This window comes from Lysobacter sp. CC-YZS074, from assembly GCF_056739745.1.
In genome coordinates this window covers 2,866,001-2,921,346 of sequence record NZ_CP200301.1, presented here as the reverse complement: position 1 = coordinate 2,921,346, position 55,346 = coordinate 2,866,001, and the positions used below count along the sequence as shown (strand labels likewise).

Here is a 55,346-nt window from a genome sequence, read left to right as displayed (position 1 = left end):
CCTACGCCTCCGGCTTCCAGGCGCTCAAGGGCGTCGACCTGGAGATCCGCCGCGGCGAGATCTTCGCCCTCCTCGGGCCCAACGGTGCCGGGAAGACCACGCTGATCAGCATCGTCTGCGGCATCGTCAACGCCAGCTCCGGCACGGTGCTGGCCGATGGCCACGACATCGTCCGCGACTACCGCGCCGCGCGCTCGAAGATCGGGCTGGTGCCGCAGGAGCTGTCGACCGACGCGTTCGAAAGCGTCTGGGCGACGGTGCGCTTCAGCCGCGGCCTGTTCGGCAAGGCGCCGGACGATGCCTACCTCGAACAGGTGCTGCGCGACCTGTCGCTGTGGGACAAGCGCGACAGCAAGATCCTCGCGCTGTCGGGCGGCATGAAGCGGCGCGTGCTGATCGCCAAGGCGCTGTCGCACGAGCCGACCATCCTGTTCCTGGACGAACCCACCGCCGGGGTCGACGTCGAGCTGCGCCACGACATGTGGCAGATGGTGCACCGCCTGCGCGAGCGCGGCGTCACCATCATCCTGACCACCCACTACATCGAGGAGGCCGAGGAGATGGCCGACCGCATCGGGGTGATCAACAAGGGCGAGCTGGTGCTGGTCGAGGACAAGGCCGAACTGATGCGCAAGCTCGGCAAAAAGCAGCTGGTACTGACCCTGCAGGCGCCGCTGACCGAAATCCCCGCGGCGTTGCGGACGCTGCCGCTGGAGCTGTCGGCCGACGGCGCCACGCTGACCTACACGTTCGATACGCAGGGCGAGCGCACCGGGATCGCGACGCTGCTGCGGCAGCTGGCCGACCACGGCGTCGACTTCAAGGACCTGCACTCCAGCGAGAGCTCGCTGGAGGAGATCTTCGTCGGCTTGGTGCGCTCGGCGCGCGAGGAGGCGGCATGAACATCCACGGCATCAGGGCCATCTACAGGTTCGAAATGGCGCGCACCTTCCGCACGATCACCCAGTCGATCGCTTCGCCGGTGCTGTCGACCTCACTGTACTTCGTGGTCTTCGGCGCGGCCATCGGCTCGCGCATGGGCGACATCGACGGGGTCAGCTACGGCGCCTTCATCATCCCCGGCCTGATCATGCTGTCGCTGCTCAACGAGAGCATCTCCAACGCCTCGTTCGGCATCTACATGCCCAAGTGGTCCGGGACGATCTACGAGTTGCTGTCGGCGCCGGTGTCGTACCTCGAGGTGGTGATCGGCTACGTCGGCGCGGCGGCGACCAAGTCGCTGATCCTCGGGCTGCTGATCCTGGTGACCGCGCGGGTATTCGTGCCCTACGAGATCGCCCACCCGGTCTGGATGCTGTGCTTCCTGCTGCTGACCGCGGTCACCTTCAGCCTGTTCGGTTTCATCATCGGGCTGTGGGCCGACGACTTCCAGAAGCTGCAGGTGATCCCGCTGATGATCGTGACCCCGCTGACCTTCCTCGGCGGCGCGTTCTACTCGATCAGCATGCTGCCGCCGGTGTGGCAGAAGATCACCCTGTTCAATCCGGTGGTGTACCTGATCAGCGGCTTCCGCTGGAGCTTCTACGGGGTGTCGGACGTCAACGTCGGCATCAGCCTGGCGGCGATCATCGGCTTCCTGCTGCTGTGCCTGGGCGCGGTGTGGTGGATCTTCCGCACCGGCTGGAAGCTCAAGGCCTGAGCCTGAGTCTGAGCCGTCGCGGACGCATTGACGTGGCACCGACGCGCAGGCCCGCAACGTGGGTCACCATCGAAATCGGGACCTTCCGCATGAGAGCAGGAGCCGTGCGTGGCACCGACCGCTGTTGAAGCCTCGCCCGTGCTCGCGGCATTGCTGGGCGGCTCGGCGGCCGCGGCGGCGACCGCGATGGGCACGCTGCCGGCGCTGTTCGCGAAAAGCATCGAGCGGCGGACCCAGGACACCCTGCTCGGCTTCGGCGCCGGCGTCATGCTCGCCGCCACCGCGTTCTCGCTGGTGCTGCCGGGGATCGACGCGGCGCTGTCGCAGGGCGCCGGTCCCTGGGGCGCGGGCCTGCTGGTCGGCCTTTCGATCCTGGCCGGCGCGGCGCTGGTGATGGCGATGGACAGGGCCGTGCCGCACGAGCACTTCATCAAGGGCCCGGAAGGGCGGAGTTCACCGCGGATGCGGCGGACGTGGCTGTTCGTGTTCGCGATCGCGCTGCACAACCTGCCCGAAGGCCTGGCGATCGGCGTCGCCTACGCCACCGACATCGGCCAGGGCCACGCGCTGGCCACCGGCATCGCGCTGCAGGACATCCCCGAAGGGCTGGTGGTGGCGGTGGCGCTGATCGCCGCCGGCATGGCGCGCACCCCGGCGGTGCTGGTCGGCATGGGCTCGGGCCTGATCGAGCCGGTCGGCGCGGTGGCGGGGGCGAGCGCGGTGGTCGCGCTGCCGCTGCTGCTGCCGATCGGGCTGGGCGTGGCGGCGGGCGCGATGCTGTTCGTGGTCAGCCACGAGATCATCCCCGAGTCGCACCGGCAGGGGCGCGAGAAGTTCGCCACCGCCGGGCTGATGATCGGTTTCGTGCTGATGATGTTGCTGGACACCGCCCTCGGCTAGCGTGCCGCGGCGCTACCGCGTCGCAGGCCGGCGTCGATGGAGGGGCAAAGGGAACGAAGCGGGCCGGGCGGACCGCTTCGTCCATTCCGGTCAGTGCCGCGGCAGGCCCGAGCCGTTCCCGCCCAGCTCCGCACCGGTCGGCGGATTCATGGTCGGGTCCGATTTCGTCCGCACCGCCATCTGCTTGAGCACGTCCTTCTGCCCCGGCTCCAGCTGCACCGACGACAGGCCATCGCCGCCGTCCATTGCCAGGTGCGCCTCCCGGTCGGAGATGTAGTTGAAGTTCTCGTCGCTGTTCCACGACCCGCGCATGTCGCCGTCGCCCTGCGAGGTGTTGACGTACACGTTGGCGAACTCCGGCTTGCCCGGATTCTTGCCCGGCGGGAAATTCGGCTGGATCGAGTACAGCGCCTTCTCGAACGACTGCTGGTGTGACATTTCGCGGGTCATCAGGAAGCCCAGCGCATCCTTCACGCCCGGGTCGTCGGTCAGCGCGATCAGGCGCTCGTACACGATCTTGGCCCGCGCCTCGGCCGCGATGTTGGAACGCAGGTCGGCGGTGGGTTCGCCGATGCTGTCGATATAGCCGGCCGTCCACAGCTGGCCGCCGGAGTTGGTCAGCGCCGGTCCGCCGCCGTACAGGACCTGGGTGACGTGGGAGCTGTTGCCGGCACCCTGCAGCTTGCGGAACAGCTCGGATTCCTCGTCAACCGCCTCGGCCAGTTCGCCCTTCGCGCCCTTGTTGAGCATGCCGACGATGGTGCCGATGACCTCGAGGTGGCTGAGCTCCTCGGTGGCGATGTCGAGCAGCATGTCCTTGCGCCCCGGGTCGTCCTCGGCCAGCGCCTGGGTGAAGTAACGCATCGCCGCGGCGAGCTCGCCCTGCGGGCCGCCGAATTGTTCAAGCATGAGGTTGGCGAGCGCGGGGTTCGGCTCGGAAACGTGTACGGAATATTGCAGGCGCTTGTTGTGCGCGAACATGGGGCGTCCTCCAGTGGTGGGCTGCCCTGGAACGGGCGGCTTCGGCAAGCAGCTCCGCAGTGGAAACCGGACCTGCGATCGCGGGTGCGACCGCGTTCCACTATCCGCCGGTGTGGTTAATTGGCAGCGAACGAACAATGGAGCCGGCGTGACGGCGGCAAGGCCTCGCCTATCGACCGCCAGGTTCCGATTACCGACTCAGCCGGCGCGGTCCGTGAGCGCGTGCTGGATTTCCTCGAGCCGGTGGCCGCGTGTCTCGATGCCGCCGCGCATCAGCATCACCGCCGAGGCGGCCATCGGCAGTGCGATCAGCAGCGCCGACCACGACAGGTGGGAGAACAGCCCGGCCACGCCCAGCCCGGCGCCGAGGATGCCGCCGAACTTGGAGCTGGCGGCGATGACGCCGGCACCGGTGCCGCGCAGGTGCACCGGGTAGATCTCGGCGGCGTACGGAATCAGCATCGCGATCACGCCGCTGCTGCTGACCAGCAGGGCCGCGGTGGCGGTGGTGGTCGCCAGCGTCGAGCGCAGGTCGGCCAGGTCGATCGCCACGAAGGCCAGCAGCGAGGCCGCGGTGAGCGCGATGAACAGGACCAGCGAACGCACCGTGCTCCAGCGGTGGTACAGCCACACCACCACGCCGATGCCCGGCAGCGCGAGCAGCGCCGATTGCGCCAGCAGTGCGCTGGCGGCGTTCGGATCGACCCCGAGCTGCACCAGGTTCACCGGCAGCCACAGTACGAAGCCGAAGTTGACCAGCCCCCAGGCAACGCCGCAGGTCGCCAGCGCCCCGCTGATCCGCGCATGGCGGCCGCGCATCAACTGGCGCAGGCCGGCGACCGGGTGGCTTTCGTCGATGACGGGCGGTGCCGGGTGGGCGGCGTCGTCGCGCTGGGGCGGGGCGGCCGAGAAGCGCGCCAGCACCGCACGCGCCCGGTCCGTCAGCCCGACGCTGGCGAGGAACCGCGGCGACTCGGGGATGAAGCGGTTGAGGAAGATGATCAGCGCCCCGGTCGGCAACCCCAGCAGCCACAGCGCCCGCCAGCTCAGCAGCGGCTCCAGCCAGGTCGCCGCGCCGGCGGCGGCGAGGTAGCCGGCCGAGGTGCCGACGCCGCCGAGCGCGACCAGCAGCCAGCCACGGTGCCCGGCCGGCACGGTCTCGGCCATCAGGGTGAACGTGATCGGCAGCAGGCCGCCGGCCGAGGCGCCCATCAGGAAGCACATCGCCAGGTTCCACTCGAACGTCGGCATCGCGCCGCAGATCGACGTACCCATGAACATCAGCGCCGACAGCAGGATCGCCGCGCGGCGCCCGAACACGTCGGCCAGCCGGCCCCACACGATCGAGCCGACGGTGGTGCCCACCAGCGCCACCAGCGCCAGCAGCCCGGCCGACCGTTCGGCGATGCCGTATTCGGCGGTCATGCCGGGGATCACGAAGCCCAGCGTCGCCGGCTTCATCACGTCGACGGTCAACGCCACCACCAGCACCGCCACCAGCTTCCAGTGCTCGCGGTTGAGCGCGGCGCCATCGGCGACGTGGAACCGCAGCGGCCCGCCCGCACCCGCGCGCACCTGGCGCATCTGCGCCAGCCGCGGCATCAACCCGTAGAACGCCAGCGCCAGCCCGGCCGGGATGATCGCCATGCCGGCCAGCATCCAGCCGTCCATCGGCATGCCGACCATCTGCCAGTGGGTGTGCCGGCCCATCATGAACATCGGCACGTGCGAGAACACGCCGGCGACGAGCAGGGCGCAACCGAGCCAGAACGCGACGGGGTGGTGGAACGACAGGCTTCGGTCGGTCATCGGGAATCGCCACGGGGCGGCGCCGCGCGGACGCCACCGGGACACGCGGGCCAGGGCCCGTCGGAGGACCTAACCGGCGTCGGCAGCGTCGTCGGCGGTGTCGAGGAAGTACGGCTCGACGGTGCCGTTGACCTTCATCGTCATTGGCTGGCCGCGACGGTCCAGCGACTTGCCGACCGGCAACCGCACCCAGCCCTCGCTGACGCAGTATTCCTCGACGTTGTGGCGCTCCACGCCGTTGAAACGGATACCGATGCCACGCTCCAGCACGGCGGCGTCGTGGTGCGGGCTGCGCGGATCGGTGGCCAGGCGGTCGGGCGGGGTGTCGGACATCGGGACGGTTCTCGGGTGGGTGGCGCGGCCACGGGCGCACAAGGATAAGGCGAGGGGCGCCGGGATCGGGAATGCCCCGCCCCGGGGTTCGCGACCTGTCGGCGCACGCCGAGCCGCGAACGCTTCGAGGCGGGACGGGGCGCGATCGGCGAGGGGCCGGCGGTGCCCGCTGAACAGGGCCGTCGGGATGTCCCACGGGGTTGTTGCAATCCGTGGCGGGCCGGGCTACGGTTCGCGTGCTGCTTGCCAGGGTCACCGTGAATCGTGGCCCGATGCCGTAGATCCCTGATCCGCTACATCGTTGCACCTCGCTTACTCCTTGCAACCAGCACACCACCGCGCAAGCGGAATTCCAGAAAAAACGTTCCAAGGAGCAAGAAAATGTCGAACCGTGAAACCGGTACCGTCAAGTGGTTCAACGATGCCAAGGGCTTTGGCTTCATCTCCCGCGAGAATGGCGAGGACGTGTTCGTCCACTTCCGCGCCATCCAGGGCCAGGGCTTCAAGTCCCTGCAGGAAGGCCAGAAGGTCAGCTTCACCGTCACCCAGGGCCAGAAGGGCCTGCAGGCTGACGCCGTCGAAGCGCTGTAAGGCATCGATCGGAGCGGGCGCCACGGCGGCCGCAACGTGATCCAGGAAAACCCGGCCTCGGCCGGGTTTTCTTTTGGGCACGCCCCCGGCTTCGGCCGGTTTTTTCTTTGGGCTGGCGCGAACGCGCGTTGACCCCGCCTGCGCGGCATCGGTGCTAAACCCGCGGTGTCCCTTCGCGCAGGAGTACCGATGAGCAAGTTCCATCCCCCCGCCTCCCCCGAGGACGAGGTCCGTACCGATGCCGGCGAGCTGCGCAAACCCGGCGACCGCGCGGACCAGCCGCTCCAGGGCGGCGACCTCACCCCGCCACTCCAGCAGCAGCGCGGCGACGGCTTCCCTTCGGCCGATGAGATCGACGCCGGTCGCCCGCCGGAAGACTGAGGCGGGCGCGGTCAGCCCGGATCGAGTCGACGCACGGCGCGGATCCGGTCGACCCAGACATCGAGCCAGCCGGCGGATTCGGGATGTTCCAGCGCCGGCTGCTCGATCCGCACCACCGCGTTCATGCCTTCCCGGCCGTCGGGTCCGAAGAACAGCTGCGCGATCGGGCGGGCCGCGACGATCCCGGTGAGCTGGTCGCCGTCCTCCATGTCGAGCGCGACGTGGGCGCCGTTGGGCAGCTGTTCGATCACGCGCTGCAGCGCGGAGATCCCGGCGGGATCGGTGTGGACGCGTTCGGCATTGCGGGTCATCGGCACGGTCTCGCGGCGGACTGGCCACGACGCTAGCGCCGGCGGCGGCAAACCCCGGTGAACCCGGCCGGTCGGTCGCGGCGCGCCATCGCCGGCCGGAAAGCGATCAACGCGCGCATCACATTCATCTTTCGATACTCGATGGCCCGCACCGCACCGCCGCAGGAGCTCCGCCATGGCCCGCCCGATCTGGTCCGGAACGCTGTCGTTCGGCCTGCTCAACATCCCGGTGTCGCTGATGTCGGGCGAACGCAAGACCGACATTTCGTTCCGGATGCTGGACTCGCGCAACAACCAGCCGATCCGCTACGAGCGGGTCAACGCCGAGACCGGCGAGGAAGTGGCGTGGAAGGACATCGTCAAGGCGTTCGAATACGACAAGGGCAGCTACGTCGTGCTCGAACCCGACGACATCAAGTCGGCCGCGCCCGAGAGCCATGACGCCATCGAGGTCGAGGCCTTCGTCGACGTCGCCGCGATCGGCCCGCAGTACTTCGAGAAGCCCTACGTGCTGGTGCCGGCCAAGAAGGCCGAGAAGGGCTACGTGCTGTTGCGCGAGGCGCTGGCGAAGACCGGAAGGATCGGCATCGCGCGGGTGGTGATCCGCACCCGCGAGAGCCTGTGCGCGGTGATGCCGCAGGACAACGCCCTGCTGCTGATGATGATGCGTTACCCGCAGGAGCTCATCGACATCGAGGAGTACCGCATCCCCGAGGGCAAGAGCACCGATTACCGCATTACCGACAAGGAGCTGGAGTTCTCGGAGCAGCTGATCCAGACCATGTCCGGCGACTGGGAGCCGGAGCAGTACCAGGACGAATTCCGCCAGCGCCTGCAGGACGTCATCACCAAGCGGATGAAGGACAGCGGCGTGGTGAAGCACGGCGACGAGGAGCCGCCGGTGCACGACCATGCGGCGACCAACGTGGTCGATTTCATGGAGCTGCTGCAGCAGAGCATCGCCAAGAAGCAGCGCACGCCGGCGAAGAAGAGCGGCAAGGCCGCCGACGCCGACGCCGATGCCGACGACGACAAGCCGAGGAAGACGGCGAAGAAGACCACGAAGAAGACGGCCGCTAAGGCGTCCTCGAAAAAGCCTGCCGCGAAGAAAGCCGCGACCAAGAAGGGCGCAGCCAAGAAGACCGGCAAGAAGAAGGCCGCGTAAGCCGCGCCCATGAGCCTGCGCGAATACGCCCGCAAGCGCCGCTTCGACCAGACCCCGGAGCCGGCCGACGACGCCGGCGGCAAGCGCGGGCGGCGGCCGATCTTCGTCATCCAGCTGCACCACGCCAGCGTGCGCCATTACGACTTCCGGCTGGAGATGGACGGCGCGCTCAAGAGCTGGTCGGTGCCGAAGGGGCCGTCACTGCGGGTCGGCGAGAAGCGCCTTGCGGTCGAGGTCGAGGACCATCCGCTGAGCTATGCCGAGTTCGAGGGCGACATCCCCGAAGGCCACTACGGCGCCGGCCACGTCGACCTGTTCGACCGTGGGGTGTGGAGCAGCAACGGCGACCCGCTGGAGGCGCTGGCGGCGGGCAAGATCGACTTCGTCCTGCACGGCAGCAAACTCGGCGGCGGCTGGAAGCTGGTGCGCACCGCCAAGCCGGCCAGCAAGCCGCAGTGGCTGCTGATCAAGCGCGACGACGAATTCGCCGCCGACACCGAGGCCGACGAGCTGACCGATGCGCCGACGCCGAAGGACTGGAAGGGGCGGCGGCCGTCGGGGCCACCGAAAGCCGGCGGCACCCGCGCCAGGCCGGCAAAGAAGGCTGCGGCCAGCGGGTCGGCGTCGAAGAAGTCGACCCGCCGCCGCAAGGTCGACTGGGCCGCCCGCGCCGCCGCCCTCGACGGCGCGAAGCCGTTGCGCGGTTCGACCGGAGTCGATCCGCAGCTGGCCACCCTGCGCGAGTCGCCACCCGCCGGCGACGGCTGGCTGCATGAGCTCAAATGGGACGGTTACCGCCTGCTGGCGCGCATCGACGACGGCAGGGCGACGCTGCGCTCGCGCAACGGCCTGGACTGGACCGCCGACTACCCGGACATCGTCGGCGCGCTCGAGGCACTCGGCGCCGCCGACGCGAGCCTGGACGGCGAGCTGATCGCGCTCGACGCCAAGGGCCGCAACAGCTTCTCCGACCTGCAGCGCACCATCGAGGGCAGCGCCAATGCCGTGCTGCGCTACGTCATCTTCGACCTGCCGACGCTCGCCGGCGTCGACCTCGCCGGGACCCGCCTGGACGCGCGCAAGGCGCTGCTGGAGGCACTGCTGGAAGGCGCCGAAGAGGACGGCGTGCTCGCCTACAGCCAGCACATCGTCGGCCACGGTGACGAGGTGTTCGCCGCCAGCCGGAAGCAGGCGATGGAGGGCATCATCAGCAAGGCCGCCGATGCGCGCTACACGCCGGGGCGCTCGAAGACCTGGCTGAAGGTCAAGCACGCCGAGACCGACGAGTTCATCGTGGTCGGCTTTACCGCACCCAAGCGCTCTCGGGTCGGCTTCGGTTCGCTGCTGATGGCCACCCGCGAGGCCGGGCGGTTGAAGTACGTCGGGCGGGTGGGCACCGGCTTCGACGACGAGAAGCTGCGCTCGCTGACGGCGCGGCTGCAGAAGCTGTCGCGCAAGGAGCCGACCGTCCTGTTGCCGGCGCACATCCCGTTCGCGCCGCGCGACGTGACCTGGGTGGAGCCGCGGCTGGTCGCCGAACTGGCGTTCCGCGGCTGGGGCAAGGAGGGCCTGCTGCGGCAGGCCAGTTTCCAGCGGTTGCGGGTCGACAAGGAGGCGGGTGACGTGGGCGAACAGGACACCTTCAAGCTGAGCAGCCCGGGCAAGCTGATCTACCCGGCCGAGAAGATCACCAAGCAGCAGGTGGCCGACTACTACCGCGCGATCGCGCCGCAGCTGCTGCCGGAAGTCGCCGGCCGACCACTGTCGATGCTGCGGTGTCCCGACGGGGTCAAGGGCCAGTGCTTCTTCCAGAAGCACCACGCCGACACCCTCGGCGGCAATGTCCACGCGGTGCCGATCCGCGAGAAGGGCGTCGGCGGGCTGGAGGACTATGTCTATATCGACGACGTCGCCGGCCTGCTCGACCTGGTGCAGATGAACGTGCTGGAGCTGCACCCGTGGGGCTCGCGGGTGGAGGACGTCGAGCATCCCGACCGGCTGGTGTTCGACCTCGACCCCGGCGAGGGCGTGAAGTGGCCGGCGATCAAGGCCGCCGCCCGCGACATCCGCGCGCGGCTGGAGGAGATCGGCATGCAGGGCTTCCTGCGGCTGTCCGGCGGCAAGGGCCTGCACGTGGTGGTGCCGATCGCGCCGGGGCCGAGCTGGACCGAGGCGAAGGCGTTCTGCGAGGCGTTCGCCGATGCGCTGGCGACGCAGGCGCCGGACAAATACGTCGCCACCGCGTCGAAGGCCAAGCGCAAGGGGGTGATCTTCATCGACTGGCTGCGCAACGGCCGCGGCGCGACCAGCGTCGCCAGCTGGTCGCTGCGCGCGCGCGCCGGCGCCGGCGTGGCGGTGCCATTGCGCTGGGACGAGCTGGGACGGACGAAGGGTGGCGCTGACTACAACCTGGAACGCGCGCTGCGCCGCGCCGCGGGGCTGCGCAAGGATCCGTGGGAGGGCTGGGAGCAGGCGGTGGGGCAGAAGCTGGTGGGGTTCGGGTAGGGTTCCAGCTCGCCACACGGCGTGATCGACAGGGTGTTCGCGGACGCCGTGGCTGTAGCTGTTGCCGCCCGCGTCGGCCAGCGAATGTACGGGCTCTTGTTGGAGCGGCTTCAGCCGCGATCTGAAACTGTTCGCTCGCACCGACTCCAGATCGCGACTGACGTCGCTCCTACGGGGCACTTCGACCGGACGCTTCGGGCGCGATGACGCCGCCGGCGCACGGAACTGAACACCAACCTGACCCGCAGGTTCAACCCGTTCAGTCGCTGCAGGCCGCGCGTCGATAAAATGTGACGATGGCTTCCGCTCCCCATCTGCGCCTCCTTCCGCGCGCCGCGCTGGCGCTTCTCGTCGCCACGATCGCCGGCTGCGGCAGCACGCCGGGGCCGGTGGAAACGGCAGGCGGCGAGGCGGTGCACGCGCCGGCCGACCCCGCGTCCGGAGCTCCGGTGCCGTTCGTGCAATCGCCCGTCGCGACGCCCACCCTCGCCGAGCGCCTCGCCCTCGCCGCGCCAGCGGCGGACCCGCACGTGATTTCGCTGGCGCTGGAAGCCCAGCGCTGCGCCACTCTCGACGGCGCGATCGGCGGCGTGGAGCGGTTGGCGGTGATCGACTACTCGCGGCCGTCCACCGAGCCGCGGCTGTGGGTGTTCGACCTCGCCCGCGGCGAGCTGCTCTACGCCGAGCATGTCGCCCACGGCAAGTACAGCGGCGCGAACATGACCACCGCGTTCTCCAACGCCGAGGGCAGCCTGATGTCGAGCCTGGGGTTGTTCAGCACCGCGGAGACCTACGTCGGCGGCAACGGCTACTCGCTGCGGATGGACGGGCTGGAGCCGGGCTTCAACGACCACGCGCGCGAGCGGCTGATCGTCATGCACGGCGCGGGTTACGTCGATCCGGCACAGGCGCTGCAGCAGGGAAGGTTGGGGCGCAGCTTCGGTTGCCCGGCGGTGCGCGAGGAGATCGCGCAGGAACTCATCGACACCCTCAAGGACGGCCAGTTGCTGTTCGCCTACTACCCCGACAGCCAGTGGCTGGAAGGCTCGCGCTTCCTCGGCTGCGACAACGCCGGCGCGGATGCTTCAGTCGCGAGCAAGGCTGGACCGTAGGTTTCACGCAGCACCGAATCGCGCTCACGCAGCATCGATCGAAACCACGCAAGGTATCGATCCCGTGAACCGAAGCACTGCCGCGCACCGCAACAAGACCCCGCTGCACAATGCCATCGCGCTGGCCTGCGCACTCGCGCTGGCACCGTTTGCCGCGACCGCCCAGGACGACGCCCGCAGCGAACGGGCCGCGCCCAGCGAAGCGGTCGACCAGACCACCGACAATCCCAACGACGCCGCGTTGACCACCCGCGTCGGTGATGGCGACGCCGGTGCGGCCGCGTTGCGTGCGCAGGTGCTGCTGGACCGCGCGCACTTCTCCCCCGGCGAGATCGATGGCGCGTACGGCAGCAACACCAGCGAGGCGATCGAGGGCTTCCAGCGCAGCCGGGATCTCGAGCCCACCGGCGTAGTCGATGCGCCGACGTGGGAGGCGCTCAACATGGACACCGCCGACGTGCTGGTGTCCTACACGGTCACCGCCGCCGACGTCGCCGGACCGTTCCGCAGAATTCCCTCCGACATGGAAGCGAAGGCGGGACTCGAGCGGCTCGGTTACACCTCCGCGCTGGAGGCGCTGGGCGAAAAGTTCCACGCCAGCCCGGCGCTGCTGGAGAAGCTCAACCCCGGCGGCAAACTGGAGGCCGGTGCCGACTGGCGGGTCCCCAACGTGGCCGCGGCGTCCCTGCCGGAGGGCGGGCATGTCGTCGTCGACAAGTCCGACGCCGTGGTGAGGCTGGTCGGCGAGGATGGCAAGACGCTGGCGCAGTGGCCGGCGACGATGGGCAGCCAGCACGATCCGCTCCCGATCGGCGAATGGGAGATCAAGGGCGTCGCGAAGGACCCGGTGTTCCACTACAACCCGGACCTGTTCTGGGACGCCGACCCGGGCCACGGCAAGGCCGAGATCGCCCCCGGTCCGAACAATCCGGTGGGCGTGGTATGGATCGATCTGTCGAAAGAGCACTACGGCATCCACGGCACGCCCGAACCGTCGACCATCGGCAAGACCCAGTCGCACGGCTGCATCCGGATGACCAACTGGAGTGCGCGCGCGCTGGCCGAGGCAGTGGCGCCGGGCACGCGGGCGGTGCTGCAGGAATGACGCCGCGGGCCGGGCGCCTCGCCCGCCATGGTCGCTGGACGCGGCCGGGAGGTCGCGCGTGCTGAGGATCGCGCTGGTATTCCTTGCCGGGCTGCTGGTCGGCGCCAACGTCGTGTACTTCCTGATGGCGGGGCGACAGGCCGACCCCGACGCGGCGCTGATGTTCCAGCGCGAGCGCACCCAGCACGACGGTCCGGTGGACATGCCCGGCGCACCGGCCGAGCGGGTCCGGGCCGCGCCCGGGCCGATGGCACCGCCGGCCGCTGATCGCACCCGCTCGGGTGCGACCCGCGGAACCGGGGTACCGGGCGACCCCTCGCGCCAGGTGCCGGCGTTGGGCGACGACGGCTCGGCGCCGTCGAGCGAAGGGTCGTCGGCGGCACCGGTCGGGCCGGCGACCAGCGCCACGGGTCTGATCGTTCCGGTCCGCGGCGTCACCGTCGGGCAGCTGTCCAACACCTTCGACGACGCGCGTGGCCAGGGTCGCGTGCACGAGGCGCTCGACATCATGGCGCCGCGCGGCACCCCGGTGCTGGCGGTCGCCGATGGCATGGTGGAGAAGCTGTTCACCAGCGACCGCGGCGGGTTGACGATCTACCAGTTCGAACCGACCGGCCGCCACGCCTACTACTACGCCCACCTGGACCGCTATGCCGCCGGGCTGGAGGAGGGCGACAGCCTCGAGCAGGGCCAGGTGATCGGCTACGTCGGCAGCACCGGCAACGCCAGCGACGACGCCCCGCACCTGCACTTCGCGATCTTCGTGCTCGGCCCGGAGAAGCGCTGGTGGGAGGGCACCGCGATCAATCCGTACCCGATCCTCGCCGGCAGGAAGCCGTTGTAGGAGCGCCATTCGCGACTCGGACGGCGCGACAACGGGCGGTGGAAATCGCCGCGTGTGTAGGAGCGGCATAAGTCGCGACCCGCTGACAGTCGTGGACGTGCCGATGTCGCGGGGTCGAAGGACGCCTCGGTCGCGCGATCGCGGGCGGGCGCTGAACGGCGTGCTTTGCGGCGTCAGTGGGTCGCGGCTGAAGCCGCTCCTACAAAGGCCCGGGCCGGCCGACGGTGTCATCCATGCGCAGGACATACACCCGCGCGCAGCAGCAACCGCGCGGGCCGGCGGCGTCGCCGCGTCACGCGCGCTCGAACGCTTCGATCTCCTCGATCCGCCGCCGCGCGCGGCGCAGGTTGCAGCCCGACAGGTCGTCGATCATCGCGCGCAGGCGTGGGCTGGCCGGCGGATGCCGGCCCCAGCGCAGCGCCAGCCAGACGCTGGCGGCCATCGCCAGCACACCGAAGCCGAGCGTTGCCAGTACCCAGCCCGGCGCGGCGGCGTACAGGTCGATGCCGAGCCACAGCCGCGCGCCGACCATCGTCGCCACCAGCCACAGGCACCACCACGGCAGGCCCAGCGCGACGGTGGTGACCGTGGTGAAGCGCTGCAGCCGCGCGAGCCGGCGCTGGATATCGAGCACCGGCGCGGTGTAGTAGACCCCGGCCGCGAGCAGCGCACGGGTCGCGCTGGCCCAGATCGCGGCGATGCCGTAGGCGTGCAGCACCAGCCCGGCGGCGAGCAGGTGCGGGGTGTGGCGGTGGTCGAACCAGAACGAGGCGGCGACCACCACCATCACGATCCACAGCAGCAGTTCCAGCAGCTGCGCCAGCCCGAACCACCGCAGCGATGCGCGGCTGTGGCCGATGCCGCGCTCGCGCCGCTCCTGCAGCGCCAGCGCCTCCAGTGCGTCGGCGCGCAGGTCGAGCCGGGTCCACGCCGCGTCGAGTTCGGCGTCGAGCCGGCGCCAGGCGGTCTTCAGTTCGTCGAGTTCGTCGAGTCCCATTAACGCGTCCTCGCGGCGGGGGTGGTGGGTGCCAGTTCCTCGCGCAGGCGCTGGCGGAGGCGGTGCAGCCGGGTGGCGACGTTGCTCTCGCCGATGCCGAGGATCTCGGCGATCTCACGGTGGCTGCGTTCGTCGAGGTACAGCAGCATCAGCGCGCGGTTGAACGGGTCGAGCCGGTGGATGACGGCGTGCAGGGCACGTAAGCCGGCGTCGACCTCGGCGCCCGCGTGGTCGTGGCCGGGCAGGGCGGCGATCGCCTCGTCGTCGAGGCTGGCGTGGTGGCGGTGCCGCAACCCGGCGCTGCGCGACTGCGAGATCGCCACGTTCAGCCCGATCCGGTACAGCCAGGTCGAGAACCGGCTGCGCGCGGGGTCGAAGCCGGCGAACGCGCGCCACGCCTGCGCGCTGATGTCCTGCACCAGGTCGCGGCGGTCCTCGGGGTCACGGCAGTAGCCGTGGGCGATCTTCAGCACGATGCCGCGGTGCCGGTCGAGCAGCGCGGCGAAGCGCGCCTGCGGCGGATCGTTGTCGGCGGCGACGGCGTCGGTCATCGGCAGGGCGCGGCTGGTGTCCATGCGGGGGTGATTCGCATGGAGGCGGGGAATATCACACGGCGTGTCGTGGTGGCTTTCGTGAGGGTTCGGGCGGACGCCCTCCCCGCCGATGTAGGAGCGGCTTCAGCCGCGATCGTGGAACCGGCGCGGGCGAACGATCATCCGATCGCGGCTGAGCCGCTCCTGCAGAAGCCCCGACCGGCCCGGCTCCGACGGACCCTGCCGGAAGGCCCCGCAGACACGCTCAGTCAGGAGGATACGGAAGCCTTGGAGACTGCATCCGGTCCCCGCGCCACTCAGTCCAGCAGCGGCTCGAGCTTGCTCCACACGTGGTCGCGCAGCGCCGGCTGCGCGTCGGCCACCGGGTGCAGGTTGTCGCCCTGGAACGCGTCGCGGTCGGTCGCGATCGGTGCCAGCAGGAACGGCAGCAGGGCGGTGTCGAAGCGTTCGGCGAGCATCGGGTAGTTGCCGGCGAACGCTTCCGTGTACGCGGCGCCGAGGTTCGGCGGCATCTGCATGCCGACCAGCAACACTTCCGCATCGGCGCCGTGGGTGGCGCCGATCATGTACGCGAGGTTGGCGGCGGTCTGCACGGTCGGCAACCCACGTAGGCCGTCGTTGGCGCCCAATGCGATCACCACCACCTCCGGGCGGTGCCGCACCAGCGCATCGACGATCCGCGCCCGTCCGCCGGCGGTGGTTTCGCCACTGATGCTGGCGTTGACCACGTCCCAGCCGGGCCTGGCCTCGGCGATGCGGTCGGCGGTCAGCGCCACCCAGCCCTGCGCCGCGGCCATGCCGTAGCCCGCCGACAGCGAATCGCCCATCACCAGCACCGTGCGTCCCGCCCGGGCATCGCCGCGCGCCTGTGTCGCCTGGACCGGCAGAACCGCGACCAGCCACCACAAGGTCAAGCCAATGGCACATTGAACCGCGCGGCGGGATGCCGCATATCTGCTGGAGTTGCGCTTGCTACGTTGCATCTTCGCTCCGATGGGGGCCACCCGACGCGCCGGCCGGTCCGTCCGCCGATCGTAACCGGCCGCGCTCCACACGATGTCCAGTTGCCCTGCCTGTGCGGGCCGGACCCGCCCGCGCTCCACAAGAAAATCCATGATGACGACCGATTCCGCTTCCTTTGCCTCCGCCACCGCCGTTTCCTCCGCCACGGCGGCCGACCTGCCGCCGGCGCTCGTGGTCGAGTCGCTTGGCAAACGCGTGCAGCTGCCGTCCGGCCCGCTGGTCATTCTCGCCGATGTCGGCTTCACCGTTGCGCGCGGCGACACCGTGGCGATCGTCGGTGCCTCCGGCTCGGGCAAGAGCACCCTGCTGTCGTTGATGGCGGGGCTCGACATCCCCAGCGACGGACGGGTGGTGCTGCACGGCGAGCCGCTGTCGGCGCTGGATGAGGACGGTCGCGCGCGGGTGCGCGGCGAGAAGGTCGGCTTCGTATTCCAGAACTTCCAGCTGCTGCCGTCGTTGACCGCGCTGGAGAACGTGATGCTGCCGCTGGAGCTGCGTGGCGACGCCGAGGTCGAGGCGCCGGCGCGTGCGATCCTGGCCAAGGTCGGCCTCGGCGAGCGACTCGACCATTACCCGCGCCAGCTGTCGGGCGGCGAGCAGCAGCGCGTGGCACTGGCGCGGGCGTTCGTCACCGAGCCGTCGCTGCTGTTCGCCGACGAACCCACCGGCAACCTCGACAGCCATACCGGGCAGGCGATCATCGAGCTGCTGTTCGCGCTAAACGCCGAGGCCGGCACCACGCTGGTACTGGTCACCCACGACGACCACCTCGCCGAGCGCTGCCGCCACCGGCTGCGGCTGGACGCGGGCCGGCTGGTGGCGGACGAGCGCGTTGCGGACGCGCGTGCGGCCGACGGGCGCATTGGCGCATGAGCCGGCGTTTCGGCGCGGGCAACGTGCTGGCGATGGCGTGGCGGCAGATGCGCCGCGACCTCCGCGCCGGCGACGTGAGGATCCTGCTGGCCGCGCTGGTACTGGCGGTGCTGGCGGTGACCGCGGTCGGCTTCGTGACCGACCGCGCCGAGCGTGCGCTGGCGATCGAGGCCAACCGCCTGCTCGGCGGCGATGCGGTGGTGCGTGGCGACGCGCCGGTCGGCGACGCGATCGAACAGGTCGCCTTGACGGAGGGGCTGCAGCGCACCCGCACGGTCGAGCTCAACACCATGATCCGCGTCGGCCGGAGCGATGGCGCGGCCGGCGATGCGCGCCTGCAACTGGGCGACCTGCGCGCGCTCGGCGAGGGCTTTCCGCTGCGCGGGGCGTTCACCATCGCGGGACCGGACGGTGTCGAGCGGGCGGCGCACGGCGTACCCGCGCGGGGCACGGTGTGGCTGAGCCGCGCCGGCGCCGACACCCTGGATGCGCGCATCGGCGACAACGTCACGATCGGCGACTCGACACTGGAACTCGCTGCGCTGGTGGTCGCCGAGCCGGATGCCGCGCTCGACTACTTCAACGTCGCGCCCAAGGTGTTCCTCAACCTCGAAGACCTGACCGCGACCGGCCTGGTGCAGGAAGGCAGCCGCATCCGGTACCGGCTCGTGGTGGCGGGCGACGCGGGCGCGGTCGAGCGGTTCGTCGCCGCCGCCACGCCGGCGCTCGCGCGTGGCCAGCGGCTGGAAACGGTGGCCGATGCGCGCCCGGAAATCCGCTCCGCGCTCGACCGCGCCGGCCGGTTCCTCGGGCTGGCGGCGCTGGTGTCGGTGGTGCTGGCGGCGGTCGCGGTGGCGATGGCCGCGCGCCGCCACAGCGAGCGCCACCTGTCGGGCACCGCGGTGATGCGCTGCCTCGGTGCGAGCCAGTCGACGCTGGCCGGCATCCACATCGGCGAGCTGCTGCTGCTCGGTGCGTTGGCCAGCACGGTGGGAGTGGCGATCGCGTTTGTCCTGCAATGGGGTATCGGCGCGTGGCTGGAGCCGGTGCTCGGGATGGCGATCCCGCCGGCCGGGCCGATGCCGGCGCTGCAGGGCTTCGGCGTCGGCCTGCTGGTGCTGCTCGCGTTCGGCGCGCCGCCGGTGCTGGCGCTGCGGCGGGTGCCGGCGCTGCGGGTGCTGCGCCGTGACCTCGATCCGACCGAGCCGAGTGCCTGGCTGGTCGCGCTGGCCGGCCTGGCGGGACTGGGCGCGCTGCTGTGGTGGAAGGCGGGCTCGGTGGAGGTCGGCACCGCGATGCTGGTCGGGCTGGTGGCGACCTTCGCGGTGCTGGCGGCGCTGGCCTGGGGGTTGATCGTGCTGCTGCGGCGGGTGCGATCGCGCCTGCGCGGCAGCCTGCGTTACGGGCTGGCCAACGTCGGCCGCCGCCCGGCCACCAGCATCGCCCAGGTCGCCTCGCTCGGCCTCGGCCTGATGGCGCTGCTGCTGCTGACCTTCGTGCGCACCGACCTGCTGGACCGCTGGCAGCTGCAGCTCGCGGCCGAGGCGCCGAACCGCTTCATCATCAACGTGCAGGACGACCAGGTCGACGACGTGCGCGCGTTCATCGCCGCCCAGGGCATCGGCGAGCCGACCCTGTTCCCGATGGTCCGTGCGCGGCTGGTCGAGCACAACGGTGAGCCGGTGACCGGCGACGACTACGCCGGAGCCGACGCCGAAGCGGCCGACGAGGAGGCACGCCGCTCGCGCCGCCGCGCCGACCGCGAGTTCAACCTGTCGATGGCGGCCACGCTGCGCGAGGACAACCAGGTCGTCGCGGGCGAGTTCTGGGGCGCGGTCCCGCCGGCAGCGCCGGAGATCTCGGTCGAGCAGGGCTACGCCGAATCGCTGGGCTGGAAGATCGGCGATACGGTGGCGTTCGACATCGCCGGCCAGCGCTTTGCCGCGCGCCTGACCAGCCTGCGCGAGGTCGACTGGGAAAGCTTCCGGCCGAACTTCTTCGTGGTGGCCTCGCCCGGCGCGCTCGACGGCTTCCCGGCCAGCCACATCACCGCGGTCAGCGTGCCGCCGGACCGGCCGCGCTTCACCGCGGACCTGGTCGGGCGTTTCCCCAACCTGACGGTGATCGACATCGACGCCGTGCTCGACCAGGTGCGCGGCACCGCCGACCAGGTCTCGACGGTGGTCGAGGTGGTGTTCTGGTTCTCGCTGGGCGCCGGCCTGCTGGTGCTGATGGCGGCGGTCAGCGCCAGCCAGGACGAGCGCCTGCTGGAGGGCGGGGTGATGCGCACGCTCGGCGGTAGCCGGCGCCAGTTGCGGCTGGCGCAGGCGTCGGAGTTCGCCGCGATCGGACTGCTGTCGGGGCTGGTGGCGGCAATCGCCGCGTCGGTGCTCGCCGGGGTCGTCGCCGAGCAGGCGTTCGACCTGCCGTGGCAGCCGAACTGGGGCATGGCGGCGGTGGGCGGCGCGCTCGGCACGGCGGCGGCGCTGCTGGCGGGGATGTTCGCCACCCGCCGGGTGCTCGACGCGCCGCCGTCGGTGACGCTGCGGGAACTGCAGGGCTGACCGCCAGGGGGCCGAGCCGGGTGCCCGCCCTTGTAGGAGCGGCTTCAGCCGCGATCGTGAAACGGCTCGGGCGAACGATGACGGATCGCGGCTGAAGCCGCTCCTGAAAGGAGCGACAAGTACGATCAGGACGCGGTCAACCGGGGCGCCACCTCCGTCGCGCCGAACCGGCGCGCGTAGTCGCGCTCGTCGGCGATGCGCTCCACCTCGTCGTCGGGGGTCTCGGGCGCGGCATACACGGCGTAGGCGGTTTCGCCGTCGTGCCGGCCCACATGGTGCAGGCGGTACCGCGGACGCCCGCCACCGGTGTTTTCCGGGTAGTGGGCGGGCGGCTCGCCGTTCATGTCCAGCTCGCTGTTGTCGACCGTGCCTCCGACGAATAGGGCGCGCATGGCGTTCTCCGGTGAGGGTGTGGCCTCAGGGTGGCGGCCGTGGCGTTGGGGCGCGATGAAGCCTTCATGGATTTGCGGCTAAACGCCCGCGGCCGCGGCCGCTTTGCTGAACACCTGCCCGGATCAGCCGTAGCGTTTCTGGCAGTGCTCGCAGAAGAACGCGCGCCGCTGCTTGCTGCCGAGCCTGGCGCGGAATGCCAGCCGGCGGCCGCAGCGCGGGCATTCGGTCTTCGTGTGCACCTGGTAGTGCTTCTTCAGCACGTAGTCCTTCTTCCAGCGGTAGAAGTCGAAGCTGTACTCGCGTGCCTCGCGGACCAGTTCGCCAAGCTTGCGCGCCGACAGCGCGCCGACCGGCGTTTCCGGATGCACCCGGATGCGGAACAGCACCTCGTTCTTGATGATGTTGCCGACCCCGGCGAACACGTCCTGGTCGAGCAGCGCGTCGGCGACCAGCGCCTCCGGCATCGCCTTCAGCTTGCGCCGCGCCGCCTTCGGATCCCACGCGTCCGACATCACGTCGGCGCCCCAGTCGTAGACCGCGTCGAGGTCGTCCTCGATGTACTTCAGTGAGCTCGAATAGAAGTTCAGCTCGCCGTTGTCGAACACCAGCGCCAGCCGCTCGGCGCTGCCCTCGCGGCGCTCGTCGATCCGGTAGCTGCCCCACAGCAGGAAGTGCACGCGCAGGGCGAAGCCGTCGAACACGATCAGGAAGTGCTTGCCCCAGGTGCGCAGCGCCTCGACGCGCCGGCCGGCCATGCGCTGGATGTCGAGCCGGCTGTTGCCACCGACGCGTTGGATGCGCCGGCCGGCGAACTTCGCCGCCTCCTCGCGCAGGATCACCAGTGACGGACCTTCGGGCATGGCCGCAGCCTGCGTGCGCGCCGGTCACGACGCCGTGCAGGCCCGACGCGGCCCGCTCGGCCCGCGCTCGCTAAACTGCCGGCCCCACCTGCCCGACCTGACCGCATGGCCCACGACGATCCCGCGCTGCAGACGCTGTTGCTGCCCTTCGAACAGGGCCTGCTGCCCTGGCCCGCCGACGGCGGCGCGCTGCTGCTGCGCGCGCGCGAGGGCGCCGCGCTGCACCGGCGCGAGTGGCCCGGGCTGGTGTGTGAGCAGAGCTTCCGGCCCGATGCCGACGCGCTGTCGCGTGCCGGGCTGGTGCGGGTCGAGGCGAGCGACGAACGCCGCTACCCGCTGGTGCTGGTGCTGCCGCCGCGCCAGCGCGAGGAGGCGCGCGCGCTGTACGCCCGCGCGGTGTCGCTGCTCGCGCCGGGCGGACGGGTCGTGGCCTGCCTCGCCAACAACGAGGGCGCGAAGTCCGGCGAGGCGGACCTGCGGCAACTGGTCGGCCCGGTCGGCAGCCTGGTCAAGAACAAGAGCCGCGCGTACTGGAGTGCGCCATTGCACGGCGACGGCGGCGCCAGCATCGACGCCGACCTGCTCGCGCGCTGGCTCGCGCTGGATGCGCCGCGTCCGATCGTCGATGGCCGCTTCACCAGCCGCCCGGGCGTGTTCGCCTGGGACCGGATCGACCCGGCCTCGGCCTTGCTGGCCGAACAGTTGCCGGCCGACCTCGCCGGCCGCGCCGCCGACCTCGGTGCCGGTTTCGGCTACCTGTCGGTCGAACTGCTGGAACGCTGCCCCGGCATCACCGCGCTCGATCTGTACGAGGCCGAGCGGCGCGCGCTGGAGCTGGCGCGGCGCAACCTCGCACCGTTCGAGGCGCGCGCGTCGATCGGCTACCACTGGTACGACGTCACCACCGGCCTGCCGGCGCAGTACGACGTGATCGTGACCAATCCGCCGTTCCACACCCAGACCCGCGCCGACCGGCCCGACATCGGCCGCCGCTTCATCGCGGTCGCCGCCGAGGCGCTGAAGCCGGGCGGGCGGCTGTGGCTGGTCGCGAACCGCCACCTGCCTTACGAATCGGTGCTGACGGAGAGCTTCGGCGAGGTGCATGCGGTGGCCGAGCGTGACGGCTTCAAGATCATCGAGGCCGTGAAGGCGCGGCCGGCGTCGGCGCCGCGCCCGGAGCGCCGCGGCCGGAAGGACTGGCGATGAGGCTGGTCCGGCTGATCGCCAATCTCGGTTACGGCAGCCGCAAGCAGGTCGCGCTGATGTTCCGCGAGGGCCGCATCACCGATGCCGACGGGGAGGTGCTGTACGCCGACGACCAGGTGCCGCACGCCGCGATCCGCATCGACGGCGAGCCGCTCGACCCGCCGGCCGGGCTGTTGCTGATGCTGCACAAGCCGGTCGGCTACACCTGCTCGACGAAAGACCCGGGGCGGATCGTCTACGACCTGCTGCCGCCGCGCTTCCGCCTGCGCTCGCCGCTGCTGTCGACCGTCGGCCGGCTCGACCGCGACACCAGCGGCCTGCTGCTGCTGACCGACGACGGCCAGCTGCTGCACCGGATCGTGTCGCCGAAGTCGAACCTGGCGAAGGTGTACGAGGCGACGCTCGCGCAGGACCTGCGCGGCGACGAGGCCGCGGTGTTCGCCAGCGGCACGCTGATGCTGGAGTCGGAGAAGACCCCGCTGGCGCCGGCGGCGCTGGAGGTGGCGGCCCCGCGGCAGGCCCGGTTGACCCTGACCGAGGGCCGCTACCACCAGGTCCGGCGGATGTTCGCCGCGGTCGGCAACCATGTGGATGCGTTGCACCGCAGCCGCATTGGTGGCCTCGCGCTGGACGGGCTGCCGGCCGGCGAGTGGAAGGTGCTCGGCGACGGGGACGTGGCGCGGTTGTTCGCGGGCTGACGGCGGCGGAGGTCGGCGTTCCGGGGTGGAACGCGGTCAGTATCCTGCGACCCACGTCGCTCCTACATCGGAGACGATCGCGAAGCCGACACGACGCCGATACCGCGCGAATCGGGATCGAGTTCGAAGAAGTGAATCAGGGGAGCGCATGGAGGGCGAGTCGACGGCGCGTCCGGCGCAGACCGGAATGAAGGAGACGAATCCGGGTGCGTCCGGGGCGATCTGGCGCAGATTCCGTGCTTTTGTAGGAGCGGCTTTCGCCGCGATCGGATGATCGTCCGTCCGCGCCGGTTCCACGATCGCGGCTGAAGCCGCTCCTACAGAAGCCCCGGACCGAGCTGTCGCCACTATCGCGACGCCAGCAATCGTTGTCGCGCGGCATCGCCGTGCGTCGGCCGCCTACCCCTCCAGCAACCGCCAGTACCCTTCCACCCCGAGCCGCTCCATCGCCTCGATATTCCGCCCGACGATCGCGTCCGGATCCGGAAACGCCGCCACCGCGCGTTCGACGCTGGCCTCGCGCAGCAGGTGCAGCATCGGATACGGCGAGCGGTTGGTGCAGTTGCCCGGGTCGTCGTCGGCGGTGCCGGCGAAGCGGTAGTCGGGATGGAAGCTGGCGACCTGGATCTCGCCCTCCAGCCCGAGCGCGTCGACCGCGGCGTCGGCCTGGTCGAGGAAGTCGTTGTAGTCGTCGAAGTCGGCCAGCACGTGCGGGTGGACCAGCAGGGTGGTGTCGACCACCTCGGCATCGGTCTCGGCCAGCCACGCCAGTTCGGCGGCCAGCTCCGCCAGCAGCGCGTCGGTGGTGGTCGCCTCGCAGAGGACGTAGCGGATCCGGTCCTTGACGTGCACGGCCTTGGCGAACGGGCACAGGTTCAGCCCGATCACCGCCCGCTCCAGCCAGCGGCGGGTGGCGGCGATCGGATCTTCGTCGGCGGTGGTCATGGCGTCGGCGGTTGTGTCCGGGCTTGGCTACAGCCCGTCACGGCGAGCGCCGTGTTGGCAGCGCTCGACACGACGGATACCACCGGCCAAGGCTCAATCACGGAAGTTGTCGAACTGCAGCGGCAGCTCGAATTCCTGCCCCTTCAGCAGCGCGATGGCCGACTGCAGGTCGTCGCGCTTCTTGCCGTTGACGCGCAGCTTGTCGCCGTTGATCTGGCTGTCGACCTTGAGCTTGGCGTCCTTCAGCGTCGACTGGATCTTCTTGGCCAGATCGCGCTCGATGCCCTGCTTGACGGTGATCTTCTGCCGTGCGCCGGCGACGTTGGTCTCGACGTCGCCGAACTCCAGGCAGCGCACGTCGATGCCGCGCGCGATCAGCCGCGCGCGCAGGATGTCGGTCATCTGCTGCAGCTGGAAGTCGCTCGGCGCCGACTGGGTGATGACCTGCTCCTCGAGCGCGAACTTCGCGTCGACGCCCTTGAAGTCGAAGCGGTTGCCGAGCTCGCGGTTGGCCTGGTCGACGGCGTTGGTCAGTTCGTGGGTGTCGACTTCGGAGACGACGTCGAAGGAAGGCATGGCGGTTCTCCGGTGTGGGGCCGAAAGGTTAACGCAGGCGCCCATCCCGGGCGCACGCCCCCTTCAGTCGCGCCTGACCAGTTCCACCCGGCGGTTGCGTGCGCGGCCTGCCTCGTCACCGTTGCCGGCCAGCGGGCGGTCGGCGCCGAAGCCCTGCGCGGCGAGCCGGCGCGCGTCGATGCCGCGCGCCACCAGCGCATCGCGCACCGCTTCGGCACGCTGGCGCGACAGCTCGCGGTTGCGCGCCGGCGTCCCGGTCGCGTCGGTATGGCCGTCGATCGACACCGCGAGCGCGGGGTCGTCGAGCAGCAGGGTGGTGATCTCCTCGACCAGCGGCAGGTCGCCCTCGCGCAGCGCGGCGCTGTCGGAGGGGAAGTTGAACTGCAGCGCGATCCGGCCGTCGGTGTCGATCGCGCGCTTCATCTCGGCCGCCTGCATCAGCGCGAGCGAGGTCGCCATGGGCCGGCGCTGCAGCACGGCCACCTGGCCGCTCGCAGGGATCCGGCCGGTGCTGACCTGCACCCAGTATTCGTCGTCCCCCTGGCGGATGAGGTAGGTGTGGTTCTCGCATCCGGGGCTGGCGCAGGCGCCGTGGTAGTGGGCGTCCACCGCCGCGCGGCCACCGAACGCCCGGGCCACCGCGGGAGTGAACTGGACCCGGCTGACCTCCGCGCCGCCCAGCGCGGTAACGGCGTCGCGATAGTTGCTGTGGAACTCCAGCTCGCTCCAGTCGCGCTCGCCCTGGAGCGGATAGCGTTCGGTGAACAGGCGCCCTTCGACCGCGACGATGCCGTCACCGGCAATCACGTGGCTGCGATCGAAATCGCGCTCGCGTTCGTCGGGCAGGGAGCCCGCCAAGCCTTCGGGCGCTTCGAACAGCGGGAACGGCGGCAGCGTTGCCGTGCTTTCCGGCACGGCGGCCGGATCGAACGCGGCGGGCGGCTCTGCTTCGCCCGGCGCCGGCGCCTTCGCCGGGGGGCCCTGGTCCGCTCCGGGTCCGGGCGTCGCCACGGCATTGCTGTATCCGACCGCATCGTCCGGCCCGACCGTCGCGACCGGCCGCGCGCCCGCGGCCGGAGTCGCCACCGCCGCCGCGGGCGGCCGCTGGCAGCCGGCGAGGGCGGTCGCCAGCCACAGGCACGAGCCGACGATGACCGGAATCGGGCGGATCAGCGAAGGGATCAACGCGGAGGGCGTGGCGGGTGACATGACGGGTCCTTGCCGGGACATATCGGTCCGGCCTGCACGGGCTAACGCAGAACCCCGGCGGAAGCTGCCAATCCTGAACCGGGGCGGTGGACCCCCGCTATGCTCCGGGTTCCCTGCCGGAGTCCGTCATTGGATACCCCCTGTCGCCCCGAGCCTGCGGTGTTGCCGCAAGCGGCCGCTCCACGCCCGCCCGCGCTGCGCGCGGCGCTGATCATGCTGGCCGCGGTCGCGGCGTTTTCGCTGATGGACGCCGGCCTGAAGACGCTGGCGGCGATCTACCCGCCGATGCAGGTCGCCGCGCTGCGCGGGGGCGCCTCGCTGCCGTTCGTGCTGGCGTGGGTGCTTGTCAGCGGCGCTGGCCTGGCACCGCTGCTGCGTGTGCGCTGGCCGCTGCACCTGCTCCGCGGCGGCATCGGGATCGCGATGATGGCCGCGTTCGCGTACGCGCTGCGGAGCCTGCCGCTGACCACCGCCTATTCGATCTTCTTCGTCGCCCCGCTGCTGATCACCGCGCTGTCGGTGCCGCTGCTGGGCGAGAAAGTGGGTCCGCGACGCTGGACCGCGATCGCGATCGGGCTGGGCGGGGTGCTGGTGTTGCTGCGGCCTACCGGCGAGGGCCTGCTGAGCTGGGCGTCACTCGCGGTGCTGCTGGCGGCGCTCGGCTATGCGGTCAGTGCGATTACCGTGCGCGTGCTCGGCCGCACCGACTCCACCGCGTCGATGATGGTGTGGCTGCTGGTGTTCCTCGCGTTCGGAGCGGGTGCCTTGGCGTGGCCGCAGTGGGTACCGCTCCGCGCCGCCGATGCCTGGGTGATCCTTGGGGTCGGCGTGGCCGGCGCGGTCGGCCAGTACGCGATCACCGAAGCATTCCGGATCGGCGAGGCCTCGCAGATCGCGCCGCTGGAGTACACCGCGCTGGTCTGGGGCGTGCTGCTGGACATCAGCCTGTGGGGCGTGCTGCCCGACGCGGTGACCTGGCTGGGCGCGGCGATCATCGTCGCCAGCGGGCTGTACCTGTTGAGGCGCGAACGTACGCTGGCCGGCACCGGACCCGGTTGACGCAGACGCCCTCGTCAGTCCTCCAGGCTGCCTTGCAGCGCGGCGGCGAGCGCGGCGTCGCCGTTGACGAGGTCCTGCCAGCGCAGCTGCTGGCCCTTGCGGTGACCTTTCTCGACCAGCTTCAGCCCGTCCGGATCGATCGTCAGCGTGTAGGCGCGATCCTCGATGGTGACCTCGCGGCGGATCGGCTTGTCGAGCTTGGTGGTCATGTCGGGCTCCTGGCAATGGGTGCGCGCCCACCGTAGCGGCGGGCGCGACCGGTTTCCTGAACGGGTGGGTGAGTGGCCGGACAGACGGCGGGCCCCGAGACCCGCCGCTGCCGACATCTATCCGCTGTGGAAGTCAGAACCGCGCGCCCAGGCCCACGCCGACCACCACCGGGCTGGTCTCGGCCTCGCCGACAGTCTCGCCGTCGAGCATCACGTCCGAGTCGCCGTGCAGGTAGCGCACGTCGGCGCGGGCGAACCAGCTCGGGCTGAGCTTCACGTCGACGCCGGCGGTCGCCATCGCGCCCTTGGCGGTTTCCACGCCGAGGCGCTGGCCGGCCAGATCGCCGCTCGCCACGACCTCCTCGCCGTCGTAGTTGTTCTCGTAGTAGCCGAGGCCGACGAACGGGCGCACGGTCTGGGCGCTGGTGCCGAAGTGGTACTGGCCGCTGACCGCGTACGGCTGGGAGTCGATGCTGGCGGCCTTGCCGCTGGCGGTGTTGACCCGGTGGCTGAACTTGTCGGCCGCGCCCCAGGCTTCGATCGCGATGTTGTCGGTCACGTAATAGGACGCGCTGAGGGTGGCGGCGCCGTCGCCGTCGAGGTCGGCGTCCTGGCCGGCGATGGTGGTGTCGCCGGTGGGCTCCGACAGGGCGTAGCCGCCGACGACGGCCCAGCGCTTGTCGCTGGTGTCGGTGGCGTCCTGGGCGAACGCGGCGGCGGGGGCGATGGCAAGCAGGGCCAAGGTCAGGTGTCGGATGTGTTTCATGGGAGTTGTCTCCTCGTTCTGTGGGGGCGCCCGCCGGTGTGCTGGCAGCGCGGCCAACCTAACGAGGCGCGGATGAACCCCGATTGCCCTGCGGTTGCCGCCTCAATGGAACCTTCATCGCGGCCCGTGCTAACGCGCGCCGCGCGACGGCCCGGGGCGCCGCTGAACGGCCGCTGGACTGGTCGCTGGAACGGGCACTGTTACGGGCGATCCGCCCGCCTCGGCAACGCCTGCGGCGGGGACCGTGATTGGCGCCCTCGCACCACTGCGGCCACAATAAGGACCTTTCGCGCAGGTCGGAGCCGAGCATGGCTGAGTTGAAGGAAGCACGCGTCCCCGATATCGGTGGCTTTGACGGCGTGCCGGTGATCGAGGTGCTGGTGGCGGTGGGCGACACCGTCGCGGTCGACCAGGGGCTGGTCACGCTGGAGTCCGACAAGGCGACGATGGAAGTCCCGGCGCCGTTCGCCGGCGTCGTGCGCGAGCTGAAGGTCAAGGTCGGCGACGAGATCGGCGAAGGCGCCGTGGTCGCGATGATCGAGCCCGAGGGCGCGGCCGGAGGCGATGACGCCAAGGCCGGTGCGGGCAAGGCGGAAGCAAAGAGTGACGGCAAGGCCGCGAAGGACGACGGCGCCGGCGCCGAAACGTCCAACGGCGGACGCGCCGAACCCGAGGCGCCGAAGGAGCAGGTCCGCACCGCCGAGTCCGGCACCGGTACCGAGCCGGCCAACGTCGGCCAACCCGACAACCTGGCCAGGCGCGAGGCCGCCGCCGCCCGCGGAAACGACGCGGAAGCGAACGGCGACGCCGGCGCGCCGCGCTCGCCGCCGGTGGTGTTCGACGCCGATGAACTGCTGCCCGACAAGGTGCCCTACGCCAGTCCGGCGGTGCGCCTGTTCGCCCGCGAGCTCGGCGTCGACCTGTCGCGCGTGACCGGCAGCCAGCGCGGCGGGCGGATCGGCAGGGAGGACGTGCAGAAGTTCGTCAAGGGCGTGATGTCCGGCGGCGCGGCTGCCGGCAAGGGCGTCGCGACCGGTGGTGGCGGCCTCGACCTGCTGCCGTGGCCGAAGGTCGACTTCGGCAAGTTCGGCCCGGTCGAGACCCGCGAACTGTCGCGGATCCAGAAGCTCTCCGGCGCCAACCTCGCGCGCAACTGGGCGATGATCCCGCACGTCACCCAGTTCGACGATGCCGACATCACCGGCCTTGAAGCGCTGCGGGTGCAGCTCAACAAGGAAAACGAGAAGGCGATCGCCAAGGGCAAGGCGACCAAGCTGACCATGCTGGCGTTCCTGATGAAGGCCTCGGTCGCTGCGCTGAAGCAGTTCCCCGACTTCAACGCCTCGCTCGACGCGACCGGCGAGAACCTCGTGCTCAAGCAGTACTTCCACATCGGCTTCGCCGCCGACACGCCCAACGGGCTGGTGGTGCCGGTGGTGCGCGACTGCGACAGGAAGGGCGTGATGGAGATCGCCGCCGAGACCGCCGAACTCGCCGCCAAGGCGCGCGAGGGCAAGCTCGGCCCGGCGCAGATGAGCGGCGGCTGCTTCTCGATCAGCTCGCTGGGCGGCATCGGCGGCACCGCGTTCACCCCGATCGTCAATGCGCCGGAAGTCGCCATCCTGGGCGTATCGCGTTCGGACATGAAGCCGGTCTGGAACGGCAGGGAATTCGAGCCGCGGCTCACCCTCCCGCTGTCGCTCAGCTACGACCACCGCGTGATCGACGGCGCCGCCGCCGCCCGCTTCACCACCTACCTGGGGCAGGTGCTGGCCGACATGCGCCGGATCCTGCTGTGATGCGAGCCCGCGCGCTGCTGCCGTTGCTGCTGCTGGCGGCGCCGGCCGTCCAGGCCGCCGGGTGCCCGTTGCCGCTCGGGCACGGCTGGCCGCCGGCAACGGCCAACCACGGTGATGCCGTGGAAGCCCTGCTGGCGGACGGCGTTGCGCCCGCGCTGCAACTGACCTGGCTGCCGCGGCGCGGCAGCGAAAGCGTGTTGATGCTGGTGCCACCGGCGGACGAGGGTGACTGGGCGCTGCGCTACGCGCGCGCGCCCGAACGCGTCGACCATCGCGAGACCATCGCCAACGGCGTCCGCCGGGTGTTGCTGGTGGAGCAGCAGCCCGAAGTGCGGGAAGTGGCGATCCCCGCCGCGCTCGCCACCCGCCTGGTGGAGGGGTGGCGACGGACCCTGCAGGGCGGGGTCGCCGCCGATCGCGACGCACGTTTCCACGACGGCGACCTGCTGAGCTTCGTGATCGACGGCCAGCGGGTCAGCGGGCTGGAGCCGGACTGCGGCCCGGGCGAAGTGGTGATCGAGCAGGCCGAGGCACTGGTGGACGCGGCCGGCGAGAAAGACCCGGACGATTTCCAGGAGCGCTGGCAGGACCTGCGGCAATCGCTGGACGAGCTGGACAAGGAACTGGCCGCGGCCGACTGAGCCGCCGCCGGCGACGCCGGTGCGTACCCGCGCACGCGGCCACACTGATTCAAAGGGGCAGACATGGCCAAATCCATCGAAATCAAGGTTCCCGACATCGGCGGGTTCGACAAGGTGCCTGTGATCGAGGTGCTGGTCGCGGTTGGCGACACGGTCGCGGTCGACCAGGGGCTGGCGACGCTGGAATCGGACAAGGCGACGATGGAGGTGCCTTCCAGCGCCTCCGGCGTGGTGAAGGAGTTGAAGGTCAAGGTCGGCGACGAGGTGTCGGAAGGGGCCGTGATCGCGGTGCTGGAGGCGGAAGGCGGCGCGAAGGACGACGCGAAGGGCGACGCGAAGGGCGACGCGAAGAGCGTTCCGGAGGCGCAGGCCCCGTCCACTGCCGGCGCCAAGCCCGCGCAGGAGCCTGCCAAACCCGCGCCTGCCGGACCACGGAAGGACGCCGACAGGGCCGCCGACAAGGGTTCCGCACCGGCTGCCGGGTCGCGCGGCAACGCGCCCGCGGCGGCGCCCGCGTCCGGCCGCAAGGCCGATGTCGAGTGCCGCATGCTCGTGCTCGGCGCCGGGCCGGGCGGCTACACCGCCGCGTTCCGTGCCGCCGACCTGGGCCTCGACACCGTGCTGGTCGAGCGCTACGAAAGCCTCGGCGGCGTCTGCCTCAACGTCGGCTGCATTCCGTCCAAGGCGCTGCTGCATGCCGCCGCGGTGATCGACGAGGCTGCGCACGCGAAGGACTTCGGCGTCGATTTCGGACAACCCAGGATCGAGCTCGACGCCCTGCGCGCGTACAAGGACAAGGTGGTTGGCCAGCTGACCAAGGGGCTGGCCGGCATGGCCAAGCAGCGGAAGGTGCGCGTGGTGGCCGGCTCCGGCCGTTTCGTTTCCGCCAACGAGCTCGAGGTCGAACACGACGGCCAGACCCGGCTGGTCCGCTTCGAGCAGTGCATCATCGCCGCCGGCTCGCAGGCGGTGAAGCTGCCGGGGTTGCCGTGGGACGACGAACGGGTGATGGATTCCACCGATGCGCTGGAGCTGGCCGAGGTGCCCAGCAAACTCCTCGTCGTCGGTGGCGGCATCATCGGCCTGGAGATGGCGACCGTGTACCGCGCGCTCGGCAGCGAAGTCACCGTGGTGGAGTTCATGGACCAGCTCATGCCGGGTGCCGACAAGGATCTGGTCAAACCGCTCGCCGACCGGTTGAAGAAGCAGGGCGTGGCCGTCCACCTGCAGGTCAAGGCGGCGAAGATCGAACCGCAGAAGCAGGGTCTGAAGGTCGCGTTCGAACCGGCAAAGGAAGGCGGCAACGCGCCCGATGCGCAGCTGTTCGACCGGGTGCTGGTCGCGGTCGGGCGCGCGCCGAACGGCGGCCGGCTCGATGCGGACAAGGCCGGCGTCGAGGTCACCGACCGCGGCTTCATCCCGGTCGACCGGCAGATGCGTACCAGCGCGTCGCACATCTTCGCGATCGGTGACCTGGTCGGCCAGCCGATGCTGGCGCACAAGGCCACGCACGAGGGCAAGCTCGCCGCCGAAGTCGCCGCCGGCGAGAAGAAGGAGTGGGTTGCGCGGGTGATCCCGTCGGTCGCCTACACCGACCCGGAGATCGCCTGGGTCGGCGTGACCGAAGCCGAGGCGAAGGAGAAGGGCCTGAAGGTCGGCGTCGGCAAGTTCCCGTGGGCCGCCTCCGGCCGTGCGATCGGCATCGGCCGCACCGAAGGTTTCACCAAGCTGGTGTTCGACGAGGCCACCCACCGGGTGATCGGCGGCGGCATCGTCGGCGTGCACGCCGGCGACCTGATCGCCGAGGTCGCGCTGGCGATCGAGATGGGCTGCGAAGTCGCCGACATCGGCCACACCATCCATCCGCACCCGACCCTGAGCGAGTCGGTGGCGATGGCGGCCGAAGTGTTCGACGGCACGATCACCGACCTGTACCTCCCGAAGAAGAAGTAGCCGGTCGGGCGAAAAGATGAAGCCCCGGCGGATCAGGCCGGGGCTTCGTGCCCGCCGCTGCCGTTTGCCTTGACGAGGAGAGAGAGGCGGCGGGAGGTGCGGAGAGATTGACCGCCGGCGCGGGTGAAAGGTTCCGACGCCCGTGCGGATCCGTTCAGCCAGCGCCGCTCACGACACGTGGCTTTCGACGGTTGCCGGCGGCAGTGCCCGTCCTTATAATTCCGCGGCTCCACCGGGCGTCTGACGCCCAACCTCCCCAGACCGACGAACCGCGCGTGCACGATCCGATGTCCGCAGGTCGCCGGCTGGCGCTGCGCGCGACTGTCTTCCAGGCAGGCGCGACGGCGCTGGTCGCCCTGGCCCTCCTCTCCCATGGCATGCCGTCGGCGCTTGGGGTGCTGGTCGGCGGTGGGGCGCTGGTGGCGGGGAGCGCGCTCGCCGCCTTGCTGGCGCTGGGCGGCGGAGTCCAGCCGGCAGGCGCGGCAATGGCGCGGCTGCTGGCGGGAGTGGTGTTGAAGTGGGTGGTGGTGATTGCGGTGTTTGCGCTCGGCCTCGCCGGGTTCGGGTTGCCACCACTGCCGATGCTGGCCGGCTTGCTGGCTGCGACGCTGGCCTTCGTGCTGGCCCAGATTCTGAAACGATAAGGTGTCTTTCGTGAGTGAACAGACCGGTTCGGGCGGCCTGAACGAATACATCCAGCACCACCTCGGGCACAACACCGTCGAGGTGCTGGGCGGCCAGTTCAATATCGACTCCTGGCTCGTCGGCCTCGGCCTGGGCCTGGTGTTCATCCTGTGGTTCGGCCTCGCCGCGCGGCGCGCGACGCCGGGCGTGCCGAGCAAGGGCCAGGCCTTCGTCGAGATGATCGTCGAGTTCGTCGACGGCCAGGTCAAGGACACCTTCCACGGCGACCGCCGCTCGGTCACGCCGTTGGCGCTGACGATCTTCATCTGGATCGTGTTCATGAACACGATGGACCTGATCCCGCTCGACCTGGTCGGCTGGGGCATCCACACCGTCGCCGGTGAGGAAGCCGCCGCGCACACCTACTGGCGCCTGGTCCCGACCGCCGACCTCAACACCACCTTCGGCATCTCGGCCTCGGTGTTCCTGATCCTGATCGGCCATGCCTGGTCGGCCAAGGGCGGGTTCGGCTTCGGCAAGGAGCTGCTGACCGCGCCGTTCCACGCGCACGGCTTCATCGCCGTGGTGCTGGCGCCGGTCAACCTGCTGATGAACATCATCGAGTGGCTGGTCAAGCCGATCTCGCTGGCAATGCGACTGTTCGGCAACATGTACGGCGGCGAGCTCGTGTTCATGCTGATCGCCGGCCTGTTCGCCAGCTGGACCACCTTCGTGCCGGGCATCATCGCCAACGCGGCGTGGGCGATCTTCCACATCCTGATCATCCTGCTGCAGGCCTTCATCTTCATGATCCTCACGGTCGTCTACATCGCCGGCGCCCGCGAGAGCCATTGATTGCCGCAGTAATCCGCTTCAGTTCCAACCCTTCGTTCCATCCACTTCAAGCAACAGCCTTTACCCCAGGAGAAGCACCATGGAGTTCATCGCCAACGTTCAGGGTCTGACCGCCATCGCGATCGGCATCATCATCGGCCTCGGCGCGCTCGGCGCCTGCCTCGGCATCGCGATCATGGGTGCCAAGTTCCTCGAGTCGGCCGCCCGCCAGCCGGAACTGGTCCCCATGCTGCAGGGCCGCATGTTCCTGCTCGCCGGCCTGATCGACGCGGCGTTCATCATCGGTCTCGCCGTCGCCCTGTTCTTCGGCTTCGCCAACCCGCTGATCAGCGCCCTGCAGGGCTGATGATCCGCGCGGCGGCCCGTGCCCCGGCACGGGTCGCGCCCCCGGACCGGCCATCGCGGCCGGTCCATGCCAGTAACGTCGAGGACCCGTCATGAATCCCAACATGACTTTCTTCGGTCAGATGATCTCCTTCGCGATCCTTGTCTGGTTCACGATGAAGTTCATCTGGCCGCCGCTGAACGCGGCCATCGAAGAGCGCCAGAAGAAGATCGCCGAGGGCCTGGCGGCTGCCGAGCGCAGCCAGAAGGACCTCGCCCAGGCGCAGCAGAGCGCCGACGCCGCGCTGCGAGAAGCACGGGTCAAGGCCAACGAGATCATCGAGCAGGCGCACCAGCGCGCCAATCAGATCGTCGACCAGGCCAAGACCGACGCCGCGGTGGAAGCCACCCGCCAGAAGGCGATGGCCGACGCCGAGATCGTCGCCGCGCAGAACCGCGCCCGCGAGGACCTGCGCAAGCAGGTGTCGGTGCTGGCCGTCAGCGGTGCCGAGAAACTGCTCAAGCGCGAGATCGACGCCAACGCCCACAAGGCGCTGCTCGACGAACTCGCCGCGCAGCTCTGACGCGCTCCGACCGATGCCCCAAGCGATGAGCCTTAAGCAATGAGCCAGTCCCTGACCCTCGCCCGCCCGTATGCGCGCGCCGCATTCGCGGCCTCGCGCAACGACGGCCGTGCCGCGTCGTGGTCGCAGGCGCTCGCGTTCGCCGCGCAGATCGCGGCCGACCCGCGGGTGCAGTCGCTGCTGTCGCACCCGCAGCTGTCGAACGACGACGCGGTGGCCCTGCTCGCCGCCGACGGTGCCGACGAGGAGCTGCGCCGCTTCATCGGCCTGCTCGCCGACAACCACCGGCTGGCGCTGCTGCCGGAGATCGCAGGGCTGTTCGAGCAACTGCGCGCCGAGGCCGAGCGCATCGTCAAGGCGCGGGTGACCGCGGCCAGCGAGCTGCCGGCCAGCGAGCTCGAGTCGATCCGCGACGGCCTCAAGCGCCGCTTCGGGCGCGATGTCGAGATCGAGACGGCGGTCGATCCGTCGCTGATCGGCGGTGCGGTGATCGACGCCGGCGACGTGGTGATCGACGGCTCGCTCAAGGGCAAGCTCGAGCGGCTCCAGGGCGCACTGGCCCACTGACAGCAACAACGTGGGCGGGCCTTGGCCTGCCGAACGCGAAGGCGGGCCCCGCCCGCCCAACCAGGAAAAGAAGATGGCAACCACCCAGCTCAACCCGTCCGAAATCAGCGAACTGATCAAGACCCGCATCGAGAAGGTCAAGCTGTCCGCGGAGTCGCGCAACGAAGGCTCGGTCACCTCGGTGTCCGACGGCATCGTGCGCATCCACGGCCTCGCCGACGTCATGCAGGGCGAGATGATCGAGCTGCCAAACAACACGTTCGCGCTGGCGCTCAACCTGGAGCGCGACTCGGTCGGCGCCGTGGTCCTGGGTGACTACGAGCACCTGGTCGAGGGCGACGTCGCCAAGACCACCGGTCGCATCCTCGAAGTACCGGTCGGCCCCGAGCTGCTCGGCCGCGTGGTCAACGCGCTGGGCGAGCCGATCGACGGCAAGGGCCCGATCGACGCCAAGTCGACCGCGCCGGTCGAGCGTGTCGCCCCGGGCGTGATCTGGCGCAAGTCGGTCGACCAGCCGGTGCAGACCGGCTACAAGTCGGTCGACGCGATGATCCCGATCGGCCGCGGCCAGCGCGAGCTGATCATCGGCGACCGCCAGACCGGCAAGACCGCGATGGCGATCGACGCGGTGATCAACCAGAAGGGCACCGGCATCAAGTGCGTGTACGTGGCGATCGGCCAGAAGGCCTCGACCGTCGCCAATATCGTGCGCAAGCTCGAACAGAACGGCGCGCTGGACCACACCATCGTGGTCGCCGCCACCGCGTCCGAGTCGGCGGCGATGCAGTACATCAGCGCCTACTCCGGCTGCACCATGGGCGAGTACTTCATGGACCGCGGCCAGGACGCGCTGATCGTGTACGACGACCTGTCCAAGCAGGCCGTCGCCTACCGCCAGATCTCGCTGCTGCTCAAGCGCCCGCCGGGCCGCGAAGCCTACCCGGGCGACGTGTTCTACCTGCACAGCCGCCTGCTCGAGCGCGCCGCGCGCGTGTCCGAGGAGTACGTCGAGAAGTTCACCGACGGCGAGGTCAAGGGCCAGACCGGTTCGCTGACCGCGCTACCGCTGATCGAGACCCAGGCCGGCGACGTCTCGGCGTTCGTGCCGACCAACGTGATCTCCATTACCGATGGCCAGATCTTCCTCGAGACCGACCTGTTCAACGCCGGCATCCGCCCGGCCGTGAACGCCGGCATCTCGGTGTCGCGCGTCGGTGGCTCGGCCCAGACCAAGATCATCAAGAAGCTCTCGGGCGGCATCCGCATCGCGCTCGCCCAGTACCGTGAGCTGGCCGCGTTCGCGCAGTTCGCCTCGGACCTGGACGAAGCCACCCGCAAGCAGCTCGAGCGCGGCCAGCGCGTCACCGAGCTGATGAAGCAGAAGCAGTACGCGCCGATGTCCATCGCGATGCAGGCGCTGTCGATCTACGCCGTCAACGAGGGTTACCTCGACGACGTCGCGGTCAACAAGATCATGGCCTTCGAGGAAGGCCTGCACGCCCATTTCGCCAACACCCAGGGCGAGCTGGTGGGCAAGATCAACAGCACCGGCAACTGGAACGACGAGATCGAAGCCCAGTTCAAGAAGGGCATCGAAGAGTTCAAGCAGACCGGCACCTGGTAAGGCGGGCACGACGATGGCAGGCGGACGCGAAATCAAAACCAAGATCAAGAGCGTGCAGAACACCCGCAAGGTGACGCGCGCGCTCGAGATGGTCTCGGCCTCGAAGATCCGCAAGGCGCAGGATCGGATGAAGACCTCGCGTCCGTATGCGCGGGTGATGAAGCAGGTGATCGGGCACCTGGCGCAGGCCAATTCCGATTACCAGCACCCGTACATGGTCGAGCGCAAGGACCCGAAGCGGGTCGGCTACCTGATCGTGTCGTCCGACCGCGGCTTGGCCGGCGGCCTCAACAACAACCTGTTCCGCAAGCTGCTGGGCGAGATCCGCCGCTGGAACGACCAGGGCGTCGAGGTCGACGTGGTCACCATCGGCCAGAAGGCCTCGGTGTTCTTCCGCCGGGTCAAGGTCAACATGCTGGCCTCGGTCAGCCACCTGGGCGACGCGCCGCACCTGGAGCAGCTGGTGGGCGTGGTCAAGGTCATGCTCGACGGCTACAGCGACGGCAGCATCGACCGCGTGTTCCTGGCCTACAACGGCTTCGTCAACACGATGACCCAGAAGGCCAGCTTCGACCAGCTGCTGCCGCTGCCGGCGCCGGAAGCCCAGATCGCGCGGCACGACTGGGACTACATCTACGAGCCCGACGCCGAGGGCGTGCTGGAACACGTGCTGACCCGCTACGTCGAGTCGCTGGTGTACCAGGCGGTGCTGGAGAACGTCGCCTCCGAGCATGCCGCGCGCATGGTCGCGATGAAGGCGGCCAGCGACAACGCCAGCAAGCTGATCGACACCCTGCAGCTGGTCTACAACAAGGCGCGGCAGGCGGCGATCACCCAGGAAATCTCGGAAATCGTCGGCGGCGCCGCGGCGGTCTGACCCCACGCGTCATCAAACCATCCAGTGCGGGCGCAACCTGCGGGCCGCAACGCAGCATCAGAGATACGAGGAAACATCATGAGCCAGGGCAAGATCGTTCAGATCATCGGTGCCGTCGTCGACGTCGAGTTCCCGCGCGAGTCCGTCCCGCACGTCTACGACGCGCTGAAGGTCGACAACACCGCCATCACGCTGGAAGTGCAGCAGCAGCTGGGCGACGGCGTGGTCCGCGCGATCGCGCTGGGCTCCACCGACGGCCTCAAGCGCAACCTGGTGGCGACCAACACCGGCCGCGGCATCGCCGTGCCGGTCGGCAAGGGCACCCTGGGCCGCATCATGGACGTGCTCGGCACCCCGATCGACGAGGCCGGTCCGGTCGAGGCGACCGACCAGTGGGAAATCCACCGCGACGCGCCGACCTATGAAGAGCAGGCCGCGACCAACGAGCTGCTGGAAACCGGCATCAAGGTCATCGACCTGATGTGCCCGTTCGCCAAGGGCGGCAAGGTCGGCCTGTTCGGCGGCGCCGGCGTGGGCAAGACCGTCAACATGATGGAACTGATCAACAACATCGCGAAGGCGCACGAAGGCCTGTCGGTGTTCGCCGGCGTCGGTGAGCGTACCCGCGAGGGCAACGACTTCTACCACGAGATGAAGGACTCCAACGTCCTCGACAAGGTGGCGATGGTCTACGGCCAGATGAACGAGCCGCCGGGCAACCGCCTGCGCGTCGCGCTGACCGGCCTGACCATGGCCGAGTACTTCCGCGATGAGAAGGACGAGTCGGGCAAGGGCCGCGACGTGCTGTTCTTCGTCGACAACATCTACCGCTACACCCTGGCCGGTACCGAGGTCTCGGCGCTGCTGGGCCGCATGCCGTCGGCGGTGGGCTACCAGCCGACCCTGGCCGAGGAAATGGGCGTGCTGCAGGAGCGCATCACCTCGACCAAGACCGGTTCGATCACCTCGATCCAGGCCGTGTACGTGCCCGCGGACGACCTGACCGACCCGTCGCCGGCGACCACCTTCGCCCACCTCGACGCCACCGTCGTTCTGTCGCGAAACATCGCCTCGCTGGGCATCTACCCGGCGGTCGACCCGCTCGACTCGACCTCGCGCCAGCTCGACCCGAACGTGATCGGCAACGAGCACTACGACGTCGCGCGCAAGGTCCAGGCCACCCTGCAGAAGTACAAGGAACTGAAGGACATCATCGCGATCCTCGGCATGGACGAGCTGTCCGAAGAGGACAAGCAGGCCGTGTCGCGCGCGCGCAAAATCGAGCGCTTCTTCAGCCAGCCGTTCCACGTCGCCGAGGTGTTCACCGGTTCGCCGGGCAAGTACGTCCCGCTGAAGGACACCATCCGCGGCTTCAAGGGGATCGTCGAAGGCGAGTACGACCACCTGCCGGAGCAGGCGTTCTACATGGTCGGCTCGATCGAGGAAGCCGTCGAGAAGGGCAGGAAGATCACCGGCGAAGCCGCCTGATCACCGGCCGGCGCCGCGCACCGCGTAACGCCGGCAGCGGTCTTCCCTTCCGAGCAAAGCGAGACACCAGATGGCATCCACCTTCCGTTGCGACATCGTCAGTGCCGAGGAAGAGATCTTCCACGGCGAGGCCGTACTGCTGGTCGCCACCGGCGAGCTCGGCGAACTCGGCATCGCGCCCAAGCACGCGCCGCTGATCACCCGCCTCAAGCCGGGCAAGGTCGTGGTGACCCTGCCCAACGGCGAGCAGATGGACTTCGCCGTGTCCGGCGGCATCCTCGAGGTGCAGCCGCAGGTCGTGACCGTGCTGGCCGACACCGCGATCCGCGCCCAGGACATCGACGAAGCCGCCGTGCGCGCCGCCAAGGAGGAAGCCGAGCGGGTCCTGGCCCGCCGCGCCGAGCCGATGGAAGTCGCCGAAGCGCAGCAGAAGCTGGCCGAGGTCATGGCCCAGCTGTCCGCGCTGGAGCGCCTGCGCAAGAACGTCAAGCATTGACGCGCAGTCCATCGCAATGTCGTACCCGCAGACGCCGGCCCCGCGCCGGCGTTCTGCTGTCCGGGCTCAGCGCCGGTAGATCCAGTGCCGCGACACAAGGAAGCCGAAGCCGCCAAGCAGCACTTCGATGCCGGGCTTCGCCAGCCACGACCACTTGAGTCCCGCGATGTCGTCGATGGCGCCCATCGACCAGGTACTGATGGAGGTGGTGAGCGACCACAGCAGCACGAACCGCAGGAACTGGCGCCGCCCCACCGCCGTGTCGTCGCCGGCAAAGGTGAAACGGCCGTTCAGCCAGAACCCCAGCAGCGCGCCGCTGACCCGGCCGGCGATGTTGGCCGGCTCGACCGGCAGGCCGTTGTGGCTGAGCAGCACCATCACGCCCCAGTCGACCAGGTACTGCAGTGCGCCAACGAGCAGGAAGCTGCGGCCTTGCCGGGTCAGGCTCATCGACACGGCGTGCCCGGCAGGGAGCGGCGGTGCAGGCGGGCGTGGTTTCGCGTTCTGGAATTCGGCACCGCGGCATCCTAGCAGGCCGTCGACGCTAGAATCGCGTTCGATCCCCGAGTGCCCTGGAGTTCCGATGCCCGCCCCCCTGCACGTTGTCATCCTCGCCGCGGGCGAGGGCAAGCGGATGAAGTCCGCGCTCCCCAAGGTGCTGCAGAAGATCGCCGGTCAACCGATGCTCGGCCATGTGATCGACACCGCGCGGGCACTCGAGCCGGCCGGCATCCACGTGGTCTACGGGCACCACGGCGAGCGGGTGCGCGACGCCTTTGGCCGGCAACCCGATCTGCACTGGAGCGAGCAGGCCGAGCGTCTGGGCACCGGGCACGCCCTGCAGCAGGCGATGCCCGACGTGCCGCAGGACGCACGCGTGCTGGTGCTGTACGGCGACGTGCCGCTGATCACCGCCGATACCCTGCGGCGCCTGCTCGCCGGGTCGGGCAGGATCGCCGTGCTGGTGGCCGACCTCGACGACCCGACCGGCTACGGCCGTATCGTGCGCGACGCGCAGGGCAACGTCGCCAAGGTGGTCGAGCACAAGGACGCCGACGAAGAGCAGCGCGAGATCAGCACGGTCAACACGGGCATCCTGGTGGCCGATGGCGAGCCGCTGCGGCGCTGGCTGGGCGCGCTGGGCAACGACAATGCGCAGGGCGAGTACTACCTGACGGACGTGTTCGCCAGCGCCGCGGCGGAGTTCAGCGCAGCCGAAATGGTGCACGTGCACGATCCGCTGGAAGTCGAGGGCGCCAACGATCCGTGGCAACTGGCGCAGCTGGAGCGCGCGTTCCAGGCGCGCGCCGCGCGCCGGCTCTGCATCGCGGGCGCGCGCCTGGCCGACCCGGCGCGGATCGACGTGCGCGGCCAGGTGTCGGTCGGCAGCGACGTGGAAATCGATGTCGACGTGGTCCTGGAAGGCAACGTGGAGCTCGCCGACGGGGTGCGGATCGGCCCGTTCTGCCGGTTGCGCGATGTCAGGCTGGGCCCGGGCACCGAGGTGCGCGCGCACTGCGACCTCGACGGCGCGGTGGTCGAGGGCGCTGCGACCATCGGCCCGTTCGCGCGGTTGCGGCCGGGCACGGTGCTCGCCGACGGCGTGCACATCGGCAACTTCGTCGAGGCCAAGAACGCCAGGATCGGCGTGACCAGCAAGGTCAACCACCTGAGTTACATCGGCGACGCGCTGATCGGCGTCGGCGTCAACGTCGGCGCCGGCACCATCACCTGCAATTACGACGGCGTGAACAAGTCGACCACGCGCATCGAGGACGGCGCCTTCATCGGCTCCAACAGTTCGCTGGTGGCGCCGGTGACGATCGGCAAGGAAGCCACGATCGCCGCCGGTTCGGTGGTGACGCGCGAAGCGCCGGCCGGGCAACTGACGGTAGCCCGCTCGCGGCAGACCGTGGTCGAAGGCTGGCAGCGGCCCAGGAAGAAGTAGTCGGCCAGGGAATTCGCGAAGCCTTCCCGCGTCAGCCCATGCCTTTGTAGGAGCGGCCTCCTCAGTCCGGCAGCACCATCGACACGCACAACCCGCCCCCGTCGCGGTTGAGCAGCGCGATCCGGCCGCCGTGCGCCTCGGCGATCTCGCGCGCCAGCGCCAAGCCCAGCCCGGTGCCGTGGCGCTTGGTGGAGTAGAAGGGCAGCAGCGCGTTGGCGAGCACCGCTTCGTTCATCCCGCTGCCGCGGTCGAGCACGTCGAGCCGCCAATGTCCGGGTAGCCGCCGCAGCGATAGCACCACGTCCCCGGCGGGTGATCCGGATTCGTGCGCGTTCCTGATCAGGTTCAGCAGGGCCTGTTCGAGCTGGGCGACATCGAAGCGGCCGACGTGGTCACCCGGGGATCCATCGACCGCGAACTCCACCTGGCTGCGCAGCTGCGCGATGAAGTGCGACCACGGCACGCTCTCCAGTCGCGGCGAAGGCAGCTTGGCGAACCGGGCGTAGTCGCGGATGAAGCGCTCCAGGTGCCGCGCCCGGTCCTCGATCGTGGCCAGCGCCGCCGGCAGGCGCTCGTGCTGTCCGCGCCGCAGCAGCTCCGCGCCGGAATGCGCCAACGAGGCGATCGGCGCCAGGGAGTTGTTCAGCTCGTGGCTGATCACCCGGATCACCTTCTTCCAGGTCTGCACTTCCTGACGGCGCAGTTCGGCGGTGAGCTGCCGCAGCAGTACCAGTTCGTGGTGTCGTCCGTTGAGGCGGAACTGGCGCCGGGCGAGGTGGTAGATGTCCTCGCTGCCGCTGTCGATGTCGTCCTCGTCGCCGACGGTGAACATGCCGTCGCCACCGCGCGCGAACGCTTCCTGGAACGCGGCCGAGGTGCGGGCCAGCACCTCGTCGAAGGCCTGGCCCTCCAGCCGGCGGCCTTCGCCGAGCAGCTTGCGGGCGGCCAGGTTCGCGTGCACCACCCGTCGCGCCGGGTCGACCAGCACCATCGCCACCGGCGTGTTCTGCACCATGGTGTCGAGCAGCAGCTCGCGCTGCACCAGCGCGATGCGCTGCTCGCGCAGCACCTCGCCGAGGCGGTTGTGGCTGGCGACCAGTTCGCCGAGTTCGTCGGGCGTGCGCCACGACAGGCCGAAACTGAAGTCGCCGTCGCGGTAGCTGGATACCGTTCCGGCCAGCGCGCGGAACAGCGAGTGCATCGGTGCGAACGCACGGCGTACGTGCCACGCCAGCAGCGGCAGGTCGATCACCAGTGCCAGCACAGCGGCGAGCCACGGCGGCGACGCCCAGCGCTGCAGCCACAGCGCCAGCCCGAGCGCCACGGCGACGTGCAGCAGCGCGAGTGCGGTGAAGACCAGACTCAGCGGCAGACGGCGAAACCGGCGCATGTGGGGTCAGTCGCGGCGGATGCCGAGCCGGTCCAGGCGCCGGTACAGCGCCTGGCGTGACAGGCCGAGTTCGTGCGCGGCCTGGGCGAGCACGCCGCCGGCGCGCTCCAGTGCCGCCTCGATATCGGCCCGGTCGGGCTCGTCGGCGGCCGCGGTGCGCGGAGCCGGGCGGGCGGGCGGCAACCCGAGATCGTCGGCGGAAATGCGCTCGCCGCGCGAGAGCAGCGAGGCCCGCTGCAACGTGTTGCGCAGTTCGCGCACGTTGCCCGGCCAGGCATGGCCGAGCAGCGCCTGCTCGGCACCGGCGTCCAGCGACTTGCCGCGCGGCAGGAAATGCCGCGCCAGCGGCAGGACGTCGTCGGGCCGCTCGGCCAGCGGCGGCAGCTTCAACTCGATCGCGTTGAGCCGGTAGTACAGGTCTTCGCGAAAGCGGCCGTCGGCGATCAGCGCCGGGAGGTCGGCGTTGGTAGCGCTGACCACCCGCACCGTGACACTGCGCTCGCGGTTGCCGCCCAGCCGCTCGAACCGGCCGGTCTCCAGCACCCGCAGCAGCTTGACCTGGCCGGCCGCCGGCAGGGTGCCGATTTCGTCGAGGAACAGCGTGCCGCCGTCGGCCGCCTCGAACTTGCCTTCGCGCGCCCGGTTGGCGCCGGTGTAGGCACCGGCCTCGGCGCCGAACAGCTCGGCCTCGATCAGCTCGGACGGCAGCGCCCCGCAGTTGAGCGCGACGAACGGCCCGTTGCGCACCGACGAGTTGGCATGGACGATCTCGGCGAACTTCTCCTTGCCGGCGCCGTTCGGTCCGGTGACCAGCACCGGCAGTTCGGAGCGCGCGACCTGGCAGGCCAGCGACAGCACCCGCTCGCTGGCGGCATCGGCGTAGACCAGCCCGCACAGGTTGTACTCGCGGGCCAGCGCGTGGCGCCGCCGGCGCTCGCCACTGCGGTGGCGGTCGAGTTCGCGCCGGGCCTCCGACAGCTCCAGCAGGTTGGCGACCGTCGCCATCAGCTTGTGGTCGTCCCACGGCTTGGCCAGGTAGTCGGCGGCGCCGGCCTTGACCAGGTCGACCGCCGACTCCAGGTGGGTCCACGCGGTCAGCAGGATCACCGGCAGGTCCGGGTAGCGCGCCCGGATCTGCGAGAACAGCGCCACCCCTTCCTCGCCGGAGGTGGTGTCGGCCTGGAAGTTCATGTCCTGCACCACCAGATCGACGTCCCCGCCCTCCAGCGCGGCCAGCCCTTCTTCCGGCGAGCCCGCCGCGCGCGCGTCGATGTCGTGCAGGGAGAGCAGCAGTTCGAGCGCGGTGGCGACGGCGGGGTTGTCGTCGATGATCAGGACGGTCGGCATGGACGCGACTTTAGACGCTGCGGGTCGCCACTGCAGGAGGTACCGCCGCCGCGCGCCGGGCCGGGCCGAACACCGAGACCTGGCCGAGCAGCCATAGCGCGATCGCGCCGAACGGCAGGTACACGGCCGGCAGGCGCGGCAGTTCGTAACGCTCCATCAGTGCCAGGTTGATGCCGTAGGCGAGCAGCATGCCGATCACGATGCCGACCGTGGCCAGCAGGAAGTTCTCGGTCTGGAAGTAGCGCAGCACCTGGCCGCGGGTCGCGCCGAGTGCACGCCGCACGCCGATCTGCTTGGTCCGCTGGGCCACCCAGAAGCTGGCCAGGCCGACGATGCCGAGCGCGGTCACCACCAGCAGGCCGATGCACACGGCGACCAGCAGCCACGCCATCGACTTGTCCTGCAGGTAGTACTCGTCGCGGAGCTGTTCGAAGGTGTCGTCCTCGAGCAGGATCCGGCTCGGGTCGACCCGTTCCAGCGCCGTGACCGCGGCCTTCAGCACCTCTTCGCGGCGGTCCGGCGCGGTGCGCAGCAGGAAGTTGCCGCCGGTCATGCGGATCGGCAGCAGCATCGACAGCTGCACTTCGGAAGGCCCGCCGTTCTCGTTGGGGCGGATCAGGTGCTCGACCACGCCGACCACGCGGATAGGTTCGTCGCCCCAGCTGTAGATGACCTTGCCGACCGCCTCCTCGCCGGGAAACAGGCGCTCGGCAGTGGCCCGGCTGAGAATCGTCGCGGGAATCACCACCTCCGCACCGGGCTCGTTGAGCGCATCGAACTCGACGTACTCGTCGGGGACGAAGTCACGGCCGGCCACCAGTCGCAGGCCCAGGGCTTCCAGCAGCTGTTCCTCGCCGAGGTAGATCGACGCATTGAGGGTGGGGTTCTGCTGCTCGGGCTCGAGGTTGACCGAGCTGTTCCACGACGAATTGCCGTACGGAATCTGGTTGGCCAGCGTGGCGGCCTCGACGCCGGGAATCGAGCGCAGGGCCGCCAGGTCCTCGAGCACGCGGGCAGCGGCATCGTCGTCGCGGCCGATGCCGGCGAGCTGGACCCGGACCAGTTCGCTCTCGGCCAGGCCGCTGGGGCGGTCCATGCGCTCGAGCCGGGTGCTGATCAGGAACACCGCGTTGCAGATGATGGCGCAGCTCAGCGCGATCTCCAGCACGATCAGCGCGGAAGCGGTCTTGTGGCGACGCAGGGTCGACAGGATGGGGCGGATGTCCATGGCAAGCCTCGCTTATTGGCTCTTGAGCTGGATGGCGGGGGCGACCTGGCAGGCGCGCCAGGCCGGCAACAGGCCGGCCAGCAGGCTGGCCGCGATCGCGAGCAGGAAGGTGGTGACCAGCATCGACACGTCGAGGTGGGCCAGCTCGGCGTAGCCCACCGGTTGCTGGCGCACGGCCCACAACCCGAGCAGTGCCAGCGCCAGGCCGAGCACGCCGCCGGCCAGGCCGACGGTTCCGGCTTCGACCAGGCACTGGGCGAAGATCGCCCGGCGCGAGGCGCCCAGCGCGCGGCGCACGCCGATCTCGGTCGAGCGCCGCAGGAACTTCGCCAGCAGCAGGCCGACGGTGTTGACCAGGCACACCAGCAGGAAGCCCAGCGCGAGCCAGGTCTGCAGCCGGACGTCGCCCGGCACCACGCGGTTGTAGTCCAGCCAGCCCATCACGTCGTACAGCCGCACGTTGGTCGGCCGCTCGAACCGGCCGGCCGCGCGCTGCTGGTCGGAGTAGTTGGTCAGGTACTGCAGGTACTCGTCGGCGTCGCCGGCCGATTCCAGTTCCACCCAGTACTGCAACCAGGCGCACGGTGCGTTGACGCCGTGCTGGCCCTCCTCGTCGCCGGTGGCGTTGGCGTCGCCCCAGCAGTTCATGTTGCCGCTGGTGCCCAGCTCCAGGTCGCGCGAGGTCGAGAACGGCAGGAACACCTGCTCGACCGTGCCGAAGCGCTGGTTGGTGAGGTCGTAGAAGCGCGGGGTGGGGCGCCAGCGGTCGAGCACGCCGACGATGCGGAAGTCGGTCTGGTCCAGCCGCACGGTCTTGCCGACGCTGTTGCCGCCACCGAACAGCTGGTCGTTGAGCTCGGTCGAGATCACCGCCACCCGGGCCCGGCCGCCGTCATCGTTGGCGGTCCAGCCGGTGCCGTGCAGGAACGGCGCGTCGAACATTGCAAAGAAATCGGCCGAGGTGTAGCGCGCGTCGGCGAGGAACGGGTCGACGCCGCTGGTCTGCGGCTCCACGGCGACACCGCCGCCGGTCATCACCGCCTGGCGCACGCCGCGCTTGTCGCGCAGCAGGGCTTCGGCATCGAAGCGGGTCATCTGCGACTCGGGATCCTCGCCCTCGGTGAAGCCGTTCATCGAGCGCGGGTCCATCTGCGGATAGAACACGCGGCCGCTCTTGCCCGGCAGCGGATCGCCCGAGAGCACGTGGAACACGGTCAGCGTGGTCATGCTGGCGCCGATGCCCAGCGCGATCGCCAGCACCATCAGCGCGGTCAGCACCTTGTTGCGGCGGAAGCTGCGCAACGCCAGGTCGAAGTAGTAGGCAAACATGTGAGGCTCCGTGGAACGGGAATGGACCGCAGGCAACCGGTCGTCGCGGGGCGGAACGCCGCCCCGTGCGTTCAGGCCGGAGTCGCCGCACCGGCTTCCGCGCGCAGCAGGCTGCTGCCGGCCACCACGTCGGTGGCCATGCCGTCGACGATGTGGACGTTGCGCTGGGCGCGCGCGGCCAGCTCCGGGTCGTGGGTGACCATCACGATGGTGGTGCCCTCGGCGTTGATCTCCTCGAGCATTTCCATGACACCGCGCGCCATCTGCGAGTCGAGGTTGCCGGTCGGCTCGTCGGCCAGCAGCAGGCGCGGGCTGCCGGCCAGCGCACGGGCGATCGCGGCACGCTGCTGCTGGCCACCCGACAGCTCGGCCGGGTAGTGCTTCATCCGCGAGCCCAGGCCGACCCGGGTCAGCGCCTGCTCGATGCGCTGTTTGCGCTCGGCGGCCGACATGCCGCGGTAGCGCAGCGGCACGTCGACGTTGTCGAACAGGTTGAGGTCGGGGATCAGGTTGAAGCTCTGGAAGATGAAGCCGATCTTGCGGTTGCGCAGTTTGCTGCGGGCATCGTCCGACAGCCCGCTGACGGCCTCGCCATCGAGTACGTAGGTGCCGCCGGTGAAGGTTTCCAGCAGGCCGGCGATGTTGAGGAAGGTGGTCTTGCCCGAGCCCGACGGGCCGGTGACCGCGACGAATTCGCCGTCGCGCACGTGCAGGTCGAGCGATCGCAGCGCGTGCGTCTCGACCAGTTCGGTGCGGTAGACCTTGGTGACCTGGCGCATGTCGAGCATGGGATGTTCCTTGTCGTTTAAGAGAAGCGGAAAGCGGGTGGGCGTCAGTTGATCGAGACCCGCTCGGCATCGCCGAACTGGTCGCTTCCGGAGACCACCACGCGGTCGCCGGGTTGCAGGCCGTCGAGGATCTCGACCGCGCCGAGGCTGCTGACGCCGGTGCGGATCGGGCGACGCTCGGCGACGTCGCCGTCCATCACCCAGGCAACGGTGCCTCCGCCCTGTTCCAGGAACGGGCCGCGTTCGACCATCAGCACGTCCTCGCGGGTGTCCAGCAGGATGCGTGCGCTCATGCGCTGGTTCTGGCGCAGGCCGGGAGGCTGCTCGCCGGTGAAGCGCAGGCGACCGGTGACCTCGCCGCCGACCACCTCCGGCGACACCGCCGACACCTCGGCGGCGAACTCGCCGCGGCCGCCCGACAGCTGCGCCGGCATGCCGATCGCCAGGTCGCGGGCGAAGCTCTCGGGCACTTTGATCTCCACTTCGAACTCGGTGAGGTCGACCACGCCGAGTACCGGCGCGTTGTCGGCGACGTTGGCGCGCTGGTCGACCAGCACCTGGCCGACGATGCCGTCGAACGGCGCGCGCACGGTCAACGCGTCGACCTGCCGTTGCAGTTCGGCGACCACCGCGCGCTGGCGGTCGGCCAGCAGCTGCTTGTTGCGTGCATCCAGCCCGGCGCCTTGGCCCTGCAGGGCGTATTCGCGCTCGGCGTGGGCGAGGCCGAGCTCGGCCTTCTTGAGGTCGTCGGCGGCGCGGGCGACGTCGATCTGGGCCACCGCGCCGCCCTCGAATGCATGCTGGTTGCGCTCCAGGTCGCGCACCGCGGCCTGGCGGTCGATCTCCGCCTGGTCGAGCGCGCGGCGCGCGGCGGAGCGGGCGATCCGCGCATCGAGGGCGGCGCGGCCGGCCTCGGCCTCGAGGCTGGCCAGCGTCGCTTCCTCCTGCGCCAGCTCGCTGCGCAGCTCGGGGCTGTCGATCACCGCCAGCACCTCGCCGTGCTTGACCGTGTCGCCGGCGACGACCTCGAGCGAGACGGTGCCGCCGGCCACCGCGTACAGGGTCGGACTGTTGGCGGCGATCACCCGGCCCTCGGCCGAGATGTCGCGGACCAGGTCGCCGCGGGTGACCTCGGCGATGCGCACGCGCGAGGCGTCGAACGAGCGGCTGCCGCCGCTCCAGCCAGCCACCAGCCAGCCCACCGCGCCCAGCAACGCCAGCCCGCAGGCACCCGCGACCAGCCAGTGGCGACGTTTGCGGGTCAGCCCGGGGGCGGGGCCGCGGATCTGGTCCTGGCCGGAGGTGTCGCGGATGCTCATGCCGAATTCCTGCGCGGGTGTCGTGGGTTCGACGTCAACCGAAGCAGAACCCGTGCCAACGCCCAAGTGACTGATCCGCAAGGGAGACGGGTGTCCGCGGAGTGTCCGCCGGACACCGCGGTGTCCGCGCCGTGTCCGGGCGGCGCACGGCCGGTGTCCGGCGCCTTCCGCCGTTAAACTGTGGCGCTACTGCAGGAGGCCCTTACCCCATGTGTGGAATCGTTGGTGCGATCGCCGATCGCGACGTGGTACCGGTACTGATCGAAGGCCTGAAGCGGCTCGAATACCGCGGTTACGACTCGGCCGGCATCGCCGTGCTGGCCGACGACGCGGTGCGCCGCGTGCGCCGCACCGGCCGGGTCGCGGAGATGGAAGCGGCCGCGCACGCCGAGGGTTTCCACGCCGTGTTGGGCATCGGCCATACGCGCTGGGCCACCCACGGGGGCGTGACCGAGGCCAACGCGCACCCGCACGTGAGCTTCGGCGAGCTGGCGGTGGTCCACAACGGCATCATCGAAAATCACGACGAGCAGCGCGAGCGGCTCGCCGGTGCCGGCTACGCCTTCGAGTCGCAGACCGATACCGAGGTCATCGCGCACCTGGTGCACTACCACCAGCAGCAGGGCATGGACCTGCTGGCCGCAGTGCAGGCGGCGGCGGGCGAGCTGACCGGGGCCTACGCGATCGCGGTGGTGAGCAAGCGCGAGCCCGGCCGCCTGGTGGCCGCGCGCATGGGCTGTCCGCTGCTGGTGGGGCTGGGCGACGGCGAGAACTTCGTCGCCAGCGACGTCTCGGCGATCATCCAGGCGACCCGCCGGGTGATCTTCCTGGAGGAGGGCGACACCGCCGACCTCACCCGCGACGGCGTCTGCGTGTTCGACGAATCCGGCGCGGTGGTCGATCGCGAAGTGCACATGTCCGACGTGTCGCTGGCCTCGCTCGAACTCGGGCCGTACCGGCACTTCATGCAGAAGGAGATCCACGAGCAGCCGCGCGCGATCTCCGACACGATCGAGGCGCTGATCGACAACGGCGAGTTCTCCCCGGAGCTGTTCGGCACCGGCGCGGCCGACGTGCTGCGCGACATCGAGGGCGTGCAGATCCTCGCCTGCGGCACCAGCTATTACGCCGGCCTGACCGCGCGCTACTGGATCGAGTCGGTCGCCGGGCTGCCATGCTCGGTCGAGATCGCCAGCGAGTACCGCTACCGCACCGCGGTGGCGAACCCGAAGCACCTGGTCGTCACCATTTCGCAGTCGGGCGAAACGCTCGACACGATGGAGGCGCTGAAGTACGCCAGGTCGCTCGGCCACGACAGGACGCTGTCGATCTGCAACGTGCCCGAAAGCGCGATCCCGCGTGCCAGCCGGCTGGTGTACTACACCCGTGCCGGCGCCGAGATCGGCGTGGCCTCGACCAAGGCGTTCACCACCCAGCTGGTGGCGCTGTTCACCCTGACCGCCACGCTGGCCAAGCTGCACGGCCGGCTCGACGGGGCGAAGGAGGCCGAGTACCTCGATGCGTTGCGCCACCTGCCCGGCAGCGTGCAGCACGCGCTCAACCTGGAGCCGCAGATCACCGCGTGGGCGGAGCGTTTCGCGCCGAAGGACCACGCGCTGTTCCTCGGCCGCGGGGTGCATTATCCGATCGCGCTGGAGGGGGCGCTCAAGCTCAAGGAGATCTCCTACATCCACGCCGAGGCGTATCCGGCGGGTGAGCTCAAGCACGGGCCGCTGGCGCTGGTGGACGAGGCGATGCCGGTGGTGGTGATCGCGCCCAACGACAGCCTGCTGGAGAAGGTGAAGTCGAACATGCAGGAGGTGCGCGCGCGCGGCGGCGAGCTGTTCGTGTTCACTGACGAGGACAGCCAGTTCGGTCCGTCCGAGGGGGTGCACGTGATCCGGGCGCCGCGCAATGTCGGGGTGTTGAGCCCGGTGATGCACACGATTCCGGTGCAGTTGCTGGCGTATCACGTGGCGCTGGCACGCGGCACGGATGTCGACAAGCCACGCAACCTGGCCAAATCGGTGACGGTGGAGTAGCCGGGCGGCAGGGTCCTCGGTAGCGGAGCCGGGGAGCGTTGTTGTTCGTTCCTGGTTGTTGAGCGAAGTCCGGCTGCATGTCGGGCTTCGTGCTTGGGCTTCGTGGTGTTGCGCGCCGCGTGGACCGGCCGGTGGGGGAATGGCTCCACCCCTCGGTCGGGACGTCCTGTCCCGACTCGGGGCCGCCGGCCATCCATGGCCGGCTTTCCGCAATTCCCCCGCCGGCCGGCCCACGCCCGGGGATTCGTCGCTTTGGGGCTTTGCTCCGGTCCCGGAATGTGTTGCTCGATGATGTGCGGGCTTTTGTAGGAGCGGCTTCAGCCGCGATCGTGGAATGGCGCGGGCGAACGATGTCCGGATCGCGGCTGAAGCCGCTCCTGCAGTCCGCGAGCAGGGCTTGGCCTGGAGCGGATTCATGGACGGAAAGCGGTGCACCGCTGCCGGCGCACCGCTTTCGGGTCATCGCTTCCGGATCACTCCGCCGGCGCCCAGCGCAACGTCACGAACCACTCCCGCCCCGGCTGGTTGTAGAACGCGACGGTTTCGTAGTCGCGATCGAACACGTTGGCCACGCGTCCCTGCAACGTCAGTGCGTCGGTCAGTGCGACCTCGGCGCGCAGGTCGAGGGTGGCGTAGCCGGGCAGGCGCATCGTGTTGGCGACGTCGTCGTAGCGGGGGCCTTCGGCGACGCCGGTGACACCGAGGCGGAACTTGCCGAAGGCGCGGTCGAGGTCGATGCGCGCGCTTTGGCGGGAACGACGGGGCAGTTCGAGGTCGGTATTGAAGGTCCGGTTCTCGGTGTCGAGCCAGCTCACGCTGGCGGCGAGCTGCCACTGGGCGATGTCGGTGTCGATGCCGAGTTCGGCGCCCCGCATGCGGGCGCGCTCGATATTGTTGGGCAGGCCGATGGCGGCGTCGAAGGCGATCAGGTCGTCGACAGTGGTTTCGAACGCGTCGAGCTGGATATCGATCCGCTGGTTCTTCCAGCCGATGCCGAGCTCGGCGGTGTCGGATTCTTCCGGGCGCAGGTCCGGGTTGCCGAAGAACGGGTAGTACAGCTCGTTGAAGGTCGGCGCCTTGAATGCGGTGCCCCAGCCGGCGCTGAGCCGCCAGCCGCCGGTGAAGTCCAGGCCCCAGGCCACGCTGCCGGTGGTGTGGCCGCCGAACTGCTCGTTGTCGTCGCGGCGCACGCTGGCCTGCAGGGCGTGGGCACCGAAGTGCGCCTGGTACTGGGCGAAGGCGGCACGGTTGTCGCGCTCGTCCTCGACGTAGACGGTGTCGCCGTCGACGCGGTCTCGCAGCCAGTCGAGGCCGACGCTCAGCAGTTGTTGCCGGCCGAAGCCGAAGTCGCCCTGCAGGCTGGCGCTGTCGCGGTCGGTGTCGAAGTAGCCGATGTAGGCGCCGTCGTTGAACTGGTCGGAGGCGTCGACATTGCGCCCGGCGGTGAGCTTGAGCTGCATGGCCTCGGAAGGGCGCCAGCGCACGCTGCCGCCGACCACCTGCTGCAGGGTTTCGGAGCGGTTGCTGTAGTCGCCGTCGAAATCGTTCTCGCCCTCGCTGCGCAGGGCCTGAGCGGAAACCTGCCAGGCGTCGTCCAGGTCGAGGCCGGCGCGCAGCGACAGCGCGTTCTGGATGTAGCCGTCGAGGTCGGGCTCGGGTGTGCTGATGAAGCAGCCGGCCGAGAACGGCGTCGGTTCGGCGACGTCGCAGGCGTTGAAGCCCTCCGTGCGCTGGAAGGCATAGTCGGCACCGAACCAGGCGCGGCCCTCGCGGCCGGCGATGCCGACGCCGAAGTCGTGCGCGCCGTGGCTGCCGCCGCCGACGTGCAGCCGTGGCGACCAGCCGGCAGCGTCGCGCCGGGTGAAGATCTGGATCACGCCGCCGATCGCCTCGCTGCCGTACAGGCTCGAGCGCGGGCCGCGGACGATCTCGACGCGTTCGATGAGCGCCAGCGGCATGTTCTGCAGCGACACCAGCCCGGAGGTCGGCGAGCCCACGCGGATGCCGTCGACCAGTACGACGATGTGGTCGGACTCGGCACCGCGCAGGAACAGCGTGGTCAGCTTGCCGGTGCCGCCCTGGTTGGCCAGCGACACGCCGGCGCGGCCGGCCAGCAGGTCGGGCAACGAACGGGCCTGGCTGCGTTCGATGGCTTCGCGGTCGATCACTTCGACCGGGGCGAGCACGGTATCGACGTCGAGCGCGGTACGGGTGGCGGTGACGACGACTTCGTCGAGTTCGGTCGCCTGCGCGGCGGCTTCGGCCCACGCGGTGGCAGGCAGTGACAGGACAGGCAGGACGAGCGCCACGGCGGTGGCGAGCGGGGCAAGGCGGAATGGCATCGAAGTGTCTCCAAGCGCGCGGCGTGCCGTCCCCGGCATTCGGCCGCGCAAGGTACCGGGAAGTCGCGTGGAGAGGGATCGGCTGCGCGGAGGTCGGGCATGCACCAGCGGCGCCGCCGCAATGCCCTCCGCATCGCAACCAGTCAGCTCCGGGGCCGGTCTCCGGACTCGCGAGGGCGTCTTTCGACACCGGCCGTGGCGCCTTCCCATGCGGATGCACAGTGGCGGTGAGCCTGGGCCGGAACCGCCTGCGCGGTTCCACTCGCTTACCGTTGCGGGGGCAGTGCCGGAATGGCGCGGGTGCGTGTGCATCCCGCGGCGTCACCGGCTTCCCGTTTCAACCCGCCGGCAGGACGCCGCCGGGTCACCTCGAAGCGCGCGCAGTGTACGCGATCGGCGCGGCGAGGAAGCTTGGCTCAGTCCTCGTCGGGGCGCTCGGCGACGGTGTCGGCGGTCAGGACCGTGGTGCGCACCGGGCCGGCGGGCGGCTTGTTGCGCGGCGGCGGCAGGCCGGCGATCGCGGCTTCGGCGGCGGCGACCAGCTCGCTGCGGCGCTGTTCGGGCACTTCCTGCCAGTGGCAGTCGCACAGTGCACCTTCGATGGAGTACAGCAGGTTCAGGGTCGGCTTGAAGCCGGCGCGCTTGACCCGCATGAACGCCTCCACCGCCCCGGCCTCGGCGATCTCCTCGCGGGTGCGCAGGCCGACCTGGCGCAGCCACGCGGCCGACTTCGGCCCGATGTTGCGGAGCTTGGTGGCCTCGCTCATCCCAGCGACTCCAGGTAGACGCGGGCGATCGCCTCCATGCCGCGCTGGTCGTCCTCGTCGAAGCGGTTCGTCTTCGGGCTGTCGATGTCGAACACGCCGACCAGCGCATCGCCGCGCACCAGCGGCACCACCACTTCCGACCGCGAGGCCGAGTCGCAGGCGATATGGCCGGGGAACGCGTCGACGTCGGCGACGCGCTGGGTCCGGCGGGTGCTCGCCGCCGCGCCGCAGACGCCCTTGTCGAGCGGAATGCGCACGCACGCGGGTTGCCCCTGGAACGGTCCCACCACCAGCTCGCGCCCGTCGAAGAAATAGAAGCCGACCCAGTTGAGCTCCGGCAGGGCGTGGTAGACCAGCGCCGACAGGTTGGCGGCGTTGGCGATGCGGTCGGATTCGCCGGACAGCAGCGCGCGGGCCTGCGCGGCGAGCTCGGCGTATTGCTCCGGCTTGCTGCCGGACAGGGCGCTGGCGGTGAACATCGCGCGAGTGTAGCAGCGGCCGGCACGCGACTCGCGGCGGCCGAGTGCCTACGATGTGCGGATGCTGCCCTCCCATCTGTACGTGACCGGGACCGACACCGGTATCGGCAAATCCGTCGTATCCGCGGCGCTGCTGCACGCCCTGCGCGGCCGCGGCGACCACGCGGTCGGCATGAAGCCGGTCGCCAGCGGCTGCGAGTTCCTCGACGGTGCCTGGCGCAACGAGGACGCGCTGGCCCTGCAGGCCGCCAGCGACCCGCGGCCCTCGTACGCCGACGTCAATCCTTACGCGCTGCGCGCCCCGCTCGCCCCGGAACTGGCGCTGCGCGATGACGGCGTCGAGGTGTCACTCGCCCCGATCCTCGCCGCCTACCGGCGACTGGCGGCGCAGGCACCGCGTGTGGTGGTCGAAGGCGTCGGCGGCTGGGCGGCGCCACTGTCGGCCACGCTCGACCAGCTCGACCTGGTGCGCGCGCTGGACCTGCCGGTGGTGTTCGTGGTCGGGCTGCGGCTGGGCTGCATCAACCACGCACGCCTGACCCTGCGGGCGCTGGTGGCCGATGGCGTGCGGGTCGCGGGCTGGGTCGCCAACGGGGTGGATCCGGAGATGGCACGGGCCGACGACAATTTCGTGATCCTGCAGCAGCGCCTGGAAGCGCCGTGCTGGGGGCGGCTGCCGTACGCGGTGGATCCGGATCCGTCGGTGCTGGCCGGGCATCTGCGGTTGCCGCGGGACTGACCCGCGCATCCGGGCTCCGGTCAGCGCCGACGCAGCGCATTTCGCGCCACCGTAACCCCGCGGCGTTAGCGTTTCCGCCCTGCCACGCTGCCGTTGGCCGGACTGACTTCCGGCATGGGGACACGGCTTGCGGGCGTCCCTAAACTGCGCGGTACAAGAAATGGATG

Annotated in this window: 54 protein-coding genes and 1 riboswitch (1 of these 55 cut by a window edge); of the genes, 30 read left to right on the top strand and 24 right to left on the bottom strand. The window is 70.1% G+C overall.

Annotated elements, in window-relative coordinates; all coding sequences use genetic code 11:
- From U8331_RS13225 to U8331_RS13215, 3 genes are all read left to right on the top strand, one after another.
- On the top strand, positions 1-902 hold the 3' portion of the coding sequence (locus U8331_RS13225; RefSeq protein WP_481131473.1) for an ABC transporter ATP-binding protein. Its footprint begins 37 nt before the window's first position; 902 of the gene's 939 nt are visible here — the last part of the coding sequence; its start codon lies beyond the left edge, outside the window; it ends in the stop codon at positions 900-902.
- On the top strand, positions 899-1,660 hold the full coding sequence (locus U8331_RS13220; RefSeq protein ID WP_481131472.1) for an ABC transporter permease: 762 nt from the start codon (positions 899-901) through the stop codon (positions 1,658-1,660). The genes U8331_RS13225 and U8331_RS13220 overlap by 4 nt, the downstream gene beginning before the upstream one ends.
- A 108-nt stretch (positions 1,661-1,768) precedes the next feature.
- Positions 1,769-2,560, top strand: coding sequence for a ZIP family metal transporter (locus U8331_RS13215; RefSeq protein ID WP_481131471.1), 792 nt, complete (start codon positions 1,769-1,771; stop codon positions 2,558-2,560).
- A gap of 90 nt (positions 2,561-2,650) precedes the next feature.
- On the opposite strand, the gene U8331_RS13210 is transcribed toward U8331_RS13215, so the two are convergent.
- The 3 genes from U8331_RS13210 to U8331_RS13200 all read right to left on the bottom strand — a co-directional run bounded on the left by U8331_RS13210 (position 2,651) and on the right by U8331_RS13200 (position 5,683).
- Positions 2,651-3,541 (bottom strand): manganese catalase family protein, encoded by an 891-nt coding sequence (locus U8331_RS13210; RefSeq protein ID WP_481131470.1) that lies wholly within the window; start codon positions 3,539-3,541, stop codon positions 2,651-2,653.
- Between the two features lie 198 nt (positions 3,542-3,739).
- Positions 3,740-5,350: an MFS transporter gene (locus U8331_RS13205; RefSeq protein WP_481131469.1), complete on the bottom strand. Its 1,611-nt coding sequence runs from the start codon at positions 5,348-5,350 to the stop codon at positions 3,740-3,742.
- A gap of 69 nt (positions 5,351-5,419) precedes the next feature.
- On the bottom strand, positions 5,420-5,683 hold the full coding sequence (locus U8331_RS13200; RefSeq protein WP_481131468.1) for a DUF3297 family protein: 264 nt from the start codon (positions 5,681-5,683) through the stop codon (positions 5,420-5,422).
- Between the two features lie 381 nt (positions 5,684-6,064).
- On the opposite strand from U8331_RS13200, the gene U8331_RS13195 reads away from it, so the two are divergent.
- Positions 6,065-6,274 (top strand): cold-shock protein, encoded by a 210-nt coding sequence (locus U8331_RS13195; protein WP_036194962.1) that lies wholly within the window; start codon positions 6,065-6,067, stop codon positions 6,272-6,274.
- Positions 6,275-6,463: 189 nt separating this feature from the next.
- Entirely contained in the window at positions 6,464-6,655 is a 192-nt protein-coding gene (locus U8331_RS13190) for a hypothetical protein (protein WP_481131467.1), read from the top strand.
- 11 nt (positions 6,656-6,666) lie between these two features.
- Here the strand turns inward: U8331_RS13190 and U8331_RS13185 are convergent, their stop codons facing one another.
- Positions 6,667-6,966, bottom strand: coding sequence for a DUF3247 family protein (locus U8331_RS13185; protein ID WP_481131466.1), 300 nt, complete (start codon positions 6,964-6,966; stop codon positions 6,667-6,669).
- 175 nt (positions 6,967-7,141) lie between these two features.
- Between U8331_RS13185 and ku the strand changes: the two genes are divergently transcribed.
- From ku to U8331_RS13160, 5 genes are all read left to right on the top strand, one after another.
- Positions 7,142-8,131: a non-homologous end joining protein Ku gene (ku, locus tag U8331_RS13180; RefSeq protein ID WP_481131465.1), complete on the top strand. Its 990-nt coding sequence runs from the start codon at positions 7,142-7,144 to the stop codon at positions 8,129-8,131.
- A 9-nt stretch (positions 8,132-8,140) separates the two neighbouring features.
- On the top strand, positions 8,141-10,636 hold the full coding sequence (ligD, locus tag U8331_RS13175; protein ID WP_481131464.1) for a DNA ligase D: 2,496 nt from the start codon (positions 8,141-8,143) through the stop codon (positions 10,634-10,636).
- Between the two features lie 296 nt (positions 10,637-10,932).
- Positions 10,933-11,748 (top strand): murein L,D-transpeptidase catalytic domain family protein, encoded by an 816-nt coding sequence (locus tag U8331_RS13170; RefSeq protein WP_481131463.1) that lies wholly within the window; start codon positions 10,933-10,935, stop codon positions 11,746-11,748.
- 64 nt (positions 11,749-11,812) lie between these two features.
- On the top strand, positions 11,813-12,853 hold the full coding sequence (locus U8331_RS13165) for a L,D-transpeptidase family protein (RefSeq protein WP_481131462.1): 1,041 nt from the start codon (positions 11,813-11,815) through the stop codon (positions 12,851-12,853).
- A gap of 61 nt (positions 12,854-12,914) precedes the next feature.
- Positions 12,915-13,697 (top strand): M23 family metallopeptidase, encoded by a 783-nt coding sequence (locus U8331_RS13160; RefSeq protein WP_481132993.1) that lies wholly within the window; start codon positions 12,915-12,917, stop codon positions 13,695-13,697.
- A 292-nt stretch (positions 13,698-13,989) separates the two neighbouring features.
- Here U8331_RS13160 and U8331_RS13155 read toward each other — a convergent pair whose 3' ends face one another.
- The 3 genes from U8331_RS13155 to U8331_RS13145 form a co-directional block, all read right to left on the bottom strand.
- Complete coding sequence (locus U8331_RS13155; protein WP_481131461.1) at positions 13,990-14,694, bottom strand: hypothetical protein; 705 nt, start codon at positions 14,692-14,694, stop codon at positions 13,990-13,992.
- Positions 14,694-15,245, bottom strand: coding sequence for an RNA polymerase sigma factor (locus U8331_RS13150; protein ID WP_481132992.1), 552 nt, complete (start codon positions 15,243-15,245; stop codon positions 14,694-14,696). The genes U8331_RS13155 and U8331_RS13150 overlap by 1 nt, the downstream gene beginning before the upstream one ends.
- Positions 15,246-15,544: 299 nt before the next feature.
- A complete protein-coding gene (locus tag U8331_RS13145; protein WP_481131460.1) occupies positions 15,545-16,162 on the bottom strand; it encodes an arylesterase in 618 nt (205 codons plus the stop codon).
- A 202-nt stretch (positions 16,163-16,364) separates the two neighbouring features.
- On the opposite strand from U8331_RS13145, the gene U8331_RS13140 reads away from it, so the two are divergent.
- A complete protein-coding gene (locus tag U8331_RS13140; protein ID WP_481131459.1) occupies positions 16,365-17,144 on the top strand; it encodes an ABC transporter ATP-binding protein in 780 nt (259 codons plus the stop codon).
- A complete protein-coding gene (locus U8331_RS13135) occupies positions 17,141-19,708 on the top strand; it encodes an ABC transporter permease (protein WP_481131458.1) in 2,568 nt (855 codons plus the stop codon). The genes U8331_RS13140 and U8331_RS13135 overlap by 4 nt, the downstream gene beginning before the upstream one ends.
- Positions 19,709-19,833: 125 nt before the next feature.
- Here U8331_RS13135 and U8331_RS13130 read toward each other — a convergent pair whose 3' ends face one another.
- Both U8331_RS13130 and U8331_RS13125 read right to left on the bottom strand, forming a co-directional pair.
- Complete coding sequence (locus U8331_RS13130; protein WP_481131457.1) at positions 19,834-20,100, bottom strand: hypothetical protein; 267 nt, start codon at positions 20,098-20,100, stop codon at positions 19,834-19,836.
- 123 nt (positions 20,101-20,223) lie between these two features.
- Positions 20,224-20,961, bottom strand: a complete 738-nt coding sequence (locus U8331_RS13125) for a DNA-formamidopyrimidine glycosylase family protein (RefSeq protein ID WP_481131456.1) — start codon at positions 20,959-20,961, stop codon at positions 20,224-20,226.
- A gap of 105 nt (positions 20,962-21,066) precedes the next feature.
- Between U8331_RS13125 and U8331_RS13120 the strand changes: the two genes are divergently transcribed.
- Positions 21,067-22,167, top strand: a complete 1,101-nt coding sequence (locus U8331_RS13120; RefSeq protein ID WP_481131455.1) for a class I SAM-dependent methyltransferase — start codon at positions 21,067-21,069, stop codon at positions 22,165-22,167.
- The gene (locus U8331_RS13115; RefSeq protein WP_481131454.1) at positions 22,164-22,865 is read left to right on the top strand and encodes a pseudouridine synthase; all 702 of its coding nucleotides are present in this window, start codon (positions 22,164-22,166) and stop codon (positions 22,863-22,865) included. The genes U8331_RS13120 and U8331_RS13115 overlap by 4 nt, the downstream gene beginning before the upstream one ends.
- A gap of 399 nt (positions 22,866-23,264) precedes the next feature.
- Here U8331_RS13115 and U8331_RS13110 read toward each other — a convergent pair whose 3' ends face one another.
- The 3 genes from U8331_RS13110 to U8331_RS13100 form a co-directional block, all read right to left on the bottom strand.
- Positions 23,265-23,810: a DUF1415 domain-containing protein gene (locus tag U8331_RS13110; RefSeq protein ID WP_481131453.1), complete on the bottom strand. Its 546-nt coding sequence runs from the start codon at positions 23,808-23,810 to the stop codon at positions 23,265-23,267.
- Between the two features lie 93 nt (positions 23,811-23,903).
- Positions 23,904-24,386, bottom strand: coding sequence for a YajQ family cyclic di-GMP-binding protein (locus U8331_RS13105; RefSeq protein ID WP_481131452.1), 483 nt, complete (start codon positions 24,384-24,386; stop codon positions 23,904-23,906).
- A gap of 63 nt (positions 24,387-24,449) precedes the next feature.
- A complete protein-coding gene (locus tag U8331_RS13100; protein WP_481131451.1) occupies positions 24,450-25,595 on the bottom strand; it encodes an OmpA family protein in 1,146 nt (381 codons plus the stop codon).
- Between the two features lie 213 nt (positions 25,596-25,808).
- Between U8331_RS13100 and U8331_RS13095 the strand changes: the two genes are divergently transcribed.
- Positions 25,809-26,654 carry a DMT family transporter gene (locus U8331_RS13095; protein WP_481132991.1) on the top strand — a complete coding sequence of 282 codons (846 nt, stop codon included), beginning with the start codon at positions 25,809-25,811 and terminating at the stop codon, positions 26,652-26,654.
- 14 nt (positions 26,655-26,668) lie between these two features.
- On the opposite strand, the gene U8331_RS13090 is transcribed toward U8331_RS13095, so the two are convergent.
- Together U8331_RS13090 and U8331_RS13085 are read right to left on the bottom strand one after the other, a co-directional pair.
- A complete protein-coding gene (locus tag U8331_RS13090) occupies positions 26,669-26,863 on the bottom strand; it encodes a hypothetical protein (RefSeq protein WP_481131450.1) in 195 nt (64 codons plus the stop codon).
- A 133-nt stretch (positions 26,864-26,996) separates the two neighbouring features.
- Entirely contained in the window at positions 26,997-27,629 is a 633-nt protein-coding gene (locus U8331_RS13085) for an OmpW/AlkL family protein (protein ID WP_481131449.1), read from the bottom strand.
- 308 nt (positions 27,630-27,937) lie between these two features.
- On the opposite strand from U8331_RS13085, the gene U8331_RS13080 reads away from it, so the two are divergent.
- The 12 genes from U8331_RS13080 to U8331_RS13025 all read left to right on the top strand — a co-directional run bounded on the left by U8331_RS13080 (position 27,938) and on the right by U8331_RS13025 (position 39,461).
- A complete protein-coding gene (locus tag U8331_RS13080) occupies positions 27,938-29,428 on the top strand; it encodes a dihydrolipoyllysine-residue acetyltransferase (protein WP_481131448.1) in 1,491 nt (496 codons plus the stop codon).
- Positions 29,428-30,069, top strand: a complete 642-nt coding sequence (locus U8331_RS13075) for a hypothetical protein (protein ID WP_481131447.1) — start codon at positions 29,428-29,430, stop codon at positions 30,067-30,069. Before U8331_RS13080 ends, U8331_RS13075 begins: the two co-directional genes overlap by 1 nt.
- 63 nt (positions 30,070-30,132) lie before the next feature.
- Positions 30,133-32,022, top strand: coding sequence for a dihydrolipoyl dehydrogenase (gene lpdA, locus U8331_RS13070; RefSeq protein WP_481131446.1), 1,890 nt, complete (start codon positions 30,133-30,135; stop codon positions 32,020-32,022).
- A 275-nt stretch (positions 32,023-32,297) separates the two neighbouring features.
- Entirely contained in the window at positions 32,298-32,666 is a 369-nt protein-coding gene (locus U8331_RS13065) for a hypothetical protein (RefSeq protein WP_481131445.1), read from the top strand.
- Between the two features lie 10 nt (positions 32,667-32,676).
- Positions 32,677-33,501 (top strand): F0F1 ATP synthase subunit A, encoded by an 825-nt coding sequence (gene atpB / locus U8331_RS13060; RefSeq protein WP_481131444.1) that lies wholly within the window; start codon positions 32,677-32,679, stop codon positions 33,499-33,501.
- Positions 33,502-33,580: 79 nt separating this feature from the next.
- A complete protein-coding gene (atpE, locus tag U8331_RS13055) occupies positions 33,581-33,847 on the top strand; it encodes a F0F1 ATP synthase subunit C (RefSeq protein ID WP_215219435.1) in 267 nt (88 codons plus the stop codon).
- A gap of 91 nt (positions 33,848-33,938) precedes the next feature.
- A complete protein-coding gene (locus U8331_RS13050) occupies positions 33,939-34,409 on the top strand; it encodes a F0F1 ATP synthase subunit B (RefSeq protein ID WP_036212933.1) in 471 nt (156 codons plus the stop codon).
- A gap of 39 nt (positions 34,410-34,448) precedes the next feature.
- Entirely contained in the window at positions 34,449-34,976 is a 528-nt protein-coding gene (locus U8331_RS13045) for a F0F1 ATP synthase subunit delta (RefSeq protein WP_481131443.1), read from the top strand.
- A 73-nt stretch (positions 34,977-35,049) separates the two neighbouring features.
- Positions 35,050-36,600: a F0F1 ATP synthase subunit alpha gene (gene atpA, locus U8331_RS13040; RefSeq protein WP_481131442.1), complete on the top strand. Its 1,551-nt coding sequence runs from the start codon at positions 35,050-35,052 to the stop codon at positions 36,598-36,600.
- Positions 36,601-36,613: 13 nt separating this feature from the next.
- Entirely contained in the window at positions 36,614-37,477 is an 864-nt protein-coding gene (gene atpG, locus U8331_RS13035) for a F0F1 ATP synthase subunit gamma (protein WP_481131441.1), read from the top strand.
- Between the two features lie 78 nt (positions 37,478-37,555).
- The gene (gene atpD, locus U8331_RS13030) at positions 37,556-38,965 is read left to right on the top strand and encodes a F0F1 ATP synthase subunit beta (protein ID WP_481131440.1); all 1,410 of its coding nucleotides are present in this window, start codon (positions 37,556-37,558) and stop codon (positions 38,963-38,965) included.
- 70 nt (positions 38,966-39,035) lie between these two features.
- Positions 39,036-39,461 carry a F0F1 ATP synthase subunit epsilon gene (locus tag U8331_RS13025; RefSeq protein ID WP_481131439.1) on the top strand — a complete coding sequence of 142 codons (426 nt, stop codon included), beginning with the start codon at positions 39,036-39,038 and terminating at the stop codon, positions 39,459-39,461.
- Between the two features lie 66 nt (positions 39,462-39,527).
- On the opposite strand, the gene U8331_RS13020 is transcribed toward U8331_RS13025, so the two are convergent.
- Positions 39,528-39,911, bottom strand: a complete 384-nt coding sequence (locus U8331_RS13020) for a GtrA family protein (protein WP_481131438.1) — start codon at positions 39,909-39,911, stop codon at positions 39,528-39,530.
- 133 nt (positions 39,912-40,044) lie between these two features.
- Between U8331_RS13020 and glmU the strand changes: the two genes are divergently transcribed.
- Positions 40,045-41,409, top strand: a complete 1,365-nt coding sequence (gene glmU / locus U8331_RS13015; protein WP_481131437.1) for a bifunctional UDP-N-acetylglucosamine diphosphorylase/glucosamine-1-phosphate N-acetyltransferase GlmU — start codon at positions 40,045-40,047, stop codon at positions 41,407-41,409.
- Between the two features lie 61 nt (positions 41,410-41,470).
- On the opposite strand, the gene U8331_RS13010 is transcribed toward glmU, so the two are convergent.
- From U8331_RS13010 to U8331_RS12985, 6 genes are all read right to left on the bottom strand, one after another.
- Complete coding sequence (locus tag U8331_RS13010) at positions 41,471-42,799, bottom strand: sensor histidine kinase (protein WP_481131436.1); 1,329 nt, start codon at positions 42,797-42,799, stop codon at positions 41,471-41,473.
- A gap of 6 nt (positions 42,800-42,805) precedes the next feature.
- Positions 42,806-44,146 carry a sigma-54-dependent transcriptional regulator gene (locus U8331_RS13005; RefSeq protein WP_481131435.1) on the bottom strand — a complete coding sequence of 447 codons (1,341 nt, stop codon included), beginning with the start codon at positions 44,144-44,146 and terminating at the stop codon, positions 42,806-42,808.
- A 10-nt stretch (positions 44,147-44,156) separates the two neighbouring features.
- Positions 44,157-45,374, bottom strand: a complete 1,218-nt coding sequence (locus tag U8331_RS13000; RefSeq protein ID WP_481131434.1) for an ABC transporter permease — start codon at positions 45,372-45,374, stop codon at positions 44,157-44,159.
- A gap of 12 nt (positions 45,375-45,386) precedes the next feature.
- Positions 45,387-46,703 (bottom strand): ABC transporter permease, encoded by a 1,317-nt coding sequence (locus U8331_RS12995; protein ID WP_481131433.1) that lies wholly within the window; start codon positions 46,701-46,703, stop codon positions 45,387-45,389.
- A gap of 71 nt (positions 46,704-46,774) precedes the next feature.
- On the bottom strand, positions 46,775-47,491 hold the full coding sequence (locus U8331_RS12990; protein ID WP_481131432.1) for an ABC transporter ATP-binding protein: 717 nt from the start codon (positions 47,489-47,491) through the stop codon (positions 46,775-46,777).
- A 44-nt stretch (positions 47,492-47,535) separates the two neighbouring features.
- Positions 47,536-48,810 carry an efflux RND transporter periplasmic adaptor subunit gene (locus tag U8331_RS12985; protein WP_481131431.1) on the bottom strand — a complete coding sequence of 425 codons (1,275 nt, stop codon included), beginning with the start codon at positions 48,808-48,810 and terminating at the stop codon, positions 47,536-47,538.
- Between the two features lie 209 nt (positions 48,811-49,019).
- Here U8331_RS12985 and glmS point away from each other — a divergent pair, with 209 nt between their 5' ends.
- Positions 49,020-50,852, top strand: coding sequence for a glutamine--fructose-6-phosphate transaminase (isomerizing) (gene glmS / locus U8331_RS12980; RefSeq protein WP_481131430.1), 1,833 nt, complete (start codon positions 49,020-49,022; stop codon positions 50,850-50,852).
- Between the two features lie 473 nt (positions 50,853-51,325).
- Here the strand turns inward: glmS and btuB are convergent, their stop codons facing one another.
- From btuB to U8331_RS12965, 3 genes are all read right to left on the bottom strand, one after another.
- Entirely contained in the window at positions 51,326-53,194 is a 1,869-nt protein-coding gene (btuB, locus tag U8331_RS12975) for a TonB-dependent vitamin B12 receptor (protein WP_481131429.1), read from the bottom strand.
- Between the two features lie 136 nt (positions 53,195-53,330).
- Positions 53,331-53,581, bottom strand: a riboswitch (cobalamin riboswitch).
- Positions 53,582-53,610: 29 nt separating this feature from the next.
- Positions 53,611-53,961: a TfoX/Sxy family protein gene (locus U8331_RS12970; protein ID WP_481131428.1), complete on the bottom strand. Its 351-nt coding sequence runs from the start codon at positions 53,959-53,961 to the stop codon at positions 53,611-53,613.
- Positions 53,958-54,440, bottom strand: coding sequence for a GAF domain-containing protein (locus U8331_RS12965; RefSeq protein ID WP_481131427.1), 483 nt, complete (start codon positions 54,438-54,440; stop codon positions 53,958-53,960). Before U8331_RS12965 ends, U8331_RS12970 begins: the two co-directional genes overlap by 4 nt.
- A gap of 61 nt (positions 54,441-54,501) precedes the next feature.
- Between U8331_RS12965 and bioD the strand changes: the two genes are divergently transcribed.
- Positions 54,502-55,179 carry a dethiobiotin synthase gene (gene bioD / locus U8331_RS12960; RefSeq protein WP_481131426.1) on the top strand — a complete coding sequence of 226 codons (678 nt, stop codon included), beginning with the start codon at positions 54,502-54,504 and terminating at the stop codon, positions 55,177-55,179.
- Positions 55,180-55,346 lie beyond the last annotated feature (167 nt).

What these genes read in the sequence shown, in the direction of transcription:
- U8331_RS13220 (WP_481131472.1), top strand. Translation starts at nt 899, where the DNA reads ATGAACATCCACGGCATCAGGGCCATCTACAGGTTCGAAATGGCGCGC.
- U8331_RS13210 (WP_481131470.1), bottom strand. Translation starts at nt 3,541, where the DNA reads ATGTTCGCGCACAACAAGCGCCTGCAATATTCCGTACACGTTTCCGAG.
- U8331_RS13205 (WP_481131469.1), bottom strand. Translation starts at nt 5,350, where the DNA reads ATGACCGACCGAAGCCTGTCGTTCCACCACCCCGTCGCGTTCTGGCTC.
- U8331_RS13200 (WP_481131468.1), bottom strand. Translation starts at nt 5,683, where the DNA reads ATGTCCGACACCCCGCCCGACCGCCTGGCCACCGATCCGCGCAGCCCG.
- U8331_RS13195 (WP_036194962.1), top strand. Translation starts at nt 6,065, where the DNA reads ATGTCGAACCGTGAAACCGGTACCGTCAAGTGGTTCAACGATGCCAAG.
- U8331_RS13190 (WP_481131467.1), top strand. Translation starts at nt 6,464, where the DNA reads ATGAGCAAGTTCCATCCCCCCGCCTCCCCCGAGGACGAGGTCCGTACC.
- U8331_RS13185 (WP_481131466.1), bottom strand. Translation starts at nt 6,966, where the DNA reads ATGACCCGCAATGCCGAACGCGTCCACACCGATCCCGCCGGGATCTCC.
- ku (WP_481131465.1), top strand. Translation starts at nt 7,142, where the DNA reads ATGGCCCGCCCGATCTGGTCCGGAACGCTGTCGTTCGGCCTGCTCAAC.
- ligD (WP_481131464.1), top strand. Translation starts at nt 8,141, where the DNA reads ATGAGCCTGCGCGAATACGCCCGCAAGCGCCGCTTCGACCAGACCCCG.
- U8331_RS13170 (WP_481131463.1), top strand. Translation starts at nt 10,933, where the DNA reads ATGGCTTCCGCTCCCCATCTGCGCCTCCTTCCGCGCGCCGCGCTGGCG.
- U8331_RS13155 (WP_481131461.1), bottom strand. Translation starts at nt 14,694, where the DNA reads ATGGGACTCGACGAACTCGACGAACTGAAGACCGCCTGGCGCCGGCTC.
- U8331_RS13150 (WP_481132992.1), bottom strand. Translation starts at nt 15,245, where the DNA reads ATGACCGACGCCGTCGCCGCCGACAACGATCCGCCGCAGGCGCGCTTC.
- U8331_RS13140 (WP_481131459.1), top strand. Translation starts at nt 16,365, where the DNA reads ATGACGACCGATTCCGCTTCCTTTGCCTCCGCCACCGCCGTTTCCTCC.
- U8331_RS13135 (WP_481131458.1), top strand. Translation starts at nt 17,141, where the DNA reads ATGAGCCGGCGTTTCGGCGCGGGCAACGTGCTGGCGATGGCGTGGCGG.
- U8331_RS13130 (WP_481131457.1), bottom strand. Translation starts at nt 20,100, where the DNA reads ATGCGCGCCCTATTCGTCGGAGGCACGGTCGACAACAGCGAGCTGGAC.
- U8331_RS13125 (WP_481131456.1), bottom strand. Translation starts at nt 20,961, where the DNA reads ATGCCCGAAGGTCCGTCACTGGTGATCCTGCGCGAGGAGGCGGCGAAG.
- U8331_RS13120 (WP_481131455.1), top strand. Translation starts at nt 21,067, where the DNA reads ATGGCCCACGACGATCCCGCGCTGCAGACGCTGTTGCTGCCCTTCGAA.
- U8331_RS13115 (WP_481131454.1), top strand. Translation starts at nt 22,164, where the DNA reads ATGAGGCTGGTCCGGCTGATCGCCAATCTCGGTTACGGCAGCCGCAAG.
- U8331_RS13110 (WP_481131453.1), bottom strand. Translation starts at nt 23,810, where the DNA reads ATGACCACCGCCGACGAAGATCCGATCGCCGCCACCCGCCGCTGGCTG.
- U8331_RS13105 (WP_481131452.1), bottom strand. Translation starts at nt 24,386, where the DNA reads ATGCCTTCCTTCGACGTCGTCTCCGAAGTCGACACCCACGAACTGACC.
- U8331_RS13100 (WP_481131451.1), bottom strand. Translation starts at nt 25,595, where the DNA reads ATGTCACCCGCCACGCCCTCCGCGTTGATCCCTTCGCTGATCCGCCCG.
- U8331_RS13095 (WP_481132991.1), top strand. Translation starts at nt 25,809, where the DNA reads ATGCTGGCCGCGGTCGCGGCGTTTTCGCTGATGGACGCCGGCCTGAAG.
- U8331_RS13090 (WP_481131450.1), bottom strand. Translation starts at nt 26,863, where the DNA reads ATGACCACCAAGCTCGACAAGCCGATCCGCCGCGAGGTCACCATCGAG.
- U8331_RS13085 (WP_481131449.1), bottom strand. Translation starts at nt 27,629, where the DNA reads ATGAAACACATCCGACACCTGACCTTGGCCCTGCTTGCCATCGCCCCC.
- U8331_RS13080 (WP_481131448.1), top strand. Translation starts at nt 27,938, where the DNA reads ATGGCTGAGTTGAAGGAAGCACGCGTCCCCGATATCGGTGGCTTTGAC.
- U8331_RS13075 (WP_481131447.1), top strand. Translation starts at nt 29,428, where the DNA reads ATGCGAGCCCGCGCGCTGCTGCCGTTGCTGCTGCTGGCGGCGCCGGCC.
- lpdA (WP_481131446.1), top strand. Translation starts at nt 30,133, where the DNA reads ATGGCCAAATCCATCGAAATCAAGGTTCCCGACATCGGCGGGTTCGAC.
- atpE (WP_215219435.1), top strand. Translation starts at nt 33,581, where the DNA reads ATGGAGTTCATCGCCAACGTTCAGGGTCTGACCGCCATCGCGATCGGC.
- U8331_RS13050 (WP_036212933.1), top strand. Translation starts at nt 33,939, where the DNA reads ATGAATCCCAACATGACTTTCTTCGGTCAGATGATCTCCTTCGCGATC.
- U8331_RS13045 (WP_481131443.1), top strand. Translation starts at nt 34,449, where the DNA reads ATGAGCCAGTCCCTGACCCTCGCCCGCCCGTATGCGCGCGCCGCATTC.
- atpA (WP_481131442.1), top strand. Translation starts at nt 35,050, where the DNA reads ATGGCAACCACCCAGCTCAACCCGTCCGAAATCAGCGAACTGATCAAG.
- atpG (WP_481131441.1), top strand. Translation starts at nt 36,614, where the DNA reads ATGGCAGGCGGACGCGAAATCAAAACCAAGATCAAGAGCGTGCAGAAC.
- atpD (WP_481131440.1), top strand. Translation starts at nt 37,556, where the DNA reads ATGAGCCAGGGCAAGATCGTTCAGATCATCGGTGCCGTCGTCGACGTC.
- U8331_RS13025 (WP_481131439.1), top strand. Translation starts at nt 39,036, where the DNA reads ATGGCATCCACCTTCCGTTGCGACATCGTCAGTGCCGAGGAAGAGATC.
- U8331_RS13020 (WP_481131438.1), bottom strand. Translation starts at nt 39,911, where the DNA reads ATGAGCCTGACCCGGCAAGGCCGCAGCTTCCTGCTCGTTGGCGCACTG.
- glmU (WP_481131437.1), top strand. Translation starts at nt 40,045, where the DNA reads ATGCCCGCCCCCCTGCACGTTGTCATCCTCGCCGCGGGCGAGGGCAAG.
- U8331_RS13010 (WP_481131436.1), bottom strand. Translation starts at nt 42,799, where the DNA reads ATGCGCCGGTTTCGCCGTCTGCCGCTGAGTCTGGTCTTCACCGCACTC.
- U8331_RS13005 (WP_481131435.1), bottom strand. Translation starts at nt 44,146, where the DNA reads ATGCCGACCGTCCTGATCATCGACGACAACCCCGCCGTCGCCACCGCG.
- U8331_RS13000 (WP_481131434.1), bottom strand. Translation starts at nt 45,374, where the DNA reads ATGGACATCCGCCCCATCCTGTCGACCCTGCGTCGCCACAAGACCGCT.
- U8331_RS12995 (WP_481131433.1), bottom strand. Translation starts at nt 46,703, where the DNA reads ATGTTTGCCTACTACTTCGACCTGGCGTTGCGCAGCTTCCGCCGCAAC.
- U8331_RS12990 (WP_481131432.1), bottom strand. Translation starts at nt 47,491, where the DNA reads ATGCTCGACATGCGCCAGGTCACCAAGGTCTACCGCACCGAACTGGTC.
- U8331_RS12985 (WP_481131431.1), bottom strand. Translation starts at nt 48,810, where the DNA reads ATGAGCATCCGCGACACCTCCGGCCAGGACCAGATCCGCGGCCCCGCC.
- glmS (WP_481131430.1), top strand. Translation starts at nt 49,020, where the DNA reads ATGTGTGGAATCGTTGGTGCGATCGCCGATCGCGACGTGGTACCGGTA.
- btuB (WP_481131429.1), bottom strand. Translation starts at nt 53,194, where the DNA reads ATGCCATTCCGCCTTGCCCCGCTCGCCACCGCCGTGGCGCTCGTCCTG.
- U8331_RS12970 (WP_481131428.1), bottom strand. Translation starts at nt 53,961, where the DNA reads ATGAGCGAGGCCACCAAGCTCCGCAACATCGGGCCGAAGTCGGCCGCG.
- U8331_RS12965 (WP_481131427.1), bottom strand. Translation starts at nt 54,440, where the DNA reads ATGTTCACCGCCAGCGCCCTGTCCGGCAGCAAGCCGGAGCAATACGCC.
- bioD (WP_481131426.1), top strand. Translation starts at nt 54,502, where the DNA reads ATGCTGCCCTCCCATCTGTACGTGACCGGGACCGACACCGGTATCGGC.